52 protein-coding genes and 2 pseudogenes are annotated in these 53,774 nt (G+C 33.2%); 32 read left to right on the plus strand and 22 right to left on the minus strand.

The genetic code is table 11. From position 1 onward, the window contains the following. Window positions 1–1,621: hypothetical protein (locus tag ACH2BV_RS01640; protein WP_395048814.1), on the minus strand; the 1,621-nt coding region annotated here is incomplete at its 3' end. Between the two features lie 441 nt (window positions 1,622–2,062). Between ACH2BV_RS01640 and rlmD the strand changes: the two genes are divergently transcribed. The 4 genes from rlmD (at window position 2,063) to ACH2BV_RS01660 (ending at window position 5,427) form a co-directional block, all read left to right on the plus strand. Beyond that, window positions 2,063–3,475, plus strand: a complete 1,413-nt coding sequence (gene rlmD / locus ACH2BV_RS01645; protein ID WP_395048815.1) for a 23S rRNA (uracil(1939)-C(5))-methyltransferase RlmD — start codon at window positions 2,063–2,065, stop codon at window positions 3,473–3,475. A gap of 119 nt (window positions 3,476–3,594) precedes the next feature. Continuing rightward, window positions 3,595–4,137, plus strand: a complete 543-nt coding sequence (locus ACH2BV_RS01650) for a DUF6452 family protein (protein ID WP_395048817.1) — start codon at window positions 3,595–3,597, stop codon at window positions 4,135–4,137. Next, complete coding sequence (locus tag ACH2BV_RS01655; RefSeq protein ID WP_395048818.1) at window positions 4,109–4,927, plus strand: DUF6048 family protein; 819 nt, start codon at window positions 4,109–4,111, stop codon at window positions 4,925–4,927. The genes ACH2BV_RS01650 and ACH2BV_RS01655 overlap by 29 nt, the downstream gene beginning before the upstream one ends. A 143-nt stretch (window positions 4,928–5,070) precedes the next feature. Continuing rightward, complete coding sequence (locus tag ACH2BV_RS01660; protein WP_395048819.1) at window positions 5,071–5,427, plus strand: four helix bundle protein; 357 nt, start codon at window positions 5,071–5,073, stop codon at window positions 5,425–5,427. A 57-nt stretch (window positions 5,428–5,484) separates the two neighbouring features. On the opposite strand, the gene ACH2BV_RS01665 is transcribed toward ACH2BV_RS01660, so the two are convergent. Beyond that, window positions 5,485–5,721, minus strand: coding sequence for a hypothetical protein (locus ACH2BV_RS01665; protein WP_395048820.1), 237 nt, complete (start codon window positions 5,719–5,721; stop codon window positions 5,485–5,487). Window positions 5,722–5,780: 59 nt separating this feature from the next. Beyond that, window positions 5,781–6,950 carry a class I SAM-dependent RNA methyltransferase gene (locus ACH2BV_RS01670; RefSeq protein ID WP_395048890.1) on the minus strand — a complete coding sequence of 390 codons (1,170 nt, stop codon included), beginning with the start codon at window positions 6,948–6,950 and terminating at the stop codon, window positions 5,781–5,783. 350 nt (window positions 6,951–7,300) lie between these two features. On the opposite strand from ACH2BV_RS01670, the gene ACH2BV_RS01675 reads away from it, so the two are divergent. From ACH2BV_RS01675 to ACH2BV_RS01715, 9 genes are all read left to right on the plus strand, one after another. Next, window positions 7,301–7,453 carry a lmo0937 family membrane protein gene (locus tag ACH2BV_RS01675; protein ID WP_395048821.1) on the plus strand — a complete coding sequence of 51 codons (153 nt, stop codon included), beginning with the start codon at window positions 7,301–7,303 and terminating at the stop codon, window positions 7,451–7,453. A 94-nt stretch (window positions 7,454–7,547) separates the two neighbouring features. Continuing rightward, entirely contained in the window at window positions 7,548–8,291 is a 744-nt protein-coding gene (locus ACH2BV_RS01680; protein ID WP_395048823.1) for a class I SAM-dependent methyltransferase, read from the plus strand. 45 nt (window positions 8,292–8,336) lie between these two features. Beyond that, the gene (locus ACH2BV_RS01685) at window positions 8,337–9,005 is read left to right on the plus strand and encodes a ZIP family metal transporter (protein ID WP_395048825.1); all 669 of its coding nucleotides are present in this window, start codon (window positions 8,337–8,339) and stop codon (window positions 9,003–9,005) included. A 163-nt stretch (window positions 9,006–9,168) separates the two neighbouring features. After that, window positions 9,169–9,984 (plus strand): N-acetylmuramic acid 6-phosphate etherase, encoded by an 816-nt coding sequence (gene murQ, locus ACH2BV_RS01690; RefSeq protein ID WP_395048826.1) that lies wholly within the window; start codon window positions 9,169–9,171, stop codon window positions 9,982–9,984. 88 nt (window positions 9,985–10,072) lie between these two features. Next, window positions 10,073–10,294 carry a DUF6095 family protein gene (locus tag ACH2BV_RS01695; RefSeq protein WP_395048827.1) on the plus strand — a complete coding sequence of 74 codons (222 nt, stop codon included), beginning with the start codon at window positions 10,073–10,075 and terminating at the stop codon, window positions 10,292–10,294. Then, a complete protein-coding gene (locus tag ACH2BV_RS01700; RefSeq protein ID WP_395048828.1) occupies window positions 10,294–10,866 on the plus strand; it encodes a pentapeptide repeat-containing protein in 573 nt (190 codons plus the stop codon). The genes ACH2BV_RS01695 and ACH2BV_RS01700 overlap by 1 nt, the downstream gene beginning before the upstream one ends. Window position 10,867: 1 nt before the next feature. After that, window positions 10,868–11,449: a DUF1572 family protein gene (locus ACH2BV_RS01705; protein WP_395048830.1), complete on the plus strand. Its 582-nt coding sequence runs from the start codon at window positions 10,868–10,870 to the stop codon at window positions 11,447–11,449. Between the two features lie 17 nt (window positions 11,450–11,466). Then, window positions 11,467–11,847 (plus strand): DNA topoisomerase IV, encoded by a 381-nt coding sequence (locus ACH2BV_RS01710; RefSeq protein ID WP_395048832.1) that lies wholly within the window; start codon window positions 11,467–11,469, stop codon window positions 11,845–11,847. Window positions 11,848–11,962: 115 nt separating this feature from the next. After that, window positions 11,963–12,736: a TerC family protein gene (locus ACH2BV_RS01715; RefSeq protein WP_395048833.1), complete on the plus strand. Its 774-nt coding sequence runs from the start codon at window positions 11,963–11,965 to the stop codon at window positions 12,734–12,736. Window positions 12,737–12,833: 97 nt separating this feature from the next. Here the strand turns inward: ACH2BV_RS01715 and ACH2BV_RS01720 are convergent, their stop codons facing one another. The 5 genes from ACH2BV_RS01720 to ychF all read right to left on the minus strand — a co-directional run bounded on the left by ACH2BV_RS01720 (window position 12,834) and on the right by ychF (window position 20,492). Continuing rightward, a complete protein-coding gene (locus ACH2BV_RS01720) occupies window positions 12,834–15,548 on the minus strand; it encodes a DNA gyrase/topoisomerase IV subunit A (RefSeq protein WP_395048835.1) in 2,715 nt (904 codons plus the stop codon). Between the two features lie 5 nt (window positions 15,549–15,553). Beyond that, the gene (locus ACH2BV_RS01725; RefSeq protein ID WP_395048837.1) at window positions 15,554–17,416 is read right to left on the minus strand and encodes a DNA topoisomerase IV subunit B; all 1,863 of its coding nucleotides are present in this window, start codon (window positions 17,414–17,416) and stop codon (window positions 15,554–15,556) included. A 174-nt stretch (window positions 17,417–17,590) separates the two neighbouring features. Next, entirely contained in the window at window positions 17,591–18,562 is a 972-nt protein-coding gene (locus ACH2BV_RS01730; RefSeq protein WP_395048838.1) for a transglutaminase domain-containing protein, read from the minus strand. Window positions 18,563–18,578: 16 nt separating this feature from the next. Then, window positions 18,579–19,100 carry an NADPH-dependent FMN reductase gene (locus ACH2BV_RS01735; protein WP_395048840.1) on the minus strand — a complete coding sequence of 174 codons (522 nt, stop codon included), beginning with the start codon at window positions 19,098–19,100 and terminating at the stop codon, window positions 18,579–18,581. Window positions 19,101–19,397: 297 nt separating this feature from the next. Continuing rightward, a complete protein-coding gene (gene ychF, locus ACH2BV_RS01740; RefSeq protein ID WP_395048841.1) occupies window positions 19,398–20,492 on the minus strand; it encodes a redox-regulated ATPase YchF in 1,095 nt (364 codons plus the stop codon). A 317-nt stretch (window positions 20,493–20,809) separates the two neighbouring features. Here ychF and ACH2BV_RS01745 point away from each other — a divergent pair, with 317 nt between their 5' ends. Beyond that, the gene (locus ACH2BV_RS01745) at window positions 20,810–23,485 is read left to right on the plus strand and encodes a TonB-dependent receptor domain-containing protein (protein WP_395048843.1); all 2,676 of its coding nucleotides are present in this window, start codon (window positions 20,810–20,812) and stop codon (window positions 23,483–23,485) included. 173 nt (window positions 23,486–23,658) lie between these two features. Here ACH2BV_RS01745 and ACH2BV_RS01750 read toward each other — a convergent pair whose 3' ends face one another. After that, complete coding sequence (locus tag ACH2BV_RS01750; RefSeq protein ID WP_395048845.1) at window positions 23,659–24,009, minus strand: 4Fe-4S dicluster domain-containing protein; 351 nt, start codon at window positions 24,007–24,009, stop codon at window positions 23,659–23,661. Window positions 24,010–24,153: 144 nt separating this feature from the next. On the opposite strand from ACH2BV_RS01750, the gene ACH2BV_RS01755 reads away from it, so the two are divergent. From ACH2BV_RS01755 to ACH2BV_RS01775, 5 genes are all read left to right on the plus strand, one after another. Further along, on the plus strand, window positions 24,154–25,212 hold the full coding sequence (locus ACH2BV_RS01755; RefSeq protein WP_395048847.1) for an acyl-CoA reductase: 1,059 nt from the start codon (window positions 24,154–24,156) through the stop codon (window positions 25,210–25,212). A gap of 93 nt (window positions 25,213–25,305) precedes the next feature. Further along, window positions 25,306–26,376: a 3-phosphoserine/phosphohydroxythreonine transaminase gene (serC, locus tag ACH2BV_RS01760; protein WP_395048849.1), complete on the plus strand. Its 1,071-nt coding sequence runs from the start codon at window positions 25,306–25,308 to the stop codon at window positions 26,374–26,376. An 80-nt stretch (window positions 26,377–26,456) separates the two neighbouring features. Continuing rightward, on the plus strand, window positions 26,457–27,407 hold the full coding sequence (locus tag ACH2BV_RS01765) for a D-2-hydroxyacid dehydrogenase (RefSeq protein WP_395048851.1): 951 nt from the start codon (window positions 26,457–26,459) through the stop codon (window positions 27,405–27,407). A gap of 111 nt (window positions 27,408–27,518) precedes the next feature. Then, window positions 27,519–27,953 carry a DUF6146 family protein gene (locus tag ACH2BV_RS01770; protein ID WP_395048853.1) on the plus strand — a complete coding sequence of 145 codons (435 nt, stop codon included), beginning with the start codon at window positions 27,519–27,521 and terminating at the stop codon, window positions 27,951–27,953. Window positions 27,954–27,985: 32 nt separating this feature from the next. Then, a complete protein-coding gene (locus tag ACH2BV_RS01775; RefSeq protein WP_395048855.1) occupies window positions 27,986–28,291 on the plus strand; it encodes a DUF6787 family protein in 306 nt (101 codons plus the stop codon). Between the two features lie 9 nt (window positions 28,292–28,300). Here the strand turns inward: ACH2BV_RS01775 and ACH2BV_RS01780 are convergent, their stop codons facing one another. Continuing rightward, complete coding sequence (locus ACH2BV_RS01780) at window positions 28,301–28,594, minus strand: hypothetical protein (protein ID WP_395048856.1); 294 nt, start codon at window positions 28,592–28,594, stop codon at window positions 28,301–28,303. Between the two features lie 127 nt (window positions 28,595–28,721). Between ACH2BV_RS01780 and ACH2BV_RS01785 the strand changes: the two genes are divergently transcribed. Both ACH2BV_RS01785 and ACH2BV_RS01790 read left to right on the plus strand, forming a co-directional pair. After that, window positions 28,722–29,381: an ABC transporter ATP-binding protein gene (locus ACH2BV_RS01785; RefSeq protein ID WP_395048858.1), complete on the plus strand. Its 660-nt coding sequence runs from the start codon at window positions 28,722–28,724 to the stop codon at window positions 29,379–29,381. Between the two features lie 142 nt (window positions 29,382–29,523). Then, window positions 29,524–30,030: pseudogene (locus ACH2BV_RS01790) on the plus strand (DUF2400 domain-containing protein); the annotation flags it as partial. A gap of 40 nt (window positions 30,031–30,070) precedes the next feature. Here the strand turns inward: ACH2BV_RS01790 and ACH2BV_RS01795 are convergent. Continuing rightward, the gene (locus ACH2BV_RS01795) at window positions 30,071–31,828 is read right to left on the minus strand and encodes a recombinase family protein (RefSeq protein WP_395048859.1); all 1,758 of its coding nucleotides are present in this window, start codon (window positions 31,826–31,828) and stop codon (window positions 30,071–30,073) included. 143 nt (window positions 31,829–31,971) lie between these two features. On the opposite strand from ACH2BV_RS01795, the gene ACH2BV_RS01800 reads away from it, so the two are divergent. After that, window positions 31,972–32,736 carry a TIGR02757 family protein gene (locus ACH2BV_RS01800; RefSeq protein ID WP_395048892.1) on the plus strand — a complete coding sequence of 255 codons (765 nt, stop codon included), beginning with the start codon at window positions 31,972–31,974 and terminating at the stop codon, window positions 32,734–32,736. Window positions 32,737–32,747: 11 nt separating this feature from the next. On the opposite strand, the gene ACH2BV_RS01805 is transcribed toward ACH2BV_RS01800, so the two are convergent. Further along, window positions 32,748–33,383 carry a recombinase family protein gene (locus ACH2BV_RS01805; protein WP_395048861.1) on the minus strand — a complete coding sequence of 212 codons (636 nt, stop codon included), beginning with the start codon at window positions 33,381–33,383 and terminating at the stop codon, window positions 32,748–32,750. A gap of 247 nt (window positions 33,384–33,630) precedes the next feature. Between ACH2BV_RS01805 and ACH2BV_RS01810 the strand changes: the two genes are divergently transcribed. After that, the gene (locus ACH2BV_RS01810; protein ID WP_395048862.1) at window positions 33,631–34,029 is read left to right on the plus strand and encodes a hypothetical protein; all 399 of its coding nucleotides are present in this window, start codon (window positions 33,631–33,633) and stop codon (window positions 34,027–34,029) included. A 218-nt stretch (window positions 34,030–34,247) separates the two neighbouring features. On the opposite strand, the gene ACH2BV_RS01815 is transcribed toward ACH2BV_RS01810, so the two are convergent. The 8 genes from ACH2BV_RS01815 to ACH2BV_RS01850 form a co-directional block, all read right to left on the minus strand. Beyond that, window positions 34,248–34,460, minus strand: a complete 213-nt coding sequence (locus ACH2BV_RS01815) for a hypothetical protein (protein ID WP_395048863.1) — start codon at window positions 34,458–34,460, stop codon at window positions 34,248–34,250. Between the two features lie 55 nt (window positions 34,461–34,515). Continuing rightward, window positions 34,516–34,776: a hypothetical protein gene (locus ACH2BV_RS01820; protein WP_395048865.1), complete on the minus strand. Its 261-nt coding sequence runs from the start codon at window positions 34,774–34,776 to the stop codon at window positions 34,516–34,518. A 28-nt stretch (window positions 34,777–34,804) separates the two neighbouring features. Then, on the minus strand, window positions 34,805–36,430 hold the full coding sequence (locus tag ACH2BV_RS01825; protein ID WP_395048867.1) for a LysM peptidoglycan-binding domain-containing protein: 1,626 nt from the start codon (window positions 36,428–36,430) through the stop codon (window positions 34,805–34,807). Continuing rightward, window positions 36,427–36,672, minus strand: coding sequence for a hypothetical protein (locus ACH2BV_RS01830; protein WP_395048868.1), 246 nt, complete (start codon window positions 36,670–36,672; stop codon window positions 36,427–36,429). Before ACH2BV_RS01830 ends, ACH2BV_RS01825 begins: the two co-directional genes overlap by 4 nt. Window positions 36,673–36,689: 17 nt before the next feature. Next, complete coding sequence (locus ACH2BV_RS01835) at window positions 36,690–37,370, minus strand: hypothetical protein (protein ID WP_395048869.1); 681 nt, start codon at window positions 37,368–37,370, stop codon at window positions 36,690–36,692. A gap of 85 nt (window positions 37,371–37,455) precedes the next feature. Continuing rightward, window positions 37,456–37,905 carry a hypothetical protein gene (locus ACH2BV_RS01840; protein ID WP_395048871.1) on the minus strand — a complete coding sequence of 150 codons (450 nt, stop codon included), beginning with the start codon at window positions 37,903–37,905 and terminating at the stop codon, window positions 37,456–37,458. A gap of 122 nt (window positions 37,906–38,027) precedes the next feature. After that, window positions 38,028–38,411: a lipocalin family protein gene (locus ACH2BV_RS01845; RefSeq protein ID WP_395048872.1), complete on the minus strand. Its 384-nt coding sequence runs from the start codon at window positions 38,409–38,411 to the stop codon at window positions 38,028–38,030. A gap of 70 nt (window positions 38,412–38,481) precedes the next feature. Continuing rightward, entirely contained in the window at window positions 38,482–39,690 is a 1,209-nt protein-coding gene (locus ACH2BV_RS01850) for an RCC1 domain-containing protein (protein WP_395048874.1), read from the minus strand. 192 nt (window positions 39,691–39,882) lie between these two features. Between ACH2BV_RS01850 and ACH2BV_RS01855 the strand changes: the two genes are divergently transcribed. Then, complete coding sequence (locus ACH2BV_RS01855) at window positions 39,883–40,095, plus strand: helix-turn-helix domain-containing protein (RefSeq protein ID WP_395048876.1); 213 nt, start codon at window positions 39,883–39,885, stop codon at window positions 40,093–40,095. A 7-nt stretch (window positions 40,096–40,102) separates the two neighbouring features. On the opposite strand, the gene ACH2BV_RS01860 is transcribed toward ACH2BV_RS01855, so the two are convergent. Next, the gene (locus ACH2BV_RS01860) at window positions 40,103–43,132 is read right to left on the minus strand and encodes a histidine kinase (protein WP_395048878.1); all 3,030 of its coding nucleotides are present in this window, start codon (window positions 43,130–43,132) and stop codon (window positions 40,103–40,105) included. After that, a complete protein-coding gene (locus ACH2BV_RS01865; RefSeq protein WP_395048879.1) occupies window positions 43,110–43,865 on the minus strand; it encodes a LytR/AlgR family response regulator transcription factor in 756 nt (251 codons plus the stop codon). The genes ACH2BV_RS01860 and ACH2BV_RS01865 overlap by 23 nt, the downstream gene beginning before the upstream one ends. A 919-nt stretch (window positions 43,866–44,784) precedes the next feature. On the opposite strand from ACH2BV_RS01865, the gene ACH2BV_RS01870 reads away from it, so the two are divergent. The 8 genes and pseudogenes from ACH2BV_RS01870 (at window position 44,785) to ACH2BV_RS01905 (ending at window position 53,692) form a co-directional block, all read left to right on the plus strand. Next, window positions 44,785–46,284, plus strand: coding sequence for a hypothetical protein (locus ACH2BV_RS01870; protein WP_395048881.1), 1,500 nt, complete (start codon window positions 44,785–44,787; stop codon window positions 46,282–46,284). A 25-nt stretch (window positions 46,285–46,309) separates the two neighbouring features. Next, window positions 46,310–46,573, plus strand: a pseudogene (locus tag ACH2BV_RS01875) (DUF2400 family protein); the annotation flags it as partial. A gap of 972 nt (window positions 46,574–47,545) precedes the next feature. Continuing rightward, window positions 47,546–47,932 (plus strand): SDR family NAD(P)-dependent oxidoreductase, encoded by a 387-nt coding sequence (locus tag ACH2BV_RS01880; RefSeq protein ID WP_395048883.1) that lies wholly within the window; start codon window positions 47,546–47,548, stop codon window positions 47,930–47,932. 290 nt (window positions 47,933–48,222) lie between these two features. Next, on the plus strand, window positions 48,223–48,591 hold the full coding sequence (locus ACH2BV_RS01885) for a response regulator transcription factor (protein WP_395048884.1): 369 nt from the start codon (window positions 48,223–48,225) through the stop codon (window positions 48,589–48,591). Between the two features lie 29 nt (window positions 48,592–48,620). After that, complete coding sequence (locus tag ACH2BV_RS01890) at window positions 48,621–49,697, plus strand: HEAT repeat domain-containing protein (RefSeq protein ID WP_395048885.1); 1,077 nt, start codon at window positions 48,621–48,623, stop codon at window positions 49,695–49,697. A gap of 12 nt (window positions 49,698–49,709) precedes the next feature. Beyond that, window positions 49,710–51,152 (plus strand): glycosyltransferase, encoded by a 1,443-nt coding sequence (locus tag ACH2BV_RS01895; protein ID WP_395048886.1) that lies wholly within the window; start codon window positions 49,710–49,712, stop codon window positions 51,150–51,152. A gap of 108 nt (window positions 51,153–51,260) precedes the next feature. Further along, entirely contained in the window at window positions 51,261–52,370 is a 1,110-nt protein-coding gene (locus ACH2BV_RS01900; RefSeq protein ID WP_395048887.1) for a hypothetical protein, read from the plus strand. A 56-nt stretch (window positions 52,371–52,426) separates the two neighbouring features. Then, window positions 52,427–53,692 carry a YaiO family outer membrane beta-barrel protein gene (locus tag ACH2BV_RS01905; RefSeq protein ID WP_395048889.1) on the plus strand — a complete coding sequence of 422 codons (1,266 nt, stop codon included), beginning with the start codon at window positions 52,427–52,429 and terminating at the stop codon, window positions 53,690–53,692. The last annotated feature ends 82 nt before the right edge of the window (window positions 53,693–53,774 follow it).

A 53,774-nucleotide genomic window follows, 5' to 3' on the forward strand; every position in this document is an offset into this window, starting at 1 on the left:
AAGGTACGGTCCAACTATAAGAAGTAGCTAAAACTACAGGGCCAATAGAATAAACTATATTACTTGCTCCCATACAAACACTTGTGCTTCCGATTATCCCTCCAGCAATAGCTTTAGGTTTAGTAGTTACCGTATGTGTTGCAGTCACTGTCCCAAAACAGCCTATTGCACTTGCCGTGACAGTATTGGTACCATAATATCCTGCAACATAGGTTACCAAACCAGTTGCTGTATCAATAAAATTTCCTGCCCCAAGTGAAATAGCATCTAGACTATAAGTTATAAATGCAGCTCCAGTTGCAGCATAAGAAACATCTCCAGCTGCTTGGCAACGGGTAGAACTTGCTCCTAAGATAAATGATGGCGAAGCTGGTACTTTTACATTTACAGTTGTAGGAGCACTTTCGCAACCACCACTTGTTTGTGTAACATAATAGGTTCCAGTTGAAAGTAAAGTACCAGAACTTAAAAAATTAAATAAATTATCGTACCATTTATAAGTACCACCACCCTGCGGCAAATTTGCAACTGTTGGAGAAGCTGGTACACCAGAACAAAAATTCTGATCCCCGACAATTGGAGCAGACACCGCTCCACTTGTAACGCTTACAGAATTGCTCATATTGCCTACACAACCTCCATTTATACTGCCAATGACTGTATATGTACCTCCTATAGTTATATTCGTAAATAAAATATTGCAACCACCTCCGGAGCATACTATCCCTATTTTTGGACTACCTACTGCAATACTGTTTCGATATAACTGGTAAGAAACTCCAACCTCAGAACCTCCTAGAGTTATCGTTACTCCAGATGGACAAGCATTTCCACTATTTGAAACCGTCACAGAGAATGCCGTTACGCTTCCATAAAGTTGCAAAGGAGCATTTCTTACTTGTTCAAGCTTAGTGCCAGGAACATCAGGATAGCCGACCACAAGTATTGTATCATAATTTACACGCAAAGCATAATGATTACCCCCTCCACTATTAATTGTAGGTACTGTCACACCCATTTTCCAGTAGGCTGTAAAACCATCAGTAGAAATCTGTACCGGGGCTGTAGTTATTGTGAGAATGGGACTATTGTTATTAAATTGACCACCAGGGTTACTTATTTGTGCAGAAAAATTAGTGGAATTAAAACCGGCAGTTGTCCCCGTAGTACTAAAATATACAATCATTTCCTGACCCGTACAGTACACTGCCTTATTTAAAAGGTCTGTACTTATCGTTAATGTACCATCTGTAAACGTCCACTCAGCCACAGAACCCATATTTCCGTGAGCACTCAACAAGAATTTTGCACCAAGGGCATCACCATCTGTTGGAACAAACCAAGAAGTAGTGAATCCCCCATTCGAATCTGCAGCCACCTCCCAAGGCACGTGATACTGAGGATCAATCCCCAAAGGATCACCGTCTGCGTGCTCTACGTGCAATTCTACTATTTCACCCGGCTGAAATCCAGCCCCGGTAATAATGGCAGTAGCTCCCGGTGGGTAATCCAATAAATCTGTTGAAACCGTTGCCTGCCCAAAAGCAGCGCTCGAAAAAAACAAATTGGCCATTACAAATACTATGGCGAAGATTCCGAATTTACGTAGAAATGTTTTCATACTTAAATAATTTACTTAAAAAATGATTAAAAATAATAGAATTTGGGATTCCATTTAAACTCAATTATTGGTATTTGACTCCTTCTAAAAAACAGCATAAAACTTTGCTGTTTTAGCTATTTATTAAAGTTGAATTGTATACTTTTTGTGAATTTAAAAACGAAACTATATAAATAAAATACAGTTGGTACTTTTTTTCGATGAAAGTGTTAATAAAACCTTTAAACTACACTTTTCACTACTTATTAAGATTAATTCTACCTTTTTATCTTTAATTCATCATTTATAGCCTTAGTTTTAAACCCTTTAAAATGATTTTAACTCAATGAGAAGTCCGCCTGAAACCAATTTTTCTCTTGATAAATCCCAAATAAATAAACCTTGTTGAAAATATTTCCCAATTAAAATTTATAAAACCATCCAAAGCCTTATTTTTGCGCTATGGCTAAGAAAAATACAGACAAGATCGTTTTTGATCATATAAAAGTCCTTGATGCAGGCGCAAAAGGCGTTTCGGTGGCAAAAGCCCCGGATGGAAAAGTAATTTTTATCCCTAATGTCGTTCCCGGCGACGTGATTGATGTGCAAACTTTCAAAAAGCGCAAGGCATATTACGAAGGAAAAGCAGTGAAATTTCACGAATATTCAGAGTATCGGATTGAACCGGTTTGCGAACATTTTGGCGTTTGTGGCGGTTGCAAATGGCAGAATATGAACTACAACCAGCAATTATATTACAAACAAAATGAGGTTTTAAACCATTTACTTCGCATCGGGAAAATAGAACTTCCCGAGTTTGAACCAATACTGGGTTCAGAGAAACAGTTTTTTTACAGAAACAAAATGGAGTTTTCGTTTTCGAACAGTCGTTGGCTGACCGAAAAAGAAATTGGTAGCACAGAAGACTTAGGAAATAGAAACGCTTTGGGTTTCCATATTCCGAAAATGTGGGACAAGATTTTGGACATCAACAAATGTCATTTACAGGAAGACCCATCAAATGCAATTCGGAATGCAATTCGGGCTTTCGCCAATGAAAATGCGCTGACTTTTTTCAATCCAAGAAATCACGAAGGCTTGCTCAGAACTCTGATGATGCGAACGGCTTCGACTGGAGAAATTATGGTTTTGATTCAGTTTTTCGAAAATGACAAAGCCAGTAGAGAATTGCTTCTCGATTATGTTTACGAGAAATTCCCTCAGATTACCTCGCTACAATATGTGGTCAACAACAAGGCAAACGACACTTTATACGACCAAAACATCAAGCTATATAAAGGAAGAGATTACATCTTAGAAGAAATGGAAGGTTTAAAATTTAGCATTAATGCCAAGTCCTTTTACCAAACCAACTCCGACCAAGCCTACGAATTATATAAAATCACAAGAGATTTTGCTGGCCTTACTGGCAACGAAATCGTTTATGATTTATATACCGGAACGGGAACAATTGCCCAATTTGTGTCGAAAAATGCCAAGAAAGTTATTGGAGTAGAAAGTGTTCCTGAAGCAATTATTGATGCTAAAGCCAATGCCGAACGCAACAACATTTCGAATTGTGAGTTTTATGTAGGCGATATGAAAGTGGTTTTCAACGAAAGTTTTATTGCGCAGCACGGCAAGCCCGATGTCATCATCACTGATCCGCCACGCGATGGAATGCACAAAGACGTAATTGAACAAATTATGAAGATTGAACCTTCAAAAATCGTATATGTAAGCTGTAACTCTGCTACACAAGCACGTGATTTGGCTTTAATGGATGAAAAGTACAAGGTAAGCCGCGTTCGTCCGGTTGATATGTTTCCGCAAACGCATCACGTAGAAAATGTTGTACTTTTGGAGAGAAGATAGGGTTGCAGATTGCAGACGGCAGATTGCAGACGGCAGGTTGCAGGTTGCAGGTTGCAGGTTGCAGTTATTATTGAAATTGAATTTTGCCATTGATATTGCCATTGATATTTAAAAAATTTATGAAAAAAATACTTATACTTTTATTAATTGCAACGTTCTCTTTCTCCAGTTGTGAGAAAGATGATATTTGTGACGCAAACACGTCTACAACTCCCCGACTTGTGATTGAATTTTATAATATTACCAATGCTTCTGTTTTAAAAAATGTGACAAATCTAAAAGTCATTGGTGAAGGAATGACAGAAGGAATTGTTTTCAATGAAAGTGCCACAGGAGAAGCAAAATACCTGACCAACGGAACCACTATTTCAATTCCCTTAAAAACGGACGCAAACAGTACAACATATAATTTTATCCTAAATTCTGGCAATTCAAATCCAACATTAATAGACATTGATAAAATTACGTTTAATTATACACGAAACGATATTTTTGTATCGAGAGCTTGCGGTTTTAAAACCCTTTTCACTTTCGATCCAAACAATAAATATGTTCATACTGCTGTACCTGAAAGCAAACTACTAAAATGGATGCAATATATTTCAGTTGAAAAAAATAATATAGATAACGAAAATGAAACACACATTAAAGTATTTTTTTAGTATTTGGCTGCTGTTGTTTTTGTTTTTGGCACAAGCACAAGACACTATTCCAAAGAAAACTTCGTCTCCAAGAACTAAAATTCAAGGCGATATTCCGGAAGCTCCAAAGCAAGCAACAGTGAATCCATTGGAAGCTGCAAAAACCGATAATATTATTCCCGTAAAAAAGGATCGTTATGGTTTGCGAGTGGGTGTTGACTTGTACAAATTAACACGTGGTTTGTATGATTCGAATTATAAAGGCATTGAATTAGTAGGTGATTATCGCCTGACGAAAAAATATTTTTTGGCTGCTGAACTTGGAAGTGAAGATAAAACTACCGAAGACGACCGCTTAAATACCAATACAAAAGGCACTTATCTTAAAGTGGGTTTTGATTATAATGCTTATGAAAACTGGTTGGATATGGAGAACATCATATCCATTGGTTTGCGCTATGGCGTAAGTACTTTTAGCCAACGATTGAACAGTTACAAAACTTACAATGCATATCCTTATTGGGGTGAGATGCCTTGGAAACCTTCCGGAGAAGAATTCAATGGGTTAACAGCGAGTTGGATTGAAGTAGTGACAGGTATAAAAGTAAAAGTAATCAACAATATTTTCGTGGGTTTCAGTCTTCGTCTGAATGTATTGGTTGCCGATAAAAAACCAAGCGATAACTTCGAAAACCTTTATATTCCGGGATTCAACAGAACGTATGCCGGTAATTTTGGAGCCGGATTCAATTATACGGTGACTTATTTTGTTCCGCTTTATAAGAAAACTGTTAAACCTAAAAATAAATAATTACGAATTGAGAATTACGAATTACGGGGTGAAATAAAATAATTACGAATTAGGAATTACGAATTACCGGGTGAAATAAATTAATTACGAATTGAGAATTACGAAATACCACGTTAAGAGAAGTATAATAATTACTGGATTATATGAAAGAGAATATTATTCAAATTAAAAGTTATGCCTTTGCTGTAAGAATTGTGAAAGTATATAAATACTTGTGTGAAGAAAAAAAGGAGTTCGTATTGAGTAAACAATTACTTCGCTCAGGCACATCAATAGGAACGAATATTGAGGAAGCTATTGGAGGACAAACTGACAAGGATTTTTTTGCTAAACTCACTATTGCCTATAAAGAAGCCAGAGAAACCCATTATTGGATTCGATTATTAACCGATACCGATTATATTTCAAAAAAAGAAAATGAAAGTTTATTACTTGACGTAAACGAGTTATTAAAAATCATTGGCTCCATTCAGAAAACCTTACGTACTAAAAATCAATAAAATTTAATAATTCATTTTCTCAATTCGTAATTCGTAATTTTACATTCGTAATTCTCTCTACCCTATTTCCTTAATTCCTTTTATAAACAGCCACGACATAAATAGTTTTTCGCCGTCTTTGGTTTTGGCTGCCTGAAATTTTGGAGACAAAATTGTTCCTACCACAAAAGCGGTAAACGGAATCCAGAATCCCGTTAAATGAGTAAATCTTGCCAATAAATATTGGATTGAGATGAATAATATCGCGAAACAACCCAGTTGGTATAGAAAGGCACGTACTTGTAATTTGGTCATATTTTTAGTTTAAAGTTTAAAAAAGTTTAAATTTTAAAGTTGATATCATCTGAAACCTGCTAACTGCCTTCTGCTGTCTGGAATTTTGTTCTCTTGCTTCCTTCATACATTTCGTATTTCACCAATCTGGCTTCGATGCTGGCGTTGAAAAGTTTGATTTTTCGGGAAGGTTTTAATCCAACAAATTTCAAAGCTTCGAGGTTTCCGGTAATGAACCAGGCGTTTGTTCCCGGATAATTTTTCTTCAAAGTATCGCCAATATTCTTGTAGAATTCTTCCATATGAATGTCCAATCGTTCATCGTAAGGAGGATTGAAAACCATATGCAATTTTCCTTGGGTAGTTTTCTCTGTGTCGAAAAAGTTACGTTCTTCGATAGTGATGTATTCGTCTAAATTAGCGTTTTTGACATTGTCTTTGGCTTTCATCACAGCACTTGGCGCTTTGTCGTATCCTTTTATGGTGTAATGAAATTCTCGAATTTTCTTCATCAGAGAATCCATAATTTGGTCAAACAAATCATTATCCCAATCGTTCCATTTTTCGAAAGCAAATTCTTTACGGTTGATGTTTGCCGGAATATTACAGGCGATCATTGCGGCTTCAGCCAAGAACGTTCCGGAACCACACATTGGATCCAAGAAATCACCTTGTCCATCCCAACCTGAAAGCAGCAATATTCCTGCTGCCAAAACTTCGTTGATAGGCGCAATATTGGTAGCTGTTCTATATCCTCTTTGGTGCAACGAATTTCCGGAAGTATCCAGCGCTACCGAAACTTGATCTTTGTCAATATGAATATTTATTCTTAAATCAGGATGTATTTTTTCGATACTCGGACGTTGTCCCGTTCTTTCGCGGAATTGGTCCACGATGGCATCTTTACATTTTTGGGAAACAAATTCCGAATGATTAAAATACTCTGAATGCACGGTTGCATCAATCACAAAAGTCTGGTTTGCACTGATAAATTTCGACCAATTTACTCCTGAAATTCCTTTATATAATGCATTTTCGTCTCTTGCTTTAAAGAAATAAATAGGTTTCAATATTTTCAAAGCGGTTCTCAAAGCTAAGTTCGCTTTGTACATAAAGCCCTTATCTCCTTTAAAACTGACCATTCTTACGCCTTGCTCCACGTCTTGTGCGCCCAGCATTTTCAATTCGTTTGCCAGTATTTCTTCAAAACCAAAAAAGGTTTTGGCAATCATTCTAAAATTATTTTCCATTGTAAAATCAAGTATTCGTTGCAAAAATACATTAAATTTAGAGGAATTGAATTAATAGAAATAGAATAAATGCCGAATTCCGCAAAAAACCTAACCCAAAACCCATAATTGATTCTCCCAAAACAATCAACATCTTGATCATCATCTAAACGGTAAATTCGATTCTGACACAACCTATTGTTAAATGCTTGATTGTCAATAACAAAATAGACTTTTAACGCTTCTTTATGAGTTTTTATTAGTAATTCTAACTACCTTAGTAACACGTTTTTAATATAAAAAATAGAAGGTTAATAATATCCAAAACCAAGCTTTATACTGCAATTTTTAATCATTAAAAAACAAACATTATGAGCAATCTTCTCTACACAATCGCAGTAATTTTAATCTTCCTTTGGGCAATAGGTTACTTTGCTTATAGCGCAGGAGCGATTATTCATATTCTTCTTGTAATTGCTGTAATAGCAATAATATTAAGACTAATACAAGGAAGGAGAATATAAAAAACAAAATTCTTTAACCTAGAATTCAATGCATAAATGCACCCTGTTTTGTCTAAAATAGACTAAATTTGCATTTTAATTGAAATTCAAATAAATGCCGAATTCCGAAAAATCCAAAAAAAGCACTTGGTTCGCCTCTTGGTTTGATACTCCTTATTATCATATCCTTTATAAAGAACGAAATTATAGAGAAGCCCAGGTTTTTATGGACAATCTGACGCATTACCTCAACCTCCCCGAAAAAGCTAAAGTGCTGGATTTGGCCTGTGGCAAAGGCCGTCATTCCATTTATCTGAACCAATTGGGCTATGAAGTCGTGGGTGCTGATTTGTCTGAAAACAGCATTGCCGAAGCCAATAAAAACCAAAATGAAACCCTGCATTTTCAAGTTCACGATATGCGTGAAACTTTCGAAGATAAATTTGACGCTATCTTTAATTTGTTTACCAGCTTTGGTTATTTCGAAAATGACGAAGACAATCTGACGACTTTGAAGGCGATGAAAGAGAGCTTAACCGAATATGGTTTTGCCGTAATCGACTTTATGAACGTCAACCAAGTTGTCAATAATTTAGTTGCCGATGAAGTCAAAACAGTAGATGAAATCGATTTTCATATCAAACGATATGTAAGTGAAGGCCATATTTATAAAGAAATTGATTTTGAAGACCAAGGAGAGAAATTTCATTTCACTGAAAAGGTAAAAGCCTTAACCCTCAAGGATTTTGAAGAATTAATGGAAGAAGCCGGGATTTATCTTTTGGATATTTTTGGAGATTATAAATTGAAAAAATTCCACAAAACCGATAGCGAACGATTAATAATGATATTTAAATAGGTTAAACGGTTAATCGATTAATCGTTTATGCAGTTAAACAAAAATATGAACTACCTTTTACCCTTATTTTCTGTACTGATAGGTTACATTATTGCCTTGTTTTTGAAACCAAAAAACAAAACCAACCTTAAATTACTGTTGGCTTTCAGCGGTTCGTTTTTATTGTCGTTAACCGTGATGCACTTGTTACCTGACGTATATAAAAGTGACAATCCTAACATTGGACTTTTTATAATGGCGGGGATTTTATTCCAGATTATATTGGAATTTTTCTCTAAAGGCGCCGAACATGGTCACGTTCACGGGCACGATAAAATGGAACAAATGCCTTGGCTGCTTTTTATCAGTCTTTGTATTCACGCATTCTTGGAAGGATTTCCCGTGAGTCACCATCACAATTTAGCAGTGGGAATTGCCATTCATCATTTGCCCATCGCCATCATTCTGACTACCTTTTTTATCAATTCAAGTCTGGACAAAAAAGCCATTTTTGCCTTTATGATTACTTTCGCGATAATGACTCCGCTGGGAACCATCTTATCGGATTATTTGCCAATATTAAACGATTATTACACTGAAATTACGGCTATCGTCATCGGGATATTATTCCATATTTCGTCCACCATCATTTTCGAAAGCAGTGAAGGACATAAATTTAATATTGCTAAGGTTTCGATGATCTTGTTTGGGATTGCGTTGGCGTATTTTATATGATTTTGGGCGTGACCACAAGGGTCGGGCTATTCGCTACAATCCACACTAAAAAGTGTGGGATTTCCACTGCTATCCCTCACGCAATTCAATACATAAAAAAACTTTGTGCCACAATGACTTTGCGATCAAAAAAGATTATTTTTGAATTAGTTAAATAGACAAAATGAATTTCACAAAAACCACCGAACAATCCTCGAAATACGAACATTTAGAAAAAATGTCGGTTCAAGAATTGCTATTTAATATGAATCAGGAAGACAAAACGGTACCTCTTGCCGTAGAAAAAGCCTTGCCTCAAATAGCAACTTTAGTAACTCAAATTGTTGCTAAAATGAAATTGGGTGGTCGATTGTTTTACATTGGCGCAGGAACTTCTGGGCGTTTGGGAATTCTTGATGCTTCGGAGTGTCCGCCAACATTTGGTGTTCCCGCAGAGATGGTCAACGGAATCATTGCCGGTGGTGACAAAGCCATTCGCAAAGCTGTTGAAAATGCCGAGGATGATGCCAAGCAAGCCTGGGTTGATTTACAAGCACACCAAATCAACGAAAATGATGTCGTGATTGGGATTGCCGCTTCAGGAACAACGCCTTATGTTATTGGCGGTTTGCAGGCGTGCAACGATAAAAACATCATTACGGGTTGCATCACATGCAATCAGGGAAGTCCACTTTCACTAACTGCAAAATTCCCGATAGAAGTCGTTGTTGGTCCTGAATTCGTAACCGGAAGTTCCAGAATGAAAGCAGGAACAGCACAGAAATTAGTACTTAATATGATTTCAACTACAGCCATGATTCAACTGGGAAAAGTGAAAGGCAATAAAATGGTTGATATGCAATTGAGCAACATCAAACTCGTGGATCGCGGTGTAAAAATGATTATGGGTGAAATTCCTGTTTCGTACGAAGTAGCCGCAAAATTGCTCGAAAAATATGGAAGTGTGAGAAAGGCAGTTGATAATTATAGTGGTCAGTGATCAGTGGTCAGTGGTCAGTCGCAGTGAGCAGATTTCAGGTTGCAGTTAGCAGTTTTTTTCGGTATTTAAAAACTTTAAACAAAATTCAATGTCAACTAACAAAGAACTATTATCCAAAGGAATTAAAAAATTAGCGTTGGCTTTGCCTTTGCTTTTTATTGGGCCATCTCTGATTCACAATGCGTTTATCAACAAGCAAAATGATTGGCATTATTTGGTTTTAGGAATCGGAATCGCAACTTGTGTGGGCGCTGTTTATTTGGCTTTTTTGGGATTTAAGATAATGATGCGAAGTTTATTTAATGATTAATGGAAAACCTGATACACACCCATAAAACATTTGAAAAAGTCTCTTTCATAGACAAAAAAGTCAATCATCGGGAGTTTGAAGATTGTATTTTCAAGAACTGTGATTTCTCGAATAGCGATTTCTCGAACAATACTTTTATGGATTGTGAGTTCATTGATTGCAACCTTTCGATGACGCAATTAGCCGCTACAAGTTTGAAAACGGTTCATTTCAAGAATTGCAAATTGCTTGGGATTCAATTCCAATCTTGTGCAAATTTCTTATTTAGTGTCAGTTTTCAGGATTGTGCTTTGGATTATTCGTCTTTTGCCAATAAGAAAATGCCCAAAACGAAGTTCGATTCTTGTTCGATGAAAGAAGTTTCTTTTATTGGAACTAATCTCACCCATTCGGTTTTTGAAAATTGTAATTTAGAGAATGCCATTTTTAATGACACCCAATTAGCAGGCGTAGATTTTAGAACAGCACATAATTATAAAATTGATCCCGAATTTAATCCAATGAAGAAAGCCCAATTTTCGACCCAAGGAATTGTCGGACTTTTAGATAAATATGATATTAAAATTGAGTAATATGGAAGCAACAAATTCCTATTTAGAAAGCGTAAAAAAGCAATTTCTCTATTATAAAACATTGGGAGAAAAAGCAATGGATCAACTCGAACCCGAACAGCTTTTTGTTTCGATAAATGAAGACACCAATAGTATTGCCACGATTGTGAAGCACCTTTCTGGAAATATGCTTTCGCGCTGGACTGATTTTTTGACAACAGATGGCGAAAAAGAATGGCGCAATCGGGATTTGGAATTTGATTCCTCTTTGGAGGGGAATGACAAAGAATCCATTATGACTTTCTGGAATAAAGGTTGGGATTGTTTTTTTGAAGCCTTGAACGGATTAAAAGCAGAACAGCTTTCGGAAATTATCTATATTAGAAACGAAGGGCACACTGTGATTGAAGCGATAAACCGCCAGTTAGCACATTATCCGTATCATGTTGGCCAAATTGTTTTCTATGCCAAAATGTTGAAAAAAAGTGAATGGACCAGTTTGTCTATTCCAAAAAACAAGTCCAATAGTTACAACTCAGACAAATTCTCCAAAGAGAAAAGCATCAGGAATTTTACGGATGATGAATTAAATAAATTGAAATAAAGTAACAAAGTCAACAAATGAAAAAAATACTTATTCTGCCTCTGTTCCTAGTATTGATTTCCTGCTATAATGTGGAACGCAATTGCAAGGATTTTAAAACCGGAAAATTTAAATTTGACTACAAGGTTGACGGCGTTAACAAAACAACTGTTTTTGAACGCAATGATAGTATCGAAATTGAAACTTTTGAAGGCAAAACCGACACTTCAACTATTCGATGGGTAAGTGATTGTGAATACATCCTGCAAAAAATCCATCCGAAAAATATGGCGGAGAAAAATGCAATTAACATGAAAATTTTGACTACTTCAAAAAATTCCTATACTTTTGAATTCGGAATTGTGGGAAGCGATAAAAAACAACGCGGAACTGTGGAGAAAATAGCAGATTTCAGATAGCAGATTTCAGGTTGCAGGTTGCAGGTTGCAGGTTGCAGGTTGCGGGTAGCAGGTTGCGGGTAGCAGGTTGCAGATGGCAGAAAAACTCATAACTAATAATTTATAACTCAATATAATGGAAGTATTTTTAAACCCAGACGCCTGGATTGCCTTATTAACATTGACCTTTCTGGAAATTATACTCGGAATAGACAATATCATTTTTATATCGATTGTCACCGGAAAATTACCGGCTGAACAACGTAAAAAAGCCACGAAAATTGGAATGTTTTTAGCTATGTTTATGAGAATTGCACTCCTTTTGGGGATTTCTTACCTCATCGCGATGAAAGAACCTTGGTTCTCCATTAATTTAGGTGTACTAAACGCGCAGGTTTCAGGTCAAAGTCTTATTCTCTTTTTAGGAGGAATGTTTCTGATTTATAAAAGCACGAAAGAAATTCACGATAAGGTAGATTTAAAAGGAGAAGAAGAAAAAAACTTAAATCAATCTGCTGTCAAATCCTTTGGAAGTGTCATTGTCCAAATCATTTTAATCGACCTAGTTTTCTCTTTCGATAGTATTCTGACTGCCGTGGGTATGACTAATGGTGTTGCCGGTGCACTCTATATTATGATTACAGCTGTGGTTATTTCGGTCTTGATTATGATGCAATTTGCAGTTCCTGTGGGAACTTTTGTCAATAATCATCCTTCCATTCAAATTTTGGGATTGTCCTTTTTAATCTTAATTGGGTTTATGTTAATCACGGAAAGTGCTCATTTGTCGAATGCGTTAATCTTTGGAAACCATGTCACTCCGGTGCCAAAAGGCTATTTGTATTTTGCGATTTCCTTCTCGCTTTTAGTGGAAGTTTTGAATATGAAAATGGAGAAGAAAAAGAAATAAAGGTTAACCGCAAATTGCGCTAAAAAAAACAAAGGTCTCAAAGTAATTGTTCTACTTTGAGACCTTTGTTTTAAACCATTATTTACTTTGCGATTAATTAAAACAAAGTAATTTGTCCGTCTTCATCGGGCTGAATCCCCTCGATATCTTCATCAACTATGCTTACTTCTGTTTCCCCTTCGACTTCCAGTTCTTCTGGGATAACTTCTTCCGGTTCTTCGTAAGGCAACGGTTCCAGCAAGTTTACTTGTTTCAATTTATCGGTAGTTAATTGATTTCCTAAAGCTTTAAAGCCTTTTACGGAGATGAAACTCTCAATATCTACCGTTTGATTTTCTTTTTGAGCCCCTTTCACTTTCGTGAAAACCAATTCGGCCATCGGACGATAATCTGTCGAGACAATTTCCAGTTGTGATTTGGCATGTTCCGTGATAAAACTTTCTTCTTTTCCTTCGGTTTCTACCAAAAAGCGTTTTATGTAATACCGTTCTTTTTCACCATCATAATAAATGGCTGAAATCGGTTTTTTTGGATGCCATTTCTCCAAAACTACCATATCTTCATCAAAATGTGTACTCAATTCTGGTATGATAACTTTTAATTTCCCAGTTTGTGAAATCACCAAGATCTTATCATTAGGCCTAAATTCGCCTAGCAATTCTCCTCTGGCATCGACGTTTAATCTTTGAACGGTATCGTCAAACCAAATTTTTCTTGGTTTCAATGTCGAAATTCCTTTTTCCTTGATTTCGATTTTCTTAATTGGATATTTCGTAACCAAATTCCCTTTTGAAGCCCGTCCTTTTATCGCCATTTCGGCAAAATCTAAATCCCATTTCAGTTTTTTGATAGTTCCTATTTGGCGTAACATAATCGTTATCACCTCGGCTTCACCATTTGGATTACAAGTGAAATATAATACTTGAGATCCTTTGTTTTCATTGGTCAAATCATATAATTTATCTCGTGTAACTCCCGAAACATTGAAACGTTTAATATAAGATGGACCTGATTTTCCATCACGATAAATCACATTGTAAATTGTGCGTTTGTCGCTTTTATCAAAAATAGCCACGTGAATAATATCTTTTCCAACGAATTTCTTGTCATCAACTTTGCAAATCATCATTTTTCCATCGCGGAGAAAAACTATCACGTCGTCGATATCAGAGCAATCTGTAACATATTCGTCTTTCTTCAATCCGGTTCCAATAAAGCCTTCTTCCCTATTCACGAATAATTTGGTATTTCTCAAAGCTACTTTTGTTGCCTCGATATTATCGAAACTGCGCAACTCCGTTTGGCGTTCGCGACCTTTTCCGTATTTGTCTTTTAAACGTGTAAAATAAGTAATTGCAAAATCGATTAGATTATCCAAGTGATGTTGTACTTCTTTCATTTCGTCTTCCAATTTTGCAATAAAATCATCCGCTTTATCCGAATCGAAACGCGTAATACGAATCATTGGAATTTGCGTCAATTTTTGCAAATCATCATCTTCAATTTCCCTGACGAATGATTTTTTGAAAGGCTCAAATCTGTCGTACATATAAACATACAAAGATTCTCTATCAGAATACAACTTGAAATCAATATACATTTCTTCACGAATGAATATTTTTTCCAAGGTCGAAAAATGCCATTTATTTTTAAGTTCTTCTAATTGAATTTCTAATTCTGCTTTCAGCAATTGAACGGTTCTTTCGGTAGAAATTTTCAACATATGCGAAACCCCTACAAATAGAGGTTTGTTGTCTTCAATTACGCAACCTAAAGGAGCCACCGAAGTTTCGCAAGCCGTGAAAGCAAACAAGGCATCGATTGTTTTATCTGGAGAAACTCCCGGAAAAAGATGGATTAAAATCTCAACATCGGCAGCGGTATTATCCTCGATTTTCTTGATTTTGATTTTCCCTTTTTCATTGGCTTTTAAAATACTGTCAATCAAAGTAGTCGTATTTGTCGAAAACGGAATTTGAGTGATTACCAAAGTATTTTTGTCCAGTTGGGCAATTTTGGCACGAACCCGAACCCGTCCGCCACGCATTCCATCATTATAATTGGAAACATCCGCAATTCCTGCTGTTTGAAAATCTGGAAAAAGCGTAAACGGTTTTCCCTTTAATATTTTAATAGAAGCATCAATAAGCTCAATAAAATTATGCGGCAACACTTTCGTGGAAAGTCCTACGGCAATTCCTTCGGCACCTTGTGCCAAAAGCAACGGGAATTTTACAGGAAGATTATTAGGTTCGGCACGACGACCATCATAGGAAACGCCCCAATCGGTGATTTTTGGAGAATACAAAACCTCTAAAGCGAATTTCGACAAACGCGCTTCAATGTAACGGGAAGCTGCTGCGCTATCGCCCGTGAGGATATTTCCCCAGTTTCCCTGACAATCTATCAGTAATTCTTTTTGGCCAATTTGCACCATTGCATCACCAATACTCTGATCTCCGTGTGGATGGTATTGCATTGTGTGCCCAACAACATTCGCCACTTTGTTGTAACGACCATCATCTAATTCCTTAAGCGAGTGCATAATACGGCGTTGTACGGGTTTAAAACCGTCCTCAATAGCAGGAACTGCACGTTCCAAAATTACATAAGAAGCATAATCCAAAAACCAGTCTTTGTACATTCCTGTAACTTTGGTAATGGTATCGCTTCCTTCGTCGTTATTTTCGTAAAAATGCGGCATCCCAGCAGAAGTTTTTATGTCTTCAAAACCTTCTTCGCTAGCTGACTCGTTTAACTCTTCGTTAGTTTCGTCTTCGTTTGGGATACTATTCTCTTCGTCTTCTTCCATTTTTTTTAACTTGCTTCAATCGTATCTAATTCCACCTTCAAATTCTTGATGATAAATTCTTGTCGGTCCGGCGTATTTTTCCCCATATAGAAAGACAATAATTGCTCCACCGAGGTATTTTTATCCATCATAATGGGATCCAATCGAATCGTTTCTCCAATAAAATTCTTGAATTCGTCTGGCGATATTTCTCCTAGTCCTTTAAATCGGGTGATTTCCGGTTTTGGTTTCAGTTTTTCTATGGCTGCTCTTCTTTCTTCTTCGGAATAGCAATAGATAGTTTCTTTCTTATTTCGCACCCTGAAAAGTGGTGTTTGCAAAATATACAAATGTCCTTCCTTGATTAATTCCGGAAAAAATTGCAGGAAGAAAGTAATCAACAACAACCGAATGTGCATTCCGTCGACATCGGCATCGGTGGCGATTACAATGTTGTTGTAACGCAGATTTTCCATATCGTCTTCTATGTCCAAAGCCGCCTGCAAGAGATTGAATTCCTCGTTTTCATAAACAATTTTCTTGCTCATTCCGTACGAATTCAAAGGCTTTCCACGCAAACTGAAAACCGCTTGTGTATTGACATCACGTGATTTAGTAATGGAACCCGAAGCCGAATCTCCCTCAGTAATAAACAGCGTGCTTTCTAGATTTCTTGGATTTTTTGTATCCGTAAGATGTGCCCGACAATCCCGTAATTTTTTATTGTGTAGATTTGATTTTTTGGCTCGGTCTTTTGCCAATTTTCGAATGCCGGACAATTCTTTACGTTCTCGTTCGGCTTGCATAATTTTGCGCAAAAGTGCATCGGCAGTTGCGGGATTTTTATGCAAATAACTATCTAATTTGTTTTTTACAAAATCATTGACGAAGGTTCTAACTGATGGCATTCCTGGGTCTGAACCCATATCGGTAGAACCTAATTTGGTTTTCGTTTGCGATTCGAAAACCGGTTCCATTACTTTGATGCTAATGGCAGTTACAATTGATTTTCGCACATCCGAAGCTTCGAATGGTTTGTTGTAAAATTCTCTAATGGTTTTTACAATCGCTTCGCGATATGCGGCCAAATGCGTTCCTCCTTGTGTAGTGTTCTGCCCGTTTACGAACGAATGGTATTCCTCACTGTATTGCGTTTTGCTGTGTGTTAAGGCAATTTCGATATCGCCTTCTTTTAAATGTATGATTGGATATTCTAAATCCTCTACATTGATGGTTTCTTCCAATAAATCTTTCAATCCATTTTCGGAAAAATATTTTTCGCCATTGAATAAAATAGTCAAACCATTGTTGAGATAACAATAGTTTTTGAGCATTTTGATTACATATTCATAACGGTATTTGTAATTTTTGAAAATTGCTTCGTCCGGAACAAAAGTAACTTTGGTTCCTTTACGTTTGGTTGTTTCGATAATATCTTCGTCGAGAACCAAATTTCCTCCTGAGAATTCGGCGGCTTTTTGCTTGTCATCCCGAACGGATTCCACACGAAAATAATGGGACAAAGCATTCACGGCTTTTGTTCCAACACCATTCAAGCCCACAGACTTCTTGAATGCCAAAGAATCGTATTTACCTCCGGTATTCATTTTGGACACTACATCAATCACTTTTCCAAGGGGAATTCCACGACCGTAATCGCGAACGGAAACCGTTTTGTCTTTGATAGTTACTTCGATGGTTTTGCCTGCACCCATAACGAATTCGTCGATACAGTTGTCAAGAACTTCCTTGAGAAGAATGTAAATACCATCGTCAGGCGAAGAACCGTCACCCAGTTTCCCGATGTACATTCCGGGACGCATTCTGATGTGTTCTTTCCAGTCTAGTGACCGAATATTATCTTCGGTATATTGATTTTGATCGGACATTATAAATTTTATCGAATTTAACTACGTTCAGTTCGGTCTTTGCTTTTCGAACAGACCTCGAGTGTGCTAATATAGGGAATATCAACCCATTTTAAAAGAGGAAATCGTCAAAGTTATTAAGAATGATATTGACAGTGGATTTTGGATTACTGATTTATAAAATAAACTGAAATATTATATAATTTTATATATTGCTATTATTCTTCCACTAACAAAAATCGTAACATAAGAGTCTTTTTTATCTAGTATTGGAATAATATAATCTAAATTATTTTTTTGATCCAAATAAGTCTTGATATTATCAATACTTGAAGAGTATGCTATAGTTTCATACTCTTCTAATCCACGAATAGCAAAAATGAGATTTTGATTATTTTGGGTTGAACATATCCCTGATTCAGGTTTTATGATTTCATAATTATATTGAAAATAACCACCAAAAAAAACAGGTAATGGAGCAAAATCTTTTTTACTTTTTGCAACTAACAACCACTTTTCATCTGCTGGATAATGATTTAAAAAGAAGCGCTCAGGATTAGTAAAAAAATAAGCGTCATTAAAATAAAATTTAAATAAATTGGTCTTGCTTGAAACATAACCTGCAGCTGAAGTCACATCCACAAACTTCCAATTATTCTCGATTTTAACAACATTCCAAGCGTGATTTGTCACATCTGGCATTTCTCCTATTTGTGAAGGATCAGCTCTTAAATATCCAAATACAATGGTAGATTCAAACCCTAATTTTAAATACAGATATTCCATTAAAGCAGCGTATCCGTGACAAACTGTTTTCCTAGTAGTCATGGCACTAGAAACCAAATCTAATTTGAATTTTTTGTCTTTAATTTCCCTTTCTTTTTCAGTTTTATAAGAAAACGCATTTTTAGAAATATAATTCATCGATTCTGCCAAATCAACATCATAACTAATATTGGTTGCAACCCATCTAAAAACCGCTCTTGCCTTTTCATCTTGTTTAGAAAAATCTTTATTAATCAATTCGACTAATCTTTCCGTTGTGATTATATCTTTAGAATAATTATCAACAATACTATCAACTGCATTGTATTTCTGGGAATAAACCCAACTTGAAAATAATAAATTAAGAAAAAGGAATGTATAAAATATATTTTTTGGCTTCATTATTTAAAGTTCTAAATTAAAAATTCTTAACAATTTCCTTTAACTGTTTATCCAATTCTTCATTAGAAATTCTCCCTTTTTCGACATCAAAATTATCATTGAAACCAGGCAAGGAAAACGTTGCTTTTATAATTGCACCATACCGTGGAAAGGCATTTTTGGCAATTTCAAGAACCGATGCTCCCCCTCTTGCTCCGGGTGAAGTTGCCATAAGTAACATTGGTTTTTCCTGAAATACTTTCGCACCAATTCTGGAACACCAATCAAAAACATTTTTGAATGCCACAGAATAATTCCCGTTATTTTCTGCAAGGGAAACCACGAGAATATCGGCAGTAGAAATTTTCTCGAGGAATGCTTTCGCTAAAGGATGCTGACCGATTTCCTTTTCGATATCCACACCAAATAATGGCATTTGGAAATCGTTTAAATCCAACACTTCCACTTCGGAATTTTCAAAAAGACCTGAAGCATAAGTGGCTAATTTTTTATTGATGGAATTTTGGCTATTACTTCCTGCAAAGGCGATGATTTTCATTTTTTTTTCTAAAAGTACTAAAAAAATGTCACACTGATTAAACGGATGATAAGGATGAGCATAGATTTTTTTCAACTTTAATTCCTACCCCCGATTACAACGAAAAGCATTTTGACAAGATTGCCTATTTTTTCTTGGCGAAAAAGAGCGACCAACGGAAGCTCCTTTTTTGACTTAGAAAAAAAGGCAAGGCCGAAAAATCTTGTAGTGGAAAGCGGGATTTGGGTACAAAAAAAACTGCCCAATTTCTTGAACAGTTTTGTCTTTTATCTAAAAGTCTATTATCTTTTGTCTTATTTACACATTAAACCTAAAGTGCATTACATCGCCATCTTTCACTATATATTCTTTTCCTTCGACCTTGAATTTACCGGCTTCTTTACATTTGGCTTCCGAACCATAATGAACGAAATCTTCATACGAAATTACTTCCGCGCGGATGAATCCTTTTTCGAAATCAGTGTGTATCACTCCTGCAGCTTGAGGTGCTGTTGAACCTTCGTTGATTGTCCAGGCACGAACTTCTTTGACCCCTGCAGTAAAATAGGTTTGTTGTTTCAATAACTTATAGGCAGCACGAATCAAAACTGAAGCGCCCGGTTCGTGTAAACCTAAATCTTCTAAGAACATTTTGCGTTCTTCGAATGTTTCTAATTCGGTTATATCAGCTTCGGTTCCAACTGCCAAAACAATAACTTCGGCGTTTTCGTCTTTTACCAATTCCCGAACCTGATCCACATAAGCGTTTCCGTTTACGGCAGAATCTTCATCTACGTTACAAACATACAATACTGGTTTTGAAGTAATCAATTGGAAATTTTCGAACAATTCTTCTTCTTCATATCCTTTTGGAACTACTGTTCTGGCTGATTTTGCCTGAAGCAAGGTTTCCCGGATTCTGTTCAACAATCCTTCTTCTACTTGCGCTTCTTTGTTTCCGGTTTTGGCGGCACGTTTTACTTTTTCGAGACGTTTTTCAACGGTTTCCAAGTCTTTTAACTGCAACTCGATGTCGATGGTTTCTTTGTCACGAATTGGATTAATATTCCCATCAACGTGAATGATATTATCATTGTCAAAACAACGCAAAACGTGAATAATCGCATTGCATTCTCTTATGTTTCCAAGGAATTGATTCCCTAAACCTTCGCCTTTGCTGGCTCCTTTTACTAATCCTGCAATATCCACAATATCAACCGTTGCGGTTTGAACGCGAACTGGTTTTACTAATTCTTCCAATTTTTCCAACCTTGGATCCGGAACATTTACTACTCCTATATTAGGTTCGATGGTACAAAACGGAAAGTTAGCACTTTGCGCTTTGGCATTGGATAAACAATTGAATAATGTTGATTTTCCAACATTTGGTAATCCTACAATTCCTGCTTTCATTATATTGTAATTTATTAAAAGTGTGCAAATATAAGATATAATAAATGTTTCATATGTAGATATCTATTGTTTTTTATCTGTCCTATGTAATTCGCATATTTTCACTAGTGTTTATCTCATTGGTTACAGTTGTGTTTTGGTATTTAATGATTTTCAATTTCGAACCCTTTTTGGATATAACCATTTTATCAGTAAAATCTAACGATTAATTCATTTTTGACAATTTTATTATAAAAAATATTTTTTTTTTGCAATTATTTTGTTTAAAAAAATTACATTGCGCCCAATTACTAAACCTAACCAAAATTCAATTAATTATGAAAAAGATTGCATTATTAATGCTTTTATTTAACATTTCCTTTGTTTTTGCTCAAAAAGAAATAACAGGAGTTGTAAAAGACAATTCAGGAACTGCTTTACCTGGAGTAAACATTTTCGAAAAAGGAACTAATAACGGTGTTTCAACCGATGCAGAAGGAACTTACAAAATAAAAGTTCAAGAAGGAGCTACTCTTGTTTTTAGTTATATTGGATACAAATCCATTACAAAAGAAGCTACTAATACCACAATAGATATTGTATTAGCTGCAGAAGGTGAACAGGAATTACAAGAAGTTCAAATTGTAGGTTCCAGAAATTCAAAAAGAACCGTGGTAAACTCAGCAGTTCCTATTGATATTATTGACGTAAAAACAGTCACTACACAAAGCGGAAAATTAGAGATTAATGAATTACTACAATATGTTGCACCTTCCTTTAATGCCAATAAACAATCAGGTTCAGACGGTGCTGACCACGTAGATCCTGCTTCTTTGAGAGGAATGGGACCCGATCAAACATTAGTTCTGATAAACGGAAAAAGAAGACATCAATCGTCATTGATAAACCTTTTTGGAACTCGTGGTAGAGGAAATACAGGGACCGATCTAAATGCAATTCCTGCTTCTTCCATCAAGAGAATTGAGATTTTGAGAGATGGTGCTGCTGCGCAATACGGTTCAGATGCTATAGCTGGAGTAATTAACATCGTATTAAACGACAATATCAATGAACTAACAGGTGCTATTTCTTTTGGAACCTATAATACTGACGCAAAAGGTGATTTTCCTTCAGGAACAGCTAACACAAAAGATTTTAGATTAGACACTAATGGCAACGGTAATAGTTTTGGTAAAAACAAACAATTTGATGGTGCCTCCACAAAAATCACAGCAAATTACGGAATTGGATTAGGAAAAAAAGGAGGATATGTAAACCTTACCGGTGAATTTTTAAACAAAGAAAAAACCTTAAGACCAGGATTTGATTTTAGAAAAGGATTTGGTGAAGCTAGTATTACAGGCGTTAATTTCACGGGTAATTTATTACTTCCTGTCTCTGACAAAATTGACTTTTATGCATTCGGTGGCACAAATCACAGAGATACTGATGCATATGCTTTTACTAGAAACGATGGAGAAAGAGTTGTTGAATCTATTTATCCAGGTGGATTTACTCCTAGAATCACCTCTGTAATAATTGACAATTCTATCGTGGCAGGTTTTAAAACTAAAACTTCTAGTGGATGGAATATTGATTTAAGCAACACCTATGGTAAAAATGTTTTTGATTATACCATCAAAGGAACCTTAAATGCTTCTTTGGAAAGTGCTTCCCCAACTCAATTTGATGCTGGTGGCCATAGCCTTAGTCAAAATACTATAAATTTAGATTTTTCAAAAAACTACGATTCAGTACTTGAAGGAATGAATCTTGCCTTTGGAGCTGAATATAGAACGGAGAACTTCGAAATTTTTGCTGGTGAAATTGGATCTTATGCAACTTATGACACAAATGGAAATCCAATTACGAACCCAGCGACCCAATCTGCACCTATAGATCCAATTTCTGGAGAACCAAGACCGGGCGGATCACAAGGTTTTCCAGGCTACAGTCCAAAAAACGTTGTTGATGAATCTCGTTCCAATTTTTCTGCCTATGCTGATGCTGAATTTGATATAACAGAAAAATTCCTTGTAAGCACAGCAGTTCGTTTTGAAAATTATAGCGATTTTGGAAGCACCATTAATGGTAAAATTTCTTCAAGATATAAAATTTCAGATAATATTAACCTGAGAGGGTCCGTCAGCACTGGATTTAGAGCACCTTCTTTAGCTCAAATATACTACAATACTAGTTTTACCAATTTTAGCAGTTCAGGAGCAACCGAAGTTTTACTTTCTGCCAATGACAGCCCTGTAACAAAAGCCTTTGGAATAGAATCCTTAAATGAAGAAAAAGCTGTAAATGCATCATTAGGATTTACAGTAACTAAAGGAAACTTTACTGCAACAATTGATGGTTATATGATTAATGTAAAAGACAGAATTGTTTTGACAGGCTACTTTGATGCCTCTTCTTTAGGATTGAATGTTGATGCAGCTCAGTTTTTTGTTAATGGAGCAGATACTAAAACAAAAGGATTAGATGTAGTATTAGCTTGGAAAAAGAAATTTGGAGAAAACTCTTTTGGAGCAACATTAACCGGAAATGTTAATCATATGGAAATTACTGACGTTAAAAACGGAAGTCTTGACGAACAGACTTTCTTTGGGGAACGTGACAAAGCTTTCTTATTGGCATCAGCTCCTGAAAGTAAATTTGGTTTAAATCTAACGTATGACAGAAAATGGTTTAATGCAGGATTATCTTTCACCCGTTTTAGTGAGGTAAAATTATTAGACTATCAAATGTATGAAGATGTTGCTGATTATGGAAGTTTTTCCGACCAAATTTCTGCAGCTACTGACACTTATAGCTCTAAAATGGTAACTGATTTGACTTTAGGATTCAAACTTTCAAAATCTCTTAAGCTAAGTGTTGGTGGTAATAACATTTTCAATATTTATCCTGACCAACAAGATGACTGGGTTGAAGCTGGTGGTTATTGGGATTCCGTTCAAATGGGATTCAACGGAGCTTATTATTATGCAAGACTTGGATTTAACTTCTAATACCAGAACTTTTTAGATAAATTTATATTCATAAATGGTACAATTCGATAATTGAATATTTCAAAAAGGGCTGTCTTTCGACAGCCCTTTTTTTATTCTCTTACCTTGATGGTAAACCAAAAAAAATCCTGAATGTTAGTTCAGGATTTAATTATGGTATTCTAGAAAACCTTTTATTCGTTATGTAAAAAAGCTTGTCGATTCATTAAAGTTTCTTCGCTTTCAACGTGATCTACATCCGGAATACAGCAATCAACAGGACAAACGGCAGCACATTGTGGCTCGTCATGAAATCCTTTACATTCTGTACATTTTCCAGGTACGATATAATAAATATCATCTGAGATTGGGGTTTGAGCAGCATCTGCATCCACTTCTTCTCCTGAAGGCAAAATCACTTTTCCTTTGATTCTGGTTCCGTCTTTATATCTCCAGTCATCTGCTCCTTCATATATCGCAGTATTTGGACATTCTGGCTCACAAGCCCCACAATTGATACATTCGTCTGTTATAATAATTGCCATAATTTTTTAATTTAAAGTTAATTAGTTCCAAATTTCAAAAGATATAGAACGTAACCGTTCTCTCTTTTGCCTATTGCCTAAAGACAATAAAAAGCTTAATTTTGTCCAAAAATACAATCAAAACTATTCATATACAAATTACTTATGTCTCAAAACAATAAAAAAAGATGTTTTATTGAATTAGGAAAATTTTTAAGCCAGTTTTCCGAAGAAAAAAATGTCAAAAACCCGATCGTTTTGTACAATGAGTTGTTCTTTGAAGATTTTGAAAATTTAATCCAATTATCACAATCCCATAATGGCTGGTACACTCCGGAAAATGTCTATTTTTCGATTCAATCATGGGCAACAGCCTTAACCGAAGAAAATCTGGACCAATGGCTTGCTTCGTACCATCTAGAAATAAACGAACCTAAAAACGTAGGACTTATACTTGCAGGAAACATTCCGCTAGTTGGTTTTCATGATTTTTTGTCGGTATTAATTTCAGGAAATAATGTATTAATTAAAACCTCCTCGAACGACCAGTTTTTATTGCCATTTTTAGTTAAATATATTATTGCGATCGAACCTGAATTTTCCGAAAAAATTACTTTTGTTGAAGGAAAACTAGAAAATTTTGATGCCGTAATCGCCACAGGAAATAACAATACAGCCCGTTATTTTGAATATTATTTCAAAGACAAACCCAGTATCATCAGAAAAAACAGAAATTCCGTTGCTGTTTTAAACGGAAAAGAAACTAAGGAACAGTTAATCGCTTTGGGTGAAGATATTTTCAGGTATTTTGGATTAGGATGTCGCAATGTATCCAAACTTTTTGTACCAAAAGGTTATTCCTTTAATGCTTTCTTTGAAGCCATTTTCGAATATCAGGACATCATTCATTATGAGAAATACGCCAATAATTATGATTATAATAAGGCGGTCTTCCTGATGAGCAATTTCAAGCTATTAGACAATGGATTTTTAACCATTAAGGAAGACTCCAGCTATGCATCTCCTATTTCGAGCGTTTTTTACGAATTCTATGATTCAATCGAAGAATTACAAATTCGATTGCGCTCAGAAAGTGAGCAAATTCAATGCATTGTGAGCAATAACCTCGTCGAAAACAGCATTGATTTTGGTCAAACACAAAAACCAAATCTTTGGGATTATGCAGATAATGTTGATACTATTTCGTTTTTGTTAACAACATAATGAAAAAATGTTGAATTATTTCGAATTATTTAACGCTTTTTAAACTCCTATTACCGAAATTTGCATTTTTAAATTTTGGACATAAACTACACCATGAAAAAACACAACTACAGCGCAGGACCTTGTATTTTACCACAAGAAGTTTTTGAAAAATCAGCACAAGCCATTTTGGATTTTAATAATTCTGGATTGTCTATTTTAGAAATTTCGCACCGAAGCAAAGACTTCGTTGCCGTTATGGATGAGGCTCGTGCATTGGCCATTGAACTTTTAGGCCTTGAAGGCAAAGGCTATCAAGCGCTTTTTCTTGCTGGCGGAGCCAGTATGGAATTCTTGATGGCTCCTTATAACTTGATGAAGGAAAACGGAAAAGCAGCTTATCTTGACTCAGGAACTTGGGCAAGTGCAGCGATAAAAGAAGCCAATTTTTTTGGAGAAACCGTTATTGTAGCTTCTTCTAAAGACGAAAACTACAATTACGTTCCTAAAGGCTATACCGTTCCTGCAGATGCAGATTATTTCCACTGTACCAGTAACAACACTATTTTTGGAACACAAATGAAGGAGTTTCCAAGTTTGGATATGCCAATCGTTTGCGATATGAGTTCGGATATCTTTTCGAGAGTTTTGGATTTTTCAAAATTTGATATTATATATGCTGGGGCACAAAAAAATATGGGACCAGCAGGAACAACTCTTGTTGTTATTAAAGAAGAAATTCTTGGTAAAAACGGTCGTGTCATTCCAAGTATGCTTGATTATGCTAAACATATCAAAGCAGAAAGCATGTACAACACACCACCTGTTTTCCCGGTTTACGCCTCATTATTAACATTGCAATGGTTGAAAAAATTGGGTGGAATTGCTGCAATAGAAAAAATAAACAATGCAAAAGCAGCTTTGCTTTATGCAGAAATTGATAGAAATCCATTATTCAAAGGAGCTGCGGTTGTTGAAGACCGTTCGAATATGAATGCTACTTTCTTGTTGAATGATCCATTACACACTGATACTTTTAACGCTATGTTGAAAGATGCCGGAATCGTTGGATTGCCTGGACACCGATCCGTTGGTGGTTACAGAGCGTCAATGTATAATGCCTTGCCATTAGAAAGTGTGCAAGTTTTGGTAGACGTAATGGCAGCATTGGAAGGAAAAGTATAGATTGCAGGTTGCAGATTGCAGGTTGCAGTTTTGAAATACAAAATACAATTTTACAATATACATTATACAAATTATAAAAAATGAAAGTATTAGCCAATGACGGAATTTCAAATAGTGGAATTCTAGCTTTAGAAAAAGGTGGTTTTGAAGTTATCACAACAAAAGTAGCACAAGAACAAGTGGCTAATTTCGTTAACGAAAATAACGTAAGCGTAGTATTAGTAAGAAGTGCAACCAAAGTTCGCAAGGACATAATTGATGCTTGTCCAGGACTAAAAATTATTGGTCGTGGTGGTGTTGGAATGGATAACATTGATGTTGATTATGCAAAAAGCAAAGGGATTCACGTGATCAACACGCCGGCTTCCTCTTCAGAATCTGTGGCAGAATTAGTTTTTGCTCATTTATTTTCAGGAGTTCGTTTCTTGCACGATTCTAACCGAAATATGCCTCTTGAAGGCGACTCTAACTTTGACGGTTTGAAAAAAGCGTATGCTAACGGAATCGAATTAAGAGGAAAAACTCTTGGAATTGTTGGGATTGGACGCATTGGTCAGGCAACTGCAAAAATGGCGTTAGGTCTTGGTATGAAAGTAATCGCTGCTGATATGTTTATTCCGCAAGTAGATGTAAAAGTGGAATTTTTCGACGGACAATCTATTACAACTACAATCGTTTCACAATCATTGGAATCATTGTTCAAAGAATCTGATTTCATTACTTTGCACGTTCCCGCCCAAGATGGTTACATCGTTGACGAAGCCGCATTAGCCATTATGAAAGATGGTGTTGGAATCGTAAATTGTGCCCGTGGTGGTGTAATTGATGAAGTAGCATTGGTAAAAGCATTAGACAGCGGTAAAGTCTTATTTGCAGGATTGGACGTTTTTGAAAGCGAACCAAAACCGGAAATGACAATTTTGATGCATCCAAAAATTTCATTGACTCCACACATTGGTGCTGCAACAGGAGAAGCTCAGGATAGAATAGGTACAGAATTGGCTTCTCAAATAATCAGTTTGCTAGGATAAAATTTTGAAATAAATATATTTAGGCTGTCCCAAAAAGGCAGCCTTTTTTTATTCCAAAAAGCTCTAAATCAATCATTTGTTTTTTGTAACTTTATCATTCATATTTTCGCAATGAAAAATAGTTTTATCATATTGGCCTTTATTTTCTTTATACTTCTTGGTTGTAACACCACTAAGAAAACTATGACTAGTACTGCTAAACCTTTAGCAACTCAAAATGATACCATTCGTATTGCCAATGATTCTCTGCATTATGAAGTTATCATTATCGATCCCGGTTTTAGCACCTGGCTCGTTACGAGAGCTTATCCTCGTGGGTATCATTCGCAATCTTACCTTGAAAACAAGAACCTATTCTACGTAAGTGAATGGAACCGTCGTGTTTTACAACCACAGCGATATGATCCCAATTTATATGAAATGACCATTAATTATGAGCCAAATATTGATTATGGCTATGAAGTAAATTATTTAATTTATAACTATATGATTTATTTCCAAAATACCTATAAACAAAATCTCTATGGTAATGTCCCAATGAGATAATCTCACTATATTTGCTATCATTTTAAATAAAGATGGGGAATTTAAAGAAACGCTGGGGAATTACTTCCAATTATCAATTGGTTATCATTTTTGTGGTTTTTGCCATAAATGGTTCTTTATCTGCAAGAATTTCTGGTTTTGCGATGAATTATTTTGGCATAAATAACGAAAACACCCATTGGATACCCTATTATATAATTCTAATTCTTTTGGTTTTACCCTTATATCCTTTCTTATTAATGCTCTTTGGCTATCTTTTTGGACAATCAAAATTCTTCTTCCCATTTTCAAAAAAAATGCTGAAAAGTATGGGATTGGGCTTTATTTTCAGATCGTAAAACCGCAAATTATTTTTCTTTTTTAATCCAATAATTATAAATCCAAGTCAAGGTAAAAGATGGAATCACATCTGTAAAAGGAATGATTTCTTCCAAAAAAGCGAAAATTCCACCCATTTTCCCTACGGTTCCTTTGTACATTCTTGTCATCAAAAAACCAGCAATTGGAGCCCAAACTACATCTGAGAATTCTCCCAAAAATGGAATTGTAAATGATAATATTCCAATACCATCAAACACTATTCCCAGAATAAGATTTCTGTTTTTGTTGTTTACGGTCTCTACCTTAATTTCTTTGGACATTTTCTAAAAATTTTCAAAACAAATATACAAATCCAATGCCACTTTAGATTATAGATTTAAGATATTAGATTTAAAATTGCATCAAAATATAGAAAATCTTTGTTTCTTTGTGGAAACAGTTCCAATAATGATACACGCAAAAAATATCCATAAATATTACGATCAACTTCAAGTACTCAAAGGAGTTGATTTGCATATTCAAAAAGGCGAAATTGTTTCCATCGTTGGTGCTTCCGGGGCAGGAAAAACAACACTTTTGCAAATTCTTGGAACATTAGACAAACCCTCGATTGAAAATGGAATAGAATTACATATCAATGGTCAAGATATATTGACGATGAATGATAAAACCCTGTCTAAATTCAGAAATTTGAATCTAGGTTTCATATTTCAGTTTCATCAATTATTACCTGAATTTACTGCTTTGGAAAATGTATGTATCCCAGCTTATATTGCCAATAAATCACGTCACGAAACTGAAACCGAGGCCAAAAGATTATTGGAATATCTTGGGCTTTCTCATCGCATCAACCACAAACCCAACGAACTTTCGGGCGGGGAACAACAACGTGTGGCGGTAGCAAGAGCTTTAATTAATAAACCAGCCATCATTTTTGCAGATGAGCCTTCGGGAAATCTTGATACCCATTCCGCTGAAAATTTGCACCAATTATTTTTCAAACTTCGTGATGAATTCGGACAAACATTTGTTATTGTTACCCATAACGAAGAACTTGCCAATATGGCCGACAGAAAATTAGTGATGGTTGATGGATTGATTAGTTAGCAGGTTGCAGAAGGCAGAAGGCAGAAGGCAGGTTGCAGGTTGCAGGTTGCAGATTGCAGATTGCAGGTCTCAGATTTTAGAAATAAGAAATAAGAAAAAATCCGTTTAAATCAGTCACATTTGTATTATCCGTGTGCCAATTATGACAAACTCCGAACTCAAATCTTTCCTCGACGAAAAAGTACTTCAATACAACACGCTGGACTTTATCGAAAGTGATCCAGTCCAAATTCCGCACTTATTTACTCTAAAAGAAGACATTGAAATTGCTGGTTTTTTGAGTGCTACAATCGCTTGGGGCAATCGCAAAATGATTATCAAAAACGCACACAAGATGATGGATTTGATGGGAAATTCTCCTTATGATTTTGTGATGTCACATAATGTTGATGATTTAGAACGGTTAGAGTCTTTTGTTCACAGAACATTTAATGGACAGGATTTTGCCAGTTTTATTAAAGGCTTACAACACATTTATAAAGACTACAACGGACTAGAAGCTGTTTTTGCCAAACACCAAGAATTGAATTCAATGCAAAAAAGCATTTCTGAATTCAAGAAAATATTTTTCGAAATCCCACATCAAAACCGGACCCAAAAACATATTTCAGACCCGATGAATGGTTCTGCGGCGAAACGAATTAATATATTGAATCAGTCAATTAAGGCAGTCTTTATTAATGCCTTAATCAATTGAATGATATTAAGTTATCATTATCTAATATTATTTCATTTTGCATTGCAGATATGCTTTCTTGACCATCAAAAGTTAAATCTTCAAAGTCAGCGTCAGTATATTCTATACCTCGAAAATCAAAATAATCTTTTCTCTCTTGAATATCTTCTATGCGTTGTTGTTCATTAGTAGCTGTTGTCCTTGAATAATATATCCAATTCCATTTAAGGGTAAACCAATCAGTAGTGAATGTTGAAGTTTCTTCAAATCCTTTATACTTTATTGTAACAAAGAATATTCCGCCACGGTCTAATTTTTTATGAGTTACTGTTATACGTTCTATAAGCGAATGTACTAACCGTTTTGTATCTTCGAAATTGGTTGTTAACTTGAATTCATTAATAGCATTTTCAACCTTCATTTTTGCAAATTGATTATCCGCTTCTAATATCTGAACCTTTAAAATATCAATGTTATTTGATAATATTTCAATATCACGTTTAGCTTGTTTATATTTATCATTAATGGCAACGTCATCCTCTAATTCAACATCAGTTAATATATTTAAAAGTTTATCCCGTAATTTAATTTTCGTTACCAAATCACCTTCAACTTGAATAAGTTTATTTTTTAAAACAACGCTTTGTTCTGTATTAACAGGTAATGATAGTAATAGATTTTTTAAGTCTTTGCTTAAAAACAAATGTTGAATGATGAAATTTTCAAATCTAATGATACTTATACCACGACTATCTGCACATTTACCTACGGCTTTGCATTTATAAGCTGAATCTTTTGTTACTAACCGTTTTTTACCTCGGTATTCTAAACCACAATTACCACAAAATACCAACCCATTTAATAAATAATTAAATTCACTTCTTTTGCCTGCTTTTTGTTTATTATTAATCAAATTGCGATTTACTTTATCAAATGTTTCAACATCAATAATGGCAGGAACATCAACTTCAATAGTAACTTTATTTCCTTTTGGTTTTTTGTTCCAGACCCTTATCCCTTTATATACTGTATTTTTTAACATATCATAAATAACAGTACCTCGCCAAATAATATTTTTGCGTTCAAATGTTGTGGCTTCACGTGTATATTTATCATATCTAATGTGAGATGGTTTACCATTGATATTTTTATGCTTTGTTGGAATGCCCTCTCCATTTAAAATATTAGCAATGGTATAAGTCCCTATACCACTCAGTGACAATTCAAACATTCTACGAACATTAACGGCTTCAATTTCATCTATTTCATACTTTTTATCAATACCTTTTTTATAGCCATAAGGTAAGACACCATGGGTTAATCCTTTTGAAGCACGTAAATCAAATGTTTCATTAACTTTCTTTCTGGTTTGTTCTGCAAATAATTGATTTGTAAGAGACAATATGCCAGTTGCAAATTTAATATTTGGGTCAGTTAAATCAGTTAAAACGCCATTTGGATAGTATTTAATATCTTTTTTGTTTACAAGAAATTGAAACATTTGCCAGATATTAGTGTTACGTTCTAATCTTGACTGGTCAATCACATATACAGCCGTTAATATTTCTTTGTCAATATCTTTCAACATTTCAGCAAATGCTGGTCTTTCTTCAATTTCATCTTTAGTTCCAGAAATGCCTTTATCGGTGTAAATCTTATAATTCATACCGAGCTTAATTGCTACTTTGATACCTTCAATTGTTTGGATTTCAATTGAAGTATCTTTACCATCTACTTTTTTACCACTTATTCGAGTATAAATTCCTAACATATAAATCAACTGTTATTTATGAAGAACACAAATATAGAAATAATTGATTCAGTTAATTAGTGTAGTATTTAAAAAAATTAGTTCTTAATTATAATCATAGTAGATTATATTTGTATTAAATTTTAAGTAATTGAAAAATGGAGTTGAATAATACTGATTTGAAGGATTTTCTTGAAAGTAAAGTGCTTCAATATAATACCATCGACTTCATAGAGCCAGACCCTATAAGTATTCCACATCGTTATTTTTTAATAGAAGATATTGAGATAGCAGGGTTTCTAGCTTCAAGTATTGCTTGGGGAAATCGTAAGATGATTACTAAAAACGGTCATAGAATGATGGATTTATTAGGTAATTCACCTTATGACTTTGTTATGACTCATAATGATTATCAGTTGGAAAGATTGGATGGATTTGTTCATAGGACTTTCAATGCGGATGATTTTAAATATTTTATTAAAGCATTAAAACACATTTACACCAATAAAGGTGGCTTGGAGAGTATTTTCATTCAAAATCAAACTGAAACTTCCCTTCAACCAGCCATTCACGCTCTTAATGAAATTTTCTTTGAAATTCCACATTTAGCTAGAACAAGAAAACACGTTGCAGACCCTGATAAAGGTTCGGTTGCAAAGAGAATAAATATGTGCCTTAGGTGGTTTGTGCGAAATGATAATACAGGTGTTGATTTAGGGATTTGGAAAAGCATATCTCCCTCAAAGTTATCCTGTCCGTTAGATGTACATTCTGGTAATGTGGCACGTAAATTGGGTCTTTTGAATCGAAAACAAAATGATAATAAAGCTTTACTTGAACTTGATAATTCATTACGACTGTTAGACCCCAATGACCCCGTAAAATATGATTTTGCACTCTTTGGACTTGGCATTTTTGAAGGCTTTTGATTTATTTTCAATCATATATTATTTTCTTTTTCCATTATTCCTTTTACCTTCTTTACAGTATTAGCCGAAACTTTATAATCTGAATCCGATGCAAGTTTTGCAATCTGTCGTAGGGATAGCGTTGGGTTTGCTTTCATTGCTTTCACAGTTCTTTTATGTTTTGAAAGTATTTCATCCTCTGTATCAACAGTTCCAAGAACTCTACCCTTATAAGTATCTGGATTTTTTCTCTTTGCAGCAGCAATCCCTTCTTTTTGACGCTCCAAAAGTGTAGTTTTCTCAAGTGAATTTATCTCGGAAAGTACAGTTATAATCAAGTTGAAAATAGGATTCGGTTTATTATTTATCATTGATTCTAAACCAAGATTATCGACTTTAACAACTACACCTTTATCAAATAAAAACTTTAATGTTTGAAGTACATTTATAGTATCTCTTCCAGCACGGGAAATATCATGGAAAGAGACATAGTTGATTGTATTAGCTTCAATCGCTTCAATCAATTTTTTACCAGCTGGTCTATCTCCGAATGGTATTGAGCCACTAATAATATCAACAAATAAAGTTTCATCGGGATGGGCTTTGTATAATTGTCTCAAATTTGATTGTTGTGTTGAACTTTGGCGGATATAACGTCCTTTTTTCATAGATTATGAATTTTTGAATAAACCAAAGGTACAAAATTTAGTTTGATAGTGCAAATTTAGGATAGTATATTTTGCACAATAAATAGTTTTGATTTTACTGGATTCGATTTGGTAGCGGTTGTATAGCGTATAAGTATAATCTAAAAATGCACAATATTAGAAATCCTGCTTGGTTGCATTTTTCAATGTTTAGTTTTTTTTCGTTTTTTGTGACTTATTTGATATTTATAGATAAAGGAATCTGAATATGGAAAATCTGAAAATAAAATTGGCAACAGGTAAAATCATAACGATTGAAGCCTTTCATTTTACTAAAACATACGGTGGTTTGTTGACGGGAGAGCCATCGAAAGAAATTAATGAAGAAATCATAAAAAACATTTCCTATCCAAAAAATTGGGGACAAAGAAGAGCTGTTTTTGATAGAAAAGATTGGTATCTTTCAAATGAGGTATTAAAACCAATAACTTATTCAGCGTGGCTAATGGCTGAATCAATTGACGACAAAGAAAAACAATATGATGGGAGTTCGATAATTGTAATATGGATTGATGATGAGCCAAAGGGCAAAGACATTGAAGAAATAATTGTTTCGGGTATTGGATTATTTGACTGGGAAAAATTTGCCGAAAATTATCAATTTTAAAATCAACGTATTAATGAAAAACTATTGTTTAACTCACAAAATGAAAATAAAAAAGAGGCAAGCCAATACTTGCCCCTAGAACAGCGGAAGAAGCGGGATTTGAACCCGCACACCCATTGCTGGGCTCGGTAGATTTTCAATCTACTGCCTTAACCATTCAGCCATTCTCGAAAAGAGGTCAGTTTTTCTTTTCGAGAAGGGAGAGGAAGGGTTTCGTATTATTTAATTATTGATTCTCTTTCTGCTATTGCAAACTGAAGACGTCTATAATTATCCTTTGCAAATGTCATACGTGTAACCATATCTGCTTCTGTAACATCTTTATTTGTTGTTGCGTCATTTAAGAATTTCTCATTTTGTAGATTTATCTTCTCTAATTCCTCAATTATTGAATTGTATTTTTCTAGTAATTTCAGTTTAATTTCTTCCATTTGATAATTTATTAAGGTTTATTGCTTTTTTAAATTTTATTAAGTTCAATTCCAGTCAATTTGATGGGTTAATTTTTTGTACAGTTATTTCCAATATATCTTCTACGTTTATTTGATGGGAAGTTAATGAGTCAATACCAGTTATGTAGTCTTCCCTCACATCTTCACATTTTAGAAAATAAAATGGAAGCAAATCATAAATGACCTTTCCGTCTAAATTGTTTTTTGAACTTAAAACAACATACTCTTCAGAGATGTTTTCAATTTTAACTTTTTCTCCAACTTTATATTTTGGCTTTGGATTATTATTTTTCATCTTGTTTTTTTTTTAAAAGAATCCTTCATTATTGAAATAAATTATTTACAAATTTTCCATTTGAATCAAGTTCGTCTAATATAATTTTTGGAACTAAATAATCGTGTTTATATCCGTTTAGTTTTACATTCCAAATATCAATTGTAAGCTCTATATTACCATTAATATCAGAGGATATATTATTAATTTCACCATATTTTAGAGGTATTACATTGTCATAAGTTATTTGTTTTGTAGCTTTATTTATTACAACTATTCTAGGGTTAGCAAATCCAACATAGCCTTTTGATAACGTAAACCCTCCAATTATTAAATAACCATTAGATTCGTGTATGTCAGTAATTTTAATATCTGATAATGTAGATTCCCAAACCAAATTAAACTGTTTATCATATAGCTTTACCTTATAATTTAGGTTTTTAATATTGAATTGCTCAGGAAACACATTAACGAATCCTTTTAATTGCTTTTGAGATTTATCCCATAAACTAAATATATTTCCTAGCCAACCTAGAGTTTCATCATATCCACCTAACCTAATTTGGGAATTTTCAAGTACTTTTCCAATATCTGTCTTGATAATAACAGGAAGGATTTTATCTCCAAATTGAAGAAAAACATTGTCATCTATAATGCTATGAATTGAACAATTATTGACATTATAAATATTTTTATTAGTTATATTCAAAGTGCTTAAATCATATATTTTCAACTTTTTAAAAGTTGTTTGGTAAACGAACAGGTAATTTTTTTTTGTGTAAGTTGACTTAGCAATAAATCCAAATGTGGAATTTCCACCTTTATATGAATTTATTTCAAAGGTTTCTATATTCCCATTGAATTTATACTCAAATGTTTCATATAAAGGATATACTTGATTTTCAAGACAATTTTTTGTAGCGTTAAAAACCAATTTTTTAAATATAATTCTGTTTCCATTTGATGTTGTTTGTTTTTCTATGTGAATAGTTCTGAGAGAGAAATCAGAATCTCGATTATAACTATCTGTAAAATCCATATCATCTTCATTGAACTGAAATTCCTCATTGGTAAAAATATTTGTGACGTGACTTCCTTTTTTTTGAATAGTGCTAATTGTATTGCCAATCGTAATATAATATGTCCTTCCTCTATAACCCCAAGAGTTTCCATCAAAGTTTGGCAAATAACTTATAATTTTGTTTTCAAAAGTATTGTCTATTGGGATAGCATTCCTTAGGTCGCCATTATTAGAATCAAATTCTTGAATGCCTAATTTGGATTTTATTTGTGCTTTTTCTTTAATAATTTCTGCTTTTGGTGTAGGATTAGTTTCTTTAATGTCAGTTTTTAATTGGGCAATTGGTGATGTATTACTCTTACCTTGAGTATTAATATATTCTTGCAAAATTTCTGCCCTTGCAATTGAGTCTAAATTTTTGGCAACAATTTTATCTGTTTTCGGGAAATTCCTTTTAATTAATAAATTAAGTCCAACAGTTATATCAGGGATTGATTGAGGATTTTGTTTTTCTAATTCTGATATAGTAATACCATACTGTTTTGAAATGGAATATTTGGTTTCCCCATTCAAAACAGTATGTCTGATTACATTCTGTGAATATGTTATTATATTCCAAACGAGTATAATTCCAGTGAATATTAGTTTTTTCATTTCGCCTTTTTTGTTGAAGTTTTGTTTCCTTGTTTGTTGTAAAATGTGGTAGTGCCATTTTTAGATTCTTTTGAAGTTCCAGTTTTATTATGTGATTTATCATAATAAACTGTTTTGTTTCCTGTTTGCTTTGAATAACCAACAGGATTGCCACTTTTGTTTTTATATGTGGTGGTTTTTGTCTGGGCAACTGCCAATACTGTCAAAAACAGAAATATTGTTAATACTATTAATTTCTTCATATTTTTCAAGGTTATAATTAATTGTATAATAAGACTGTTTGTCCATCGGTTACAGAATTTTCTCGACAAGAAACCCAAAGCGTAATTGTACCGTCTGGGTGTGATGGATTTATACTTGCTAATTTGACATAGCCTTTGTAACCACTTAATGATTTGTAGGTTTGCCATTGATATTCTTCTTTTCCAGAAATTATGGCTCCATCAGTATTAAATCTAATTTCAATACCGCCACCTTGCTGGATAAATGTTTTGCCAATCAAATAAGACAGAACATCGTTATCACTACTAAATGAACAATCCGTGTTAGATTGATTGTCGCTTTTTTCATCGTTACTTATAGAATTATATCCGTGTTCATTGAGGATTTTATTGTAACTATCAGTAGTCTTTTTGTCTTTTTCTATTCCACAAGCTTCACTACAAAAGACACAATCCGTTAAATTTTCTTCCTCACAGGGAATACAATTGCCTTCTGAAATCATTTTATAACCATATCCACTAATATTTTTTTCGCAATTGGCACAAGTAGATTGATAGGGTGCATTTTCAGTTTTGGAAGAAGATGAATCTACCACTTGTGAATTGATGGAATCAGAAGTGCTATTTTGACTAGAGCTTGTTTTTCCACAACCAAAGACTAAAAAGAAAAAGGCTACAATTAGGTATGCGTAAATAATTTTAAGACAACTGTTTTTCATATTAAGAATTTACTAATAAACACCTTGATTTACTTTCATTATTGCTACAAGAATTATAGCATAAAAATATCTAGTTACAAAAATTTTAGACCTTTGAAATACTGTAAGAAACAATGCCTTTTGTTTTATCCCTAAAACTTGGAGTACCGTTAATAATAAGCAACAAATTATTATTTATTAAAATAGTGTGCATTGTATTTTTCCCTGGAAGCTTATATACCTTACTTTTGCGATTTTTTGGAGCAAAACGTGTAACTAATTCTTTAATATAGTATTCAATTTCATTAAGTTCTACTTCGATTTTGTAATCAATTTCAGATTCTGAAATCCTAACTTTTTCAGAATTTTTTTCATAATCAAAATAAATGGGGTGTGATAATCTGCTCTTTGTGAATCCGTTTTGCAATAACAAATTTGTATTATATTCAATACCTTTTGTTGGATTAATACCACGTAATACCTCAGAAGAAAATTGTGCGCATAATTTAATTGATGTTGCAAACACCAAAACGAATACTAATATTAATTTTTTCATTTTTTTTATATTTATATGTTAATTTCCAAAGCGTAATTGCACCGTCTGGTTGTGATGAATCTATACTGGATTTTATTGGATACAATGTTTAAAAACAGGACATTAAAATTTTCCACATAGTTTTAATTAATCTTCTTAAAAGTTGTTTGCTCTGCGGTAGCACTACCAAAAGGAACAAAACTCAACACCATAGATGTTTGTGTGAGAGAGATAATTTTACCCGTAAATGGAATGGGAAAACTTTGCATAATCATTGTTAAATTATCTCCATTTATTGACCACGACCCGCTTGTTGTGCTTTTGCTACAATTATCATAGTTGCTATAAGCACCCCCTTCTTTAAATTCGTCCCATCCTGAAAAATCACAAGGTTGATATGTGGGGTCAGTAGATTTCTCAACACTCCATTTACCTATAATTAGGCTTGATGTATTTGTTTTAGTATCTTCTGTTGAGCAAGACACCATCATCATAATAATGATAACCGATAATAGTAATTTTTTCATAATAAAATGATTTTGAATTATTAATTAATTCTGGATTTATTTCAACATAAATATTTAACTCCATTTATCTTCAATAATCTTCGGTAGCCATAAGATGTGGTCTGTCATAATTATCAAAAAAATTGCCTTCTCCCCAAAACCAAAGACTCCCATCATTTTTTAAGACAGTAGTTCTTCTAACTCCAATCCAAATTGATTGCCACCCCAAATCGGTTCCAATTCTAGTAGGTATGTTTCTATTAATTCGAGTGCCATCCCCCAAATCTCCATATGTATTATTTCCCCAAGACCATAAAGTACCATCCGTTTTTATTCCAATAGAATAATTGTCTCCAGATACAATAGTTTTCCAATTGTTATCGATTCCAATTCTAGTAGGTATGTTTTTATTTATACTTGTGCCATCTCCCAATTGTCCAGATTCATTATATCCCCAAGCCCAAAGCGTGCCGTCTGTTTTTATTGCTAATGGTGTGGCGAAAGTAAAAACAATAGTTTTCCAATTATTATCAGTTCCAATTCTAGTAGGTAGGCTTTTATCTATATTAGTACCATCTCCTAATTGTCCATAGTTATTTTTCCCCCAAGCCCAAAGCGAACCATCTGTTTTTATCACATAAGTTGAAGTATAAGTAAAAGTTACAGACTGACAATTTGAAATTCCTTCAATTTTTTTTGGACTGATTACATCGACCATATATCCATCTCCTCTATCCACTTTTTTTCCATTTGGTAGCCATTCCCATAGAGTTCCGTCTGTTTTTATTGTGAGTAATGTGGAATTTGTATAAAACAAAGACTTCCAATTTGAATCAGTTCCTATTTTGGTTGGGATGTATTTATTAATGTATTTCGTTTCAGTATCATACACAATAGTGTTACAAATTCCCCAAGTCCATAACGTACCATCATTTTTTATGGCAAACGTAGCTGAATCATCAGTCTGCACATATTTCCAATCTGAATCGATTCCAATTTTTGTTAGTGTTTTTATTGTTCCATTACGCATTACACTTTCACCCAATCCTAATTGCCCACAAGAGTTACCCCAAACCCCCCAAATTGTCCCATCATTCTTTAAATAAATTCTGGAATTTTTCCCAAGAGAAATATAATTCCAAGTCTGATTTACTATTACTGGTACTGGAGCAGGTACTGGAGCAGGTACTGGTATAGGTATAGGTGCTGGCACAGATACAGGTGCGGGTGCTCCTGTTTCATTTGTTGAGCAAGACACCATCATCGTAATAATGATAACCGATAATAGTAATTTTTTCATTTTATTAAACTTTTATTTGTTAATTACCTCAAACCTACATCAAAAAAATTGTCAAAAAATTAAGAATTAGTTATCGCAGGCTTTTCGTGATTTATCGTTTTGAAAATCATAATTATTTAAGTTATCTTTTACGATAACTGAATTAAACAAATATATAACAAAATTTGACTTATCATAAAAGATAATTCAAAATTGAAAAAATCCTTACAAGAAAAGGTTGGTAAACGAATCCAAGAGATACGAATTGAGAAAAAAATATCTCAACAGGATTTGGCTGCAAAATGCAATTTTGAGAAGAGTAATATGTCTAGGTTAGAAGCAGGAAGAGCCAATGCGACCCTTTCAACTTTAGAAAAAATATGCGATGCTTTACAGATAAATTACATTGAATTGTTCAAGTTTTAAGCCAAACCTAAATAAAAATTGCTTTTAATTTTAAAACAACCGTAGTTCCTGTTAAAGTTGAAGAAATAGTGACTGCATTCTCAGTGTCTTGTTGAAATAAAGAGATGCGTTCTTTCGCTAATTTAATCCCTTTTGAAGTATTGAGTTTGTTCAGGTTTTCAGTAGCCATTCCTTTGCCATTGTCTTTAATTTCACAATAAAGATAATTTCCTGTTTGTTTTAAAAAAAGTGTAAGTGTCGGGTTTTTTGAATTAGAATCAAAAGCGTGAACAAACACATTTTCTATGAATGGTTGCAGAAGCATAGGCGGAATTTCGGTTTCAAATAAATCCAAATCATCATCAAGAACAAGTTCCAATTTTATCTTGTTTTTGAAACGCATATTTTCAAGCGTTATATAGGATTGTAAATACTGAATCTCATCTGTCAATGTAATCCTTTGTTGTGAAGAATTATTAAGTGTTTGCCTAATCAGTTTAGAGAATTCACCCATATACATCAACGCATCATCGGTGTTATTATCGATGATATAATTCTGAATAGAGTTCATAGCATTAAAGATAAAATGAGGGTTCATTTGGCTTTGTAAGGCTTCCATTTTAGTTTCTGCCAAACGTTTTTGAACTTCTGATTTTGCTCTTTCTTGCGTTTGTACAACTTGAATTCTCCTTTTATAGACTACAAAACCAATAAAAGAAAGTGAAATGATACTGCCTAAAATAAACCACCAAGTTTTCCAAAAAGGGGGTGTGATAACTAAATCAAGGTTTTTTGATTGAAAAATTTCTCCAGTTCCTATGTTTTTACCTTCTAATAACAACTTGTATTTTCCATTTGGAATTCCTAATAATTGGATTCTTCCATTGGATTCAAAATCGCTCCAAGTATCTGATAACCCAACAATTTTATATCGGAATAAATTCTTATCAGCATTGAATGTATTGTTAGATGCAAATGTTAACTCCACATCATTTTGATTGTAATCGAGTTTTATTTTATTGTTTTCATAACTGCCCCAACGCATCAACAAATCCGTTATTGAATATAATTTTCCATTGACTTTAATCGAAGTAATTCGTATTGGTGTGTTACTGGTTTTTACACTTTTAGAAAATTCATCTACATTCAATTGTATCAATCCGTTATTAGTGGCAACCCATAAATTTTCATTTTTATCCTTGATGCAATCGTTAAACTGAATATCTTCAATGCCTTCGGATTTATTGATAAGTTTAACGAATTTATTATTTTTAATTACATTGATTCCTTTATTAGTTCCAATAAAATATATTCCTTTTGATTGTTCTACAAAGGAAACAGAAGTGCCGTAAATTTCTTTATTAGGTACATAAATGTGTAAAATATCAAGGCTTTTGCCATTCCATTTGGCGATATAAACCCTTCCGCTGTTTGTTCCAATGACCAATTGACCTTCATCATTAATAATCAAGTCCGTGATGTTATTTTCCTTGAACATTCCTTTGAAATTCAATGAAGAAAAAATACCGTTCTGGAGAAAAAACAATCCTTTGGAGTTTGTTGCAAACCAAATTGTATTACCGTATTTAACAATTTTTGTTATATCGCTTGGTACTGATGAATTCTTACCGTCTAATTGTAGAGGAGTAGTCCAATCAAATTTATTTGGCATAAATAAAACATCGGAATACATATAGCCAAAATAGGCTTGGTCTTTATTGTCAAAAACTAAGTGTCCACCACCACCAAAAAATTGAAAAAATCGAATTTCATAATTCTTATCAAAACAAAAAACACCCCAAGTGTTATTCACCCAAGTATTTCCTTCATTATCAGGTACAATATTAAACGATGTAAAACCATCTCTTGCACCATAAACACGAAAATCTTCTTCAATTTTACTCATCCCTTTTTGTTTGAAATAAAGGGAAAGCTTTTTCCAAATAATTGAAATATCAAATGTTTTGTAGCGTAAATCCTTGTCAAGAATTATAATATTGTCTTTTGCTCCAATCCAAATGTTATTGTTGGTATCACTATACAATTCCTGAATTTGCAGTTCTTTCAATCCAAAAAAAGATGGTTCAAAGAATTGAATCCTTCTACTTAAATCTACACAAAAAATTCCTTTGTCATTCGAACCCACCCAAAGTTGTTGCGTTTCTTTGTCGAAAAATAAACACCATAAAGCAGTGGATGTAATATGTGCTTGTTGAGTAATATTAGTCAGCGTATTATTAGAATATTTAAACAACCCCCCATTTGGGTCTGTAACATTCCAAGTAGTAAAATAGAGATTGTTTTGTGAGTCTTTTGCATAATCCCAAACAATTGGACAAGGAATTAATTTTTCCTTGTAATTTACTATATTTTTTAGAACAAGATTATGGTCAGCACTACCACTATAATAAGTGTTGTTCGATATGTAAGATGAGTAACTTACTCTAGTGGAAAATGTACTTTCCAATTTTGATTTTTTGATATTCGAATTAATCGAAAGTTTATAAACTCCAAAATGGCTAGATGTGATAAATATGTCATCAGCCGTTTCATCTATACCAACGATTTGAAATTTTTCATTATTCTTTTTTAAAAAGGATTTAAACTGTTTACCGTCAAAAATTCCAAGACCGTTTTCAGTTGCTAGTATCAAACATTTATACTTTTTTGAATAATGAATTTTACGGATAGAATTATTTACTAATCCGTCTTTTTCATCATAGTAGGTAAACTTTTTGCCATCGTATTTTGCTAATCCTTTCCTGTAAAGTGACACCCAGATATTCTTGTTTTCATCTTCTACAATAGACCAAACCTTATCGTGTTTTAATCCATTTGTTTCGTTGAAAACTTTATAAGTCGTACCATCAAAGCAACATAAACCACCGTCAGTTCCAATCCATAATAGACCTCTACTATCTTTAAAAAAACATTTTATACCATTGCTAGGTAAACCATCATTAATAGTGATGTTTTTACTAGGAATGGTCTGTGCAACTACTATTTCAAGAAACAGCAGAAGAACAACCAAAAAATTATTTCTTTTTAATAATAGCATTGATGAAATCTTCTTTTTTTCGGATAGATACTGGCAAAGATTCACCATTAGCAAGCTCCACAATTAAATCATTGGTTTTGTTAAATCGAGTAACGTAATTTAGATTTACTAAATAAGATTTGTGAATTCGTTGAAAAATTGAAGTAGGAAGAAGTTCTTCAATAAATTTTAAAGTTTTTGACAAGACAATTTTTTTACCATCTAAACAAACAATTTTACAATAGTTAGAATCAGCTTCACAGTATAATATAGCATTGGTTTTTATTAATTCATAACCTGTTTCCGTGGGTAATGCTATCTTATTGTATTGAGAATTTCCAATATCTAAATTCTCAATCAGCAACAACAATCGTTCCTGTTGCGAAGCATTATTTAGTTTCTCATCATATTTTTTTACGGTTCCTAATAAATCAATGTAATTTATGGGTTTTAACAGATAATCCAAAGCACTGCATTTGATGGCATCAATGGCAAATTCAGAATGTGCTGTTGTGAAGATAACCTCAAAATTGATAGTTTTTAATTCTTTCAATAGCTGAAAACCATTTTTGTTTGGCATTTGAACATCAAGGAAAACTAATTCAGGATTGAATTTTTCAATGGCAAGAATTGCATCATCCACACTTTCGCATTTTTCAAGAACTAAGAATTTATCTGGAAAATAACGCAATAATAGTTTTTCAAGAAACTCACTGGCGTTAAATTCATCGTCAACAATTATAGTCTTTATCATTTTATAAAAGTAGGAAGATTTTGTTTAATATAAAGATGTGAATTAGTAAACGTATGTAATTTATAATTAATCGATTGTTTTATCTATTTTGATTATAGAAATACAATCGATTTTTATTTTGAAATCAATATAATATAAACGTTTACGAGCCTATCCAAAGGAATCCTTGATTTTAGTATCAAAAACAGGGTTTTTTTCTATCAACCCTTATAGCTAGAACGTGTCTATCTGTATAGTATGAACGTGTGTTTTATCAAAAAAATATTTTCAATTATTATCTAAAGGAACTATTTTTTATAGATTTTTTGAAAAAAATAATTTTTTGAAAAAGAGAGTTGAGAAATTGAATTGAAAAAAATTTTGGTAAAAAAATAGATGGAAATCATCGTAGCCCATATAATAGCCATACACCCACCCTGGAAAGGCGGACAACGAGGGTAGGACTCCCCATAAGGGGTGATATGCTATTCATTTCCGATAATAATCCCAATTTCGCTTGTGCCAATGAGCCTAATTGTGTATATTTGAGAATATCACTAAATAGATGCTGGTTTTCTTGATTTGCATCTGGTATAAATAAAGAATCTTGAACCCAAAAAGGTGCTTAGCCTGTTTTAAGATTTGAACTTATAATTCAATCCAAACTTTTACAAAAGAATGAAGGATATTAATCTTGATGATTAATATTCAAAAAAAACATTGCTATTCCCAACTCATCTTGGTTGGGAATAATTCAAAATGGAATAATCCATTAGAAATACCAAATCTATTTACTTTTTTTTCAGATTAAGTATATTTATTTATGAAGGTCAAATAGATTTTTATGGGTATCCAGATGATAAAATAGGAGTCGACACCTACATCTGGTTTCTGCACCCAAAGCAGAAACAAAATAACAAAGCAGAAATAATAAATTTTAATGTTTACAATCAACAAATTTAAAAATGGACAAAATTCATTTGTACAAAAAAACATAACGATTGATGAAGCTCTTTCAACAATCAAAAATGGTGACGAGAATCTGAATACTATTTTAGACCTAAGAAAACTAGGCAGGTCATCATCATTATATGCAGATATAAAAATCTCAAAAATACCCACAATTCGATTTAACTTTAAATTTAATGGCAAAGCAACCAATGACAATATCATTGAACCAACTGGACTAATATATTTGGATGTTGATGGTGCTACTCAAATTGACACCACAAATCCTTACATCTTTGCATCTTGGAAATCATTATCAGAAACTGGATTAGGAATTCTAGTTAAAGTTGATGGATTAACACTAGACAACTTCAAAGATAATTACATTGCCATTAGCGGTTTATTAGGTTTAAAAGTAGATATGAATGCTTGTAAAGCTACCCAACAAACTGTATTATCATTTGATAATAATCTTTATGAAAATAAAAATTCTATTATTTTTCAAGCAATAAATAAAAAGGTATCATCTAGTGTTATAAAAAAAAAGGGAGAAGGGTGTATAGAAGTAAATGATACCTTTTTAAAATCAAATAAAATAAGATTCAATAACATAGGTGATTACTTTATTGATAATGAAAATGAATATATATTATTTAAAACCAAGGAAAAATTATGCATTCCATTTATTCCTTTATTAATTGAAGAAGGAAAACGTAATTCAACAGTATTTACAATAATATCACAATATGCCCTATTGAATCCTTATGGTGGTAAAGAGTTTTTAAAAGCTTGTTCTGACAAAATAAACCTGTATTGTATACCAAGAATAAGTGAATCTGAATTAACCCATATCATTAAAAGAGTACTGAAAAAAAGAGAAGAAAACACACTTGTTGCCAATTTTAATAAAGAAAGAAGAATTATTTTCAATCCAAAAACAAAATTAACCGCAAAAGAAAAACAAAAGACTACTGCTGTATTAATGGGTAAATTTAAAACCGATAGAACTCAACAAGCTATTAATGATGCAATAGAAGATTGGAATTTTGAAATTGAGGGTATTATTACCCAGAAAAAAATAGCTTCTAAAATAAGTATGTCAGTACCTACAATCAAGAGAAACTGGAATCCTTTTAAAGCATTCGTGTGCGACTTAAACAATGGATTTAAAGAAGGTTTATCGAATGAAATCAATATTGCATATAAGGCTTCTGATGATGGCTTATATGGCTTTAAAATCGAACCAATAGAACCGTTTGTTTATGATTTGGATGAAGCTAATGCCGTTGCTGATAAGTTTATTGCTAACTCGGAAATTAGAAGAAACAAGTTGATACAATTAGAAAAAGAGAAGGAAAATGAACCTGATAATTTGAAAGAAATACTTGCTAATTCATCCATAAGGTATCTGAAAAAAGCTTTTATACAACTGGATATTGATACTGGAAGAATTACTACAATTGAACAATTGAAGGAAAGAATTGCATCGTAAAGAAGCTACCTTAATTACCTTTTTCAATATGTATCTAAGATGGATGTGCCGACAAGACAATAAAGGTGTTGATATGGGAATTTGGAAAAGCATATCCCCTTCTCTACTTTCGTGTCCGCTTGATGTGCATTCCGGGAATGTGGCTAGAAAACTAGGCTTGCTCACCCGTAAACAAAATGACGGAAAAGCTTTGTCTGAATTAGATGCGAAACTTCGCGAACTCGACCCAAATGATCCTGTAAAATATGATTTTGCCTTATTTGGACTGGGTGTTTTTGAGGGGTTTTAAGTAGTTCTTTTTGTAAAAGACAAGTAAAATTTCTTTTATTTTGAATTAATTAAATTTTATGGTAAAAATATATTTTTGTTATAGTCACAGAAAAAAATAAAGAGAAATACTAATTTAATTCTCAACTAATGAAGTCTCCCTTCTTCGTACCCATTACTAAACACCATTCCAACATTATTAACTCTGACTTTTGGACTATTTTAGTCCGCTGCTTCGCAGCAAGTTTAGAACAATTTTTTACAAATTAAATGTGTAAATCATGAAACTATTTTCCAATATTGTATAAGATTTTTTGTTTTAGGATTGCTGAACTTTGTAAAGTAACAAATCAGTTACAAATTAATTTAAGAATAAAATGGATAATATGATGAACAATAATTCTTGGGGAATGAATTGGGGAATGGGTTATGGATTTTGGATAATTTCTATTGTTATAATTGTTGTAATTATAATAGCATTAAGGAGCAGGAGTAGAAAAAATTAAAAAAAACAACATACAAAACACAAAATACCTAGCTTTCGATTTCATCTTCAATTAGCATCAATGAAGGTGAAACATCCGAAAATATTCAGTCCGCAAATCAAAAAGCTGGAACTAAAGATGCTAGTTCAATAATTCCTATAAAAACTTCTGAATACAATGTAAAAACAACAAATAAAAATTTGCTTAACTATATCATTGGAGAAGACTATTTAGCTAAAACAATGTATCCTGGTTTTACAAAAAAAACTGAAACTGCAAATAATCAAACTGCCCTTTTATGCCTTTTTAGCTAAGAAGATAGAGCTAAAAAATATTTTTTGAACAAGCTTTGGGTTACATCAATAGCATCCCTTAAACAAGCTTGCCTTCAAAATATTTTGTTTGTCCTGTTTGTAATACATTCTACAACACAGAACCAAAACATTGCAACTTTTGATTAACTGACAAAGTGAATTTATATTATTTCAATAAAAAAATAAATAATAATCATGAAACAATTAAAAAACAAAGTAGCCATTATAACTGGTGGCGCTGGCAGTATCGGAAAAACTACTGCGAAGTTATTTTTAGAAGAAGGTGCCAAAGTTTTATTGGTGGATATAAGTGAAGATCTATTGAAAAAAATCGTGAGTGAATTAAACAGCGAAAATGTAGAATATTGTGTTGCTGATGTTTCGAAGGCGGCTGATGTAGAACGTTATGTAAATGAGGCCGTAAAATTATTTGGTAAAATTGATGTGTTTTTCAATAATGCAGGAATCGAAGGCGTAGTAATGCCAATTGTTGATTATCCCGAAGCTATTTTTGATAAGGTTATTTCGGTAAACGTAAAAGGAATATGGTTAGGAAATAAATCCACTTCACAAAATAATTAAGACACCTTTTTAGAAATTATGTAGTAATAATTTTATATTAATTTATTTTTTTTGCATTTTATCGAATATTTTTTGCATTTTATCGAATATTTTAAAAATATATATATTAAATTTGGTAAATATTATCAATAATTAATTAAAGTTAAAAAGCCAAGATCCAGTTAAAAATCAAATCCTACAATGCCGAACCTAATATAGAAGAAAATAAAAAATGGAAATAATAAAAAACCATTAACAAATTATTTTCTGGTACTTTATATCTGAATTTACCCATTTCAAATAATAACAAAATGAATAGTACTAAAAAAATTGTTCTAGCCGAAGATAATTCAGTCCTCTCATTGCTGCTGAAATTTAGATTAGAAAAAGAGGGGTATAAACTTCTTATTGCTGTAGATGGAAAGCAAGCAATCGAATTAATAGAAGAGCATAATCCAGAAATAATTTTGACCGATATTATGATGCCCTTTGTCAGCGGATTAGAGGTAATCAGTCATGTAAGAAACAAATTGAATATACAAACTCCAATAATAGTCTTTTCGTCAGCTGGGCAAGAAGAAATCGTACTTAAAGCATTTGATTTAGGAGCTACTGATTTTATGAGTAAGCCTTTTAGTCCACATGAATTAGTCATCAGGGTAAAAAGATTACTGATTTAATATTTCAAAAATAACATAAGCCACCAAATTTGAACAATAACCTACATTTTTTAGAATCTTTAAAACACTCTTCATCAATAATCCAATTGGTTTGGGGCCTAAGCGGTATTTTTTTCATATTTATTGCATTGTTAATAATTTACCTTAAATACTTAAGAAACCATTTAAGAGTTAATGAAAAGATAGAGGCTAAGTATCAAGAGAAATATGAATTATATCTTGTAACCTATTTGTATGCAGGAAATTATGATGAGGCCTTTAGCCCAGAGCAACAATCAATTATCAATGAATTAAAAAAATGTGTAGCTGATCCATTTAAAAGGAAAATTATTATTTCAACTTTATTGAAGTTAAGAAATGAGATATCTGGTGAAATGGGCGAATCTGTCGATACACTCTTCATTAAGCTGGGACTTTTGCGTTACTCTTTAGCCAAACTCAGAAATAAAAAATGGGATGTTATCGCTACCGGAATCAGGGAACTGACACAATTTAAAATAAAGTCAGTTCATAAAATAATAATGAACAACATCAACCATCCGAAAAGAGAAGTTCGTAAAGAAATGCAATTATATTTAGTTCATTTATACGCTTTTAAGGGACTTGAATTTTTGAATGTTTTAGAAACCTCCTTATCTGAATGGGATCAGATTCAATTGCTGGAAGTCCTTCAACTTAACAATGAAGCGCAAATTGTAGATATTAAACCATGGTTAAAATCTTCAAATGATTCTGTGGTCCTATTTGCTTTAAAACTTGCTAAAGTTTACAATCAATTTGAGGCAAAAGAAGAGCTAATCGAACTGTTGAATCATGAGAGTGAAGACATAAGGATCAATGCAATTTCTGCATTAAGTCATTTGAACATCTTTGAAGTTAAAAACATTTTGAAAAATAAATTTAAAGAACGTAGCGATGAAGAACAAATCGCGTTTCTCAAAATGATAGAAAATGTATATGATAATAATGACAAACACTTTTTACAGGAACACCTGCATCACGAAAATTTTGAAATTAACTTATTAGTATGTGAAATTTTGAAAAGCATCAATTTTGAAGAGGGTGGGTTAAATGAGGCCGAATTAAATAAATCATTAACCGCGTAAAACGAATTGAGCATGGATACAAGTACATTACAAATTATAATGACAATCATTCATTATTTCTTTCTTATTTTTTCTTTAACTGCAATTGCATCTTATGTCATATTAGCGATAATTTCGGCTATCGAAACAATTGAATATGTTAAGAAAAATAGCTTTGTTAATTACAAGGAAATATTATCTTCGACATTTACTCCTTCAATTTCAATTATAGCACCTGCCTACAATGAAAGTTTGAACATTGTTGAAAATGTTCGTTCCATATTATCGAGTCATTATGTGAATTATGATGTTATTATTGTAAATGACGGAAGTAAAGATGATAGCTTAAGCAAACTTATTGAAGCATATGACCTGATTCAAATAGAAGACCATTACATCAATGAACAGATTAAAACAAAACCAGTAAGAAAGGGCATTTATAAATCTACAAATCCTGCATTTGATAAATTAACCGTCATTGACAAAGAAAACGGAGGAAAAGCAGATGCCTTAAATACGGGATTGAATGTGAGTAAAAGCAAATATGTTGCTTGTATAGATGTAGATTGTTTGTTATTGGAAGATGCTCTTCAAAAAATGATCAAACCTTTTCTAGAATCAACAGACGTTAGAGTAATTGCGGCAGGGGGAGTAATAAGAATAGCCAATTCATGTACTGTCAAGGATGGTAAATTACTTGATGTTAACTTTCCTAAAACATGGTTAGAACAAGGACAAATTTTAGAATACTTTAGAGCCTTTTTATTGGGAAGAATGGCATGGAGCAGACTAAATGGTTTGTTGGTTATTTCAGGAGCCTTTGGTTTATTTGATAAAAAATTAGCCATTAAAGTGGGTGGTTACGACACAAATACTGTCGGGGAAGATATGGAGATCATTGTGCGAATGAGACGATATTTAGAAGACACAAAACAAAAATACAAAGTAGCTTATATCCCAGACCCTCTTTGCTGGACAGAAGCTCCACACAATTATAAAACATTTATTTCACAAAGAAACAGATGGACTCGAGGAACTATCGAAACACTTAAAAGACACCGCAAAATAGGCTTTAATCCTAAATATAAAACCCTAGGACTTATCAGTTATCCCTATTGGTTCTTTTTCGAAAGAATGGCTCCAATTATAGAAGTTGCTGGTATTATTTTTTTTGGAATTCTTATATTTCTTAATAAAGTAAGATGGGATTATGCCTTAGCTTTTATTATTATGGCCTATTTATTTTCGGTTCTGTTTTCTATAGTGGCAATTGTTTCGGAAGAACTTACTTTTCATCAATATAAAAAGAAGGCTACAGGCTTTAAATTAGTATTGATAGCTATCCTGGAACCTTTAGTGAATCATCCAGTTATACTATATTCAGCAATTATAGGAAATATAGATTACTATTTTAATAAAAAGAAAAAATGGGGAAAAATGGTTCGAAAAGGAATTAATAATAAGGTCGAAAATTAGATGAAATAGATGAAAAGAGGGTTATTACAGCAAATAGGTAAAGAGTATATTCATGTGACTTTTCTACTTTTCTGTTATAAATAATCTTTTCTTTAAATTAATATCAGTATGGAAAATAAAAATAAAAGTCAATCAGTAATCTTATTCTTATACTTTTGGCTGTGCATTGGGTTCCCTTTGGGTTTATGGGTGTTATTGGCAGGTCCTTCAAAATGGTTGGCCGAATATTCGCATTCAACAAATATGGAAATGTCTAAAGAAAATATTTTAGGAAAACTGATCATCATCGTTTATATAATTGCTTCTTTTTTTCTGGCACTTTTATTCAACAGGTTAATAAAAGGATCAAAAAACAAATCTGTAAAAAGGTTTGTTCTGGGAATATTAAGTTTTATTATGCTAGCATCAGTCTATATTTTTAGTTTTAATCCACAATGGTTGATAAGTTATTCCGGAGAGAATTTAACAACCAATATAAAAAATCAGGAAGATAAATATGACCATCTGGAATTTGATTATGGCTCATATCCAAACGAAGAAATGATAAAATCTCTAAAAGAACAAGGATATGATGGCATAATTTCACTATTGAATGAAATGGTAATTCCAGCTGAACCCGCTTTGATGAAAGACGAAAGTGAACTTACTAAAAAATACGGTATCAAGTTAATTAATATGCCTATGATGCCTTGGATTTCTAAAAATGAAAAAACACTTCAAGTTGCAAAGAAGTTTATCGAAAATGAAAAAGGTCTTTATTATGTACATTGCTATCTTGGGCGCGACCGGGTAAATATTTTTAAATCTGTTGCTAAAAAATATGGCGCTAAAAATAATACAAAAGTAACCTCAAATATTCGCAAAATTGAAGAACTTCCTACCTGGACCAGAGGGAAATATTTTAAATTGGAAGAAGGTGTATATTTAACTCCATACCCAACTGATGATGAATTTATCATGTTTATTCTCAACGATTTTAAAACAGTAATTTCTACGCTTGACAATAATGTAAAAGAAAACAAACCATGGATTGTTAATGAAAAAAAACTTTTTACAAATTATTCTATGAATTACATCCATTATCCATTATCTCCAACTTTTAATCAGAAGGACTTAGCTGCGTTAAAAAAGTTGATTAATTCAAATGAAAAACCAATATTAATACACGGATTCCTGACAAATGATGATATATCAAAATTTATTATCAGTCATTATTAAAAAAACTGGGCTAAAATTGTATAGTACTACCGGACTCCATAAAAAAAATTAAAATAATGATTTCAAAAATAGTTATTAAACTCACGATATTATTGACTTTTTCATGTTACTCCTTGTCATTTTGTCAAGTAAAAAAAATCAATGGCGACCCTGACATTGCCTTCAAAAATGCACGTGATTTAGCATTTAATCAACAGAGAAAACTAGCACAAGATACTTTAGTACTTATCCTATCTAAATATCCCGATTACCTTGATGTTAGAGAATTTTTGGGTACTACTTATTCCTGGGATGGGGAATATAAAAAAGCAAAAAAAGAGTTTGATTATATTTTGGATAGAGATATCAAACGAAAAAGCACTTGGATAGCAGCAATAAATAACGAAATTTGGGGAAACTCACCATATTCTGCTTTAGAGATGACAACTGAAGCTTTAAAAAAATTTTCTGAAGATTCTGAAATTTTATATTTAAAGGCTGGTGCACAAGAAAAAACAAACAATCCCATTGAGGCCTTTAATACTATTCAAATGATTTTAGATAAAAATCCAGAAGATCAAAAAGCAAAAGAGTATAAAATCAGTCTCAACGAAAAGCTAAGAAAAAACTCTATTGAATTAAAATCTTCAATTGATTTGTATTCAGAAAAATTTAATCCAATGCTTTACAATTCATTTTCTTATAGTCGACAAACAAAATATGGTAGTATTATAGGACGAATAAATTTAGACAGAAGGTTTAATGAAAACGGAACTCAATATGAAGTAGACTTATACCCCAAAATCACAAAAGGCGTATATGGCTATCTTAATTTTGGTGTTTCCAATTCATTTTTATTCCCAGATTTCCGATATGGAGTTGAAGTGTACAAATCACTTCCCAATAGTTTTGAAGTTTCCATAGGAATTAAAGGGCTACAATATAGTACTACAACAACAATTTATACGGGATCCGTTGGATGGTACCATGGAAATGATTATTGGACTTTACGCCCATATATAACACCTAATAATTCCGGAGTAAGCGCTTCAGGGACTTTAGGGTATCGAAAGTATAAAAGTGATGCCGATAATTATATAGGCTTTTCATTAGGTGTTGGATATTCTCCGGAAGACAATCATTTCAATACTCAATTAAATGCTATTCAAATAATCACTTTAAAATCTCAAAAATTCAAAGTAGACTATTATTTTTCGAATCACAATAAACAAAGTTCCTGGGGAACCCAATTAGGTATTACACATCAGGAAAAAAGTTTTGATTCAGGGAATTATTTATGGTTTTATACCATTAGTGTTTCTTGGAAATTAAAATTCAAATAAAATATCAAAAAAACAAGAAAAGCTTACATCCTTATAAAAAACGTACCTTTGCACAAAAATTACGTTTTATGACCACTTTCGA

This window comes from Flavobacterium sp., from assembly GCF_043780635.1.
Lineage (GTDB): Bacteria > Bacteroidota > Bacteroidia > Flavobacteriales > Flavobacteriaceae > Flavobacterium.

What these genes read in the sequence shown, in the direction of transcription:
- rlmD (WP_395048815.1), top strand. Translation starts at nt 2,063, where the DNA reads ATGGCTAAGAAAAATACAGACAAGATCGTTTTTGATCATATAAAAGTC.
- ACH2BV_RS01650 (WP_395048817.1), top strand. Translation starts at nt 3,595, where the DNA reads ATGAAAAAAATACTTATACTTTTATTAATTGCAACGTTCTCTTTCTCC.
- ACH2BV_RS01655 (WP_395048818.1), top strand. Translation starts at nt 4,109, where the DNA reads ATGAAACACACATTAAAGTATTTTTTTAGTATTTGGCTGCTGTTGTTT.
- ACH2BV_RS01660 (WP_395048819.1), top strand. Translation starts at nt 5,071, where the DNA reads ATGAAAGAGAATATTATTCAAATTAAAAGTTATGCCTTTGCTGTAAGA.
- ACH2BV_RS01665 (WP_395048820.1), bottom strand. Translation starts at nt 5,721, where the DNA reads ATGACCAAATTACAAGTACGTGCCTTTCTATACCAACTGGGTTGTTTC.
- ACH2BV_RS01670 (WP_395048890.1), bottom strand. Translation starts at nt 6,950, where the DNA reads ATGGAAAATAATTTTAGAATGATTGCCAAAACCTTTTTTGGTTTTGAA.
- ACH2BV_RS01675 (WP_395048821.1), top strand. Translation starts at nt 7,301, where the DNA reads ATGAGCAATCTTCTCTACACAATCGCAGTAATTTTAATCTTCCTTTGG.
- ACH2BV_RS01680 (WP_395048823.1), top strand. Translation starts at nt 7,548, where the DNA reads ATGCCGAATTCCGAAAAATCCAAAAAAAGCACTTGGTTCGCCTCTTGG.
- ACH2BV_RS01685 (WP_395048825.1), top strand. Translation starts at nt 8,337, where the DNA reads ATGAACTACCTTTTACCCTTATTTTCTGTACTGATAGGTTACATTATT.
- murQ (WP_395048826.1), top strand. Translation starts at nt 9,169, where the DNA reads ATGAATTTCACAAAAACCACCGAACAATCCTCGAAATACGAACATTTA.
- ACH2BV_RS01695 (WP_395048827.1), top strand. Translation starts at nt 10,073, where the DNA reads ATGTCAACTAACAAAGAACTATTATCCAAAGGAATTAAAAAATTAGCG.
- ACH2BV_RS01700 (WP_395048828.1), top strand. Translation starts at nt 10,294, where the DNA reads ATGGAAAACCTGATACACACCCATAAAACATTTGAAAAAGTCTCTTTC.
- ACH2BV_RS01705 (WP_395048830.1), top strand. Translation starts at nt 10,868, where the DNA reads ATGGAAGCAACAAATTCCTATTTAGAAAGCGTAAAAAAGCAATTTCTC.
- ACH2BV_RS01710 (WP_395048832.1), top strand. Translation starts at nt 11,467, where the DNA reads ATGAAAAAAATACTTATTCTGCCTCTGTTCCTAGTATTGATTTCCTGC.
- ACH2BV_RS01715 (WP_395048833.1), top strand. Translation starts at nt 11,963, where the DNA reads ATGGAAGTATTTTTAAACCCAGACGCCTGGATTGCCTTATTAACATTG.
- ACH2BV_RS01720 (WP_395048835.1), bottom strand. Translation starts at nt 15,548, where the DNA reads ATGGAAGAAGACGAAGAGAATAGTATCCCAAACGAAGACGAAACTAAC.
- ACH2BV_RS01725 (WP_395048837.1), bottom strand. Translation starts at nt 17,416, where the DNA reads ATGTCCGATCAAAATCAATATACCGAAGATAATATTCGGTCACTAGAC.
- ACH2BV_RS01730 (WP_395048838.1), bottom strand. Translation starts at nt 18,562, where the DNA reads ATGAAGCCAAAAAATATATTTTATACATTCCTTTTTCTTAATTTATTA.
- ACH2BV_RS01735 (WP_395048840.1), bottom strand. Translation starts at nt 19,100, where the DNA reads ATGAAAATCATCGCCTTTGCAGGAAGTAATAGCCAAAATTCCATCAAT.
- ychF (WP_395048841.1), bottom strand. Translation starts at nt 20,492, where the DNA reads ATGAAAGCAGGAATTGTAGGATTACCAAATGTTGGAAAATCAACATTA.
- ACH2BV_RS01745 (WP_395048843.1), top strand. Translation starts at nt 20,810, where the DNA reads ATGAAAAAGATTGCATTATTAATGCTTTTATTTAACATTTCCTTTGTT.
- ACH2BV_RS01750 (WP_395048845.1), bottom strand. Translation starts at nt 24,009, where the DNA reads ATGGCAATTATTATAACAGACGAATGTATCAATTGTGGGGCTTGTGAG.
- ACH2BV_RS01755 (WP_395048847.1), top strand. Translation starts at nt 24,154, where the DNA reads ATGTCTCAAAACAATAAAAAAAGATGTTTTATTGAATTAGGAAAATTT.
- serC (WP_395048849.1), top strand. Translation starts at nt 25,306, where the DNA reads ATGAAAAAACACAACTACAGCGCAGGACCTTGTATTTTACCACAAGAA.
- ACH2BV_RS01765 (WP_395048851.1), top strand. Translation starts at nt 26,457, where the DNA reads ATGAAAGTATTAGCCAATGACGGAATTTCAAATAGTGGAATTCTAGCT.
- ACH2BV_RS01770 (WP_395048853.1), top strand. Translation starts at nt 27,519, where the DNA reads ATGAAAAATAGTTTTATCATATTGGCCTTTATTTTCTTTATACTTCTT.
- ACH2BV_RS01775 (WP_395048855.1), top strand. Translation starts at nt 27,986, where the DNA reads ATGGGGAATTTAAAGAAACGCTGGGGAATTACTTCCAATTATCAATTG.
- ACH2BV_RS01780 (WP_395048856.1), bottom strand. Translation starts at nt 28,594, where the DNA reads ATGTCCAAAGAAATTAAGGTAGAGACCGTAAACAACAAAAACAGAAAT.
- ACH2BV_RS01785 (WP_395048858.1), top strand. Translation starts at nt 28,722, where the DNA reads ATGATACACGCAAAAAATATCCATAAATATTACGATCAACTTCAAGTA.
- ACH2BV_RS01795 (WP_395048859.1), bottom strand. Translation starts at nt 31,828, where the DNA reads ATGTTAGGAATTTATACTCGAATAAGTGGTAAAAAAGTAGATGGTAAA.
- ACH2BV_RS01805 (WP_395048861.1), bottom strand. Translation starts at nt 33,383, where the DNA reads ATGAAAAAAGGACGTTATATCCGCCAAAGTTCAACACAACAATCAAAT.
- ACH2BV_RS01810 (WP_395048862.1), top strand. Translation starts at nt 33,631, where the DNA reads ATGGAAAATCTGAAAATAAAATTGGCAACAGGTAAAATCATAACGATT.
- ACH2BV_RS01815 (WP_395048863.1), bottom strand. Translation starts at nt 34,460, where the DNA reads ATGGAAGAAATTAAACTGAAATTACTAGAAAAATACAATTCAATAATT.
- ACH2BV_RS01820 (WP_395048865.1), bottom strand. Translation starts at nt 34,776, where the DNA reads ATGAAAAATAATAATCCAAAGCCAAAATATAAAGTTGGAGAAAAAGTT.
- ACH2BV_RS01825 (WP_395048867.1), bottom strand. Translation starts at nt 36,430, where the DNA reads ATGAAAAAACTAATATTCACTGGAATTATACTCGTTTGGAATATAATA.
- ACH2BV_RS01830 (WP_395048868.1), bottom strand. Translation starts at nt 36,672, where the DNA reads ATGAAGAAATTAATAGTATTAACAATATTTCTGTTTTTGACAGTATTG.
- ACH2BV_RS01835 (WP_395048869.1), bottom strand. Translation starts at nt 37,370, where the DNA reads ATGAAAAACAGTTGTCTTAAAATTATTTACGCATACCTAATTGTAGCC.
- ACH2BV_RS01840 (WP_395048871.1), bottom strand. Translation starts at nt 37,905, where the DNA reads ATGAAAAAATTAATATTAGTATTCGTTTTGGTGTTTGCAACATCAATT.
- ACH2BV_RS01845 (WP_395048872.1), bottom strand. Translation starts at nt 38,411, where the DNA reads ATGAAAAAATTACTATTATCGGTTATCATTATTATGATGATGGTGTCT.
- ACH2BV_RS01850 (WP_395048874.1), bottom strand. Translation starts at nt 39,690, where the DNA reads ATGAAAAAATTACTATTATCGGTTATCATTATTACGATGATGGTGTCT.
- ACH2BV_RS01860 (WP_395048878.1), bottom strand. Translation starts at nt 43,132, where the DNA reads ATGCTATTATTAAAAAGAAATAATTTTTTGGTTGTTCTTCTGCTGTTT.
- ACH2BV_RS01865 (WP_395048879.1), bottom strand. Translation starts at nt 43,865, where the DNA reads ATGATAAAGACTATAATTGTTGACGATGAATTTAACGCCAGTGAGTTT.
- ACH2BV_RS01870 (WP_395048881.1), top strand. Translation starts at nt 44,785, where the DNA reads ATGTTTACAATCAACAAATTTAAAAATGGACAAAATTCATTTGTACAA.
- ACH2BV_RS01880 (WP_395048883.1), top strand. Translation starts at nt 47,546, where the DNA reads ATGAAACAATTAAAAAACAAAGTAGCCATTATAACTGGTGGCGCTGGC.
- ACH2BV_RS01885 (WP_395048884.1), top strand. Translation starts at nt 48,223, where the DNA reads ATGAATAGTACTAAAAAAATTGTTCTAGCCGAAGATAATTCAGTCCTC.
- ACH2BV_RS01895 (WP_395048886.1), top strand. Translation starts at nt 49,710, where the DNA reads ATGGATACAAGTACATTACAAATTATAATGACAATCATTCATTATTTC.
- ACH2BV_RS01900 (WP_395048887.1), top strand. Translation starts at nt 51,261, where the DNA reads ATGGAAAATAAAAATAAAAGTCAATCAGTAATCTTATTCTTATACTTT.
- ACH2BV_RS01905 (WP_395048889.1), top strand. Translation starts at nt 52,427, where the DNA reads ATGATTTCAAAAATAGTTATTAAACTCACGATATTATTGACTTTTTCA.